The sequence below is a fragment of the Carboxylicivirga agarovorans genome, assembly GCF_050589845.1.
GTDB classification, from domain to species: Bacteria; Bacteroidota; Bacteroidia; order Bacteroidales; family Marinilabiliaceae; genus Carboxylicivirga; species Carboxylicivirga agarovorans.
The window spans coordinates 57,672-115,342 of the sequence record NZ_JBNGPA010000007.1 but is presented as its reverse complement, the minus strand read 5'-3'; the positions used below and the strand labels follow the sequence as shown (position 1 = coordinate 115,342).

33 protein-coding genes (2 of these 33 cut by a window edge) are annotated in these 57,671 nt (G+C 40.1%); 14 read left to right on the top strand and 19 right to left on the bottom strand.

Annotation, left to right across the window (positions count from 1 at the left end; translation table 11 throughout):
- From ACRD69_RS09885 to ACRD69_RS09875, 3 genes are all read right to left on the bottom strand, one after another.
- Positions 1 to 2,244: the 5' portion of a sensor histidine kinase gene (locus ACRD69_RS09885; protein WP_430814914.1), read on the bottom strand. The gene continues 174 nt to the left of window position 1, outside the view; the window shows 2,244 of its 2,418 coding nt (coding positions 1–2,244); it begins with the start codon at positions 2,242 to 2,244; its stop codon lies off the left edge, out of view.
- Between the two features lie 240 nt (positions 2,245 to 2,484).
- Entirely contained in the window at positions 2,485 to 6,546 is a 4,062-nt protein-coding gene (locus tag ACRD69_RS09880; RefSeq protein ID WP_430814913.1) for an FAD-binding and (Fe-S)-binding domain-containing protein, read from the bottom strand.
- A gap of 12 nt (positions 6,547 to 6,558) precedes the next feature.
- Positions 6,559 to 8,214 (bottom strand): L-lactate permease, encoded by a 1,656-nt coding sequence (locus ACRD69_RS09875; protein ID WP_430814912.1) that lies wholly within the window; start codon positions 8,212 to 8,214, stop codon positions 6,559 to 6,561.
- 395 nt (positions 8,215 to 8,609) lie between these two features.
- Here ACRD69_RS09875 and ACRD69_RS09870 point away from each other — a divergent pair, with 395 nt between their 5' ends.
- The gene (locus tag ACRD69_RS09870) at positions 8,610 to 9,188 is read left to right on the top strand and encodes an ExbD/TolR family protein (protein WP_430814911.1); all 579 of its coding nucleotides are present in this window, start codon (positions 8,610 to 8,612) and stop codon (positions 9,186 to 9,188) included.
- A gap of 45 nt (positions 9,189 to 9,233) precedes the next feature.
- Here ACRD69_RS09870 and ACRD69_RS09865 read toward each other — a convergent pair whose 3' ends face one another.
- The 3 genes from ACRD69_RS09865 to accC are packed head-to-tail and all read right to left on the bottom strand — an operon-like array spanning position 9,234 to position 12,821.
- Complete coding sequence (locus ACRD69_RS09865) at positions 9,234 to 10,772, bottom strand: acyl-CoA carboxylase subunit beta (protein WP_430814910.1); 1,539 nt, start codon at positions 10,770 to 10,772, stop codon at positions 9,234 to 9,236.
- Between the two features lie 17 nt (positions 10,773 to 10,789).
- Complete coding sequence (locus tag ACRD69_RS09860) at positions 10,790 to 11,296, bottom strand: acyl-CoA carboxylase biotin carboxyl carrier protein subunit (protein WP_430814909.1); 507 nt, start codon at positions 11,294 to 11,296, stop codon at positions 10,790 to 10,792.
- A gap of 10 nt (positions 11,297 to 11,306) precedes the next feature.
- Complete coding sequence (accC, locus tag ACRD69_RS09855) at positions 11,307 to 12,821, bottom strand: acetyl-CoA carboxylase biotin carboxylase subunit (protein ID WP_430814908.1); 1,515 nt, start codon at positions 12,819 to 12,821, stop codon at positions 11,307 to 11,309.
- 224 nt (positions 12,822 to 13,045) lie between these two features.
- Between accC and ACRD69_RS09850 the strand changes: the two genes are divergently transcribed.
- Positions 13,046 to 13,552 carry a ferritin gene (locus ACRD69_RS09850; protein WP_430814907.1) on the top strand — a complete coding sequence of 169 codons (507 nt, stop codon included), beginning with the start codon at positions 13,046 to 13,048 and terminating at the stop codon, positions 13,550 to 13,552.
- A gap of 74 nt (positions 13,553 to 13,626) precedes the next feature.
- On the opposite strand, the gene ACRD69_RS09845 is transcribed toward ACRD69_RS09850, so the two are convergent.
- Positions 13,627 to 15,435 carry a glycoside hydrolase family 15 protein gene (locus tag ACRD69_RS09845; RefSeq protein WP_430814906.1) on the bottom strand — a complete coding sequence of 603 codons (1,809 nt, stop codon included), beginning with the start codon at positions 15,433 to 15,435 and terminating at the stop codon, positions 13,627 to 13,629.
- 252 nt (positions 15,436 to 15,687) lie between these two features.
- On the opposite strand from ACRD69_RS09845, the gene ACRD69_RS09840 reads away from it, so the two are divergent.
- The gene (locus ACRD69_RS09840) at positions 15,688 to 17,895 is read left to right on the top strand and encodes a bifunctional alpha,alpha-trehalose-phosphate synthase (UDP-forming)/trehalose-phosphatase (protein ID WP_430814905.1); all 2,208 of its coding nucleotides are present in this window, start codon (positions 15,688 to 15,690) and stop codon (positions 17,893 to 17,895) included.
- A gap of 60 nt (positions 17,896 to 17,955) precedes the next feature.
- Here ACRD69_RS09840 and dapF read toward each other — a convergent pair whose 3' ends face one another.
- Positions 17,956 to 18,735: a diaminopimelate epimerase gene (gene dapF / locus ACRD69_RS09835; RefSeq protein ID WP_430814904.1), complete on the bottom strand. Its 780-nt coding sequence runs from the start codon at positions 18,733 to 18,735 to the stop codon at positions 17,956 to 17,958.
- Between the two features lie 269 nt (positions 18,736 to 19,004).
- Here dapF and ACRD69_RS09830 point away from each other — a divergent pair, with 269 nt between their 5' ends.
- Positions 19,005 to 20,480: a Do family serine endopeptidase gene (locus ACRD69_RS09830; RefSeq protein WP_430814903.1), complete on the top strand. Its 1,476-nt coding sequence runs from the start codon at positions 19,005 to 19,007 to the stop codon at positions 20,478 to 20,480.
- An 81-nt stretch (positions 20,481 to 20,561) separates the two neighbouring features.
- Positions 20,562 to 21,422, top strand: a complete 861-nt coding sequence (locus tag ACRD69_RS09825) for a sigma-70 family RNA polymerase sigma factor (protein WP_143302693.1) — start codon at positions 20,562 to 20,564, stop codon at positions 21,420 to 21,422.
- Positions 21,423 to 21,459: 37 nt separating this feature from the next.
- Here the strand turns inward: ACRD69_RS09825 and uvrB are convergent, their stop codons facing one another.
- From uvrB to ACRD69_RS09805, 4 genes are all read right to left on the bottom strand, one after another.
- Positions 21,460 to 23,469 carry an excinuclease ABC subunit UvrB gene (gene uvrB / locus ACRD69_RS09820; RefSeq protein WP_430814902.1) on the bottom strand — a complete coding sequence of 670 codons (2,010 nt, stop codon included), beginning with the start codon at positions 23,467 to 23,469 and terminating at the stop codon, positions 21,460 to 21,462.
- An 83-nt stretch (positions 23,470 to 23,552) separates the two neighbouring features.
- Positions 23,553 to 24,389 (bottom strand): hypothetical protein, encoded by an 837-nt coding sequence (locus ACRD69_RS09815; protein WP_430814901.1) that lies wholly within the window; start codon positions 24,387 to 24,389, stop codon positions 23,553 to 23,555.
- A 154-nt stretch (positions 24,390 to 24,543) separates the two neighbouring features.
- Positions 24,544 to 25,296, bottom strand: coding sequence for a copper homeostasis protein CutC (locus ACRD69_RS09810; RefSeq protein ID WP_430814900.1), 753 nt, complete (start codon positions 25,294 to 25,296; stop codon positions 24,544 to 24,546).
- Positions 25,289 to 27,202: an AMP-dependent synthetase/ligase gene (locus ACRD69_RS09805; protein WP_430814899.1), complete on the bottom strand. Its 1,914-nt coding sequence runs from the start codon at positions 27,200 to 27,202 to the stop codon at positions 25,289 to 25,291. Before ACRD69_RS09805 ends, ACRD69_RS09810 begins: the two co-directional genes overlap by 8 nt.
- 196 nt (positions 27,203 to 27,398) lie before the next feature.
- Here ACRD69_RS09805 and ACRD69_RS09800 point away from each other — a divergent pair, with 196 nt between their 5' ends.
- Complete coding sequence (locus ACRD69_RS09800) at positions 27,399 to 28,739, top strand: tetratricopeptide repeat protein (protein WP_430814898.1); 1,341 nt, start codon at positions 27,399 to 27,401, stop codon at positions 28,737 to 28,739.
- Between the two features lie 54 nt (positions 28,740 to 28,793).
- Here ACRD69_RS09800 and ACRD69_RS09795 read toward each other — a convergent pair whose 3' ends face one another.
- Positions 28,794 to 29,852: an aldose epimerase family protein gene (locus ACRD69_RS09795; protein ID WP_430814897.1), complete on the bottom strand. Its 1,059-nt coding sequence runs from the start codon at positions 29,850 to 29,852 to the stop codon at positions 28,794 to 28,796.
- 342 nt (positions 29,853 to 30,194) lie between these two features.
- On the opposite strand from ACRD69_RS09795, the gene purL reads away from it, so the two are divergent.
- Positions 30,195 to 33,884, top strand: coding sequence for a phosphoribosylformylglycinamidine synthase (purL, locus tag ACRD69_RS09790; protein ID WP_430814896.1), 3,690 nt, complete (start codon positions 30,195 to 30,197; stop codon positions 33,882 to 33,884).
- Between the two features lie 224 nt (positions 33,885 to 34,108).
- Here the strand turns inward: purL and ACRD69_RS09785 are convergent, their stop codons facing one another.
- The 3 genes from ACRD69_RS09785 to ACRD69_RS09775 form a co-directional block, all read right to left on the bottom strand.
- Positions 34,109 to 34,891, bottom strand: a complete 783-nt coding sequence (locus tag ACRD69_RS09785) for an STM3941 family protein (RefSeq protein ID WP_430814895.1) — start codon at positions 34,889 to 34,891, stop codon at positions 34,109 to 34,111.
- Positions 34,892 to 34,927: 36 nt separating this feature from the next.
- A complete protein-coding gene (locus ACRD69_RS09780) occupies positions 34,928 to 35,398 on the bottom strand; it encodes a hypothetical protein (protein WP_430814894.1) in 471 nt (156 codons plus the stop codon).
- A 368-nt stretch (positions 35,399 to 35,766) separates the two neighbouring features.
- On the bottom strand, positions 35,767 to 36,336 hold the full coding sequence (locus ACRD69_RS09775) for a hypothetical protein (RefSeq protein WP_430814893.1): 570 nt from the start codon (positions 36,334 to 36,336) through the stop codon (positions 35,767 to 35,769).
- 483 nt (positions 36,337 to 36,819) lie between these two features.
- Here ACRD69_RS09775 and ACRD69_RS09770 point away from each other — a divergent pair, with 483 nt between their 5' ends.
- Entirely contained in the window at positions 36,820 to 40,545 is a 3,726-nt protein-coding gene (locus ACRD69_RS09770; RefSeq protein WP_430814892.1) for a DEAD/DEAH box helicase, read from the top strand.
- Positions 40,546 to 41,316: 771 nt separating this feature from the next.
- Here the strand turns inward: ACRD69_RS09770 and ACRD69_RS09765 are convergent.
- The 3 genes from ACRD69_RS09765 to ACRD69_RS09755 form a co-directional block, all read right to left on the bottom strand.
- Positions 41,317 to 43,089, bottom strand: coding sequence for an AMP-dependent synthetase/ligase (locus ACRD69_RS09765; protein WP_430814891.1), 1,773 nt, complete (start codon positions 43,087 to 43,089; stop codon positions 41,317 to 41,319).
- Between the two features lie 5 nt (positions 43,090 to 43,094).
- A complete protein-coding gene (locus ACRD69_RS09760) occupies positions 43,095 to 43,976 on the bottom strand; it encodes a lysophospholipid acyltransferase family protein (protein ID WP_430814890.1) in 882 nt (293 codons plus the stop codon).
- A gap of 97 nt (positions 43,977 to 44,073) precedes the next feature.
- Positions 44,074 to 48,147 (bottom strand): hybrid sensor histidine kinase/response regulator transcription factor, encoded by a 4,074-nt coding sequence (locus ACRD69_RS09755; RefSeq protein ID WP_430814889.1) that lies wholly within the window; start codon positions 48,145 to 48,147, stop codon positions 44,074 to 44,076.
- A 396-nt stretch (positions 48,148 to 48,543) separates the two neighbouring features.
- Here ACRD69_RS09755 and ACRD69_RS09750 point away from each other — a divergent pair, with 396 nt between their 5' ends.
- The 6 genes from ACRD69_RS09750 to ACRD69_RS09725 form a co-directional block, all read left to right on the top strand.
- On the top strand, positions 48,544 to 49,224 hold the full coding sequence (locus ACRD69_RS09750; protein ID WP_430814888.1) for an FAD-binding oxidoreductase: 681 nt from the start codon (positions 48,544 to 48,546) through the stop codon (positions 49,222 to 49,224).
- 77 nt (positions 49,225 to 49,301) lie between these two features.
- Positions 49,302 to 50,645 (top strand): tRNA (N6-isopentenyl adenosine(37)-C2)-methylthiotransferase MiaB, encoded by a 1,344-nt coding sequence (gene miaB, locus ACRD69_RS09745; RefSeq protein WP_430814887.1) that lies wholly within the window; start codon positions 49,302 to 49,304, stop codon positions 50,643 to 50,645.
- Between the two features lie 7 nt (positions 50,646 to 50,652).
- The gene (gene mtaB, locus ACRD69_RS09740; protein ID WP_430814886.1) at positions 50,653 to 51,939 is read left to right on the top strand and encodes a tRNA (N(6)-L-threonylcarbamoyladenosine(37)-C(2))-methylthiotransferase MtaB; all 1,287 of its coding nucleotides are present in this window, start codon (positions 50,653 to 50,655) and stop codon (positions 51,937 to 51,939) included.
- A 536-nt stretch (positions 51,940 to 52,475) separates the two neighbouring features.
- On the top strand, positions 52,476 to 55,556 hold the full coding sequence (locus ACRD69_RS09735) for a SusC/RagA family TonB-linked outer membrane protein (protein ID WP_430814885.1): 3,081 nt from the start codon (positions 52,476 to 52,478) through the stop codon (positions 55,554 to 55,556).
- A 20-nt stretch (positions 55,557 to 55,576) separates the two neighbouring features.
- Positions 55,577 to 57,322, top strand: coding sequence for a SusD/RagB family nutrient-binding outer membrane lipoprotein (locus tag ACRD69_RS09730; RefSeq protein ID WP_430814884.1), 1,746 nt, complete (start codon positions 55,577 to 55,579; stop codon positions 57,320 to 57,322).
- Positions 57,323 to 57,646: 324 nt separating this feature from the next.
- Positions 57,647 to 57,671 carry the beginning of a SusC/RagA family TonB-linked outer membrane protein gene (locus ACRD69_RS09725; RefSeq protein WP_430814883.1) on the top strand. 3,092 nt of this gene lie beyond the right edge of the window, so 25 of the gene's 3,117 nt are visible here — the first part of the coding sequence; its start codon is at positions 57,647 to 57,649; its stop codon lies off the right edge, out of view.

The following is a 57,671-nucleotide window of genomic DNA, read 5'->3' as shown; positions in this document are numbered from 1 at the left end:
AGCATCGCTCTCAATGCCTTTGCCATTGTCTTCAACCGATAATTCTATACTTCGTTCGCGCTTCAGGGTTTTAACAAGGATTTGTTTTTCATGGCGCTCAACTTCTCCCAACGATTGAATGGCATTAACTACCAGGTTGATAACAACTTGCTCGAGTTGCACCTTGTTGGCCCTGATGTGCAGGTTGCCAATGGCCTGCGTGACCTTAAGGGTGATGCCCTGGTTACGTATTTGTCGCTTTAAGAGTTCCAAAGCCTCGTTTAGAACACTATTGAGCTCAATGGTTTCTTTTTCCTCTGAATTGGGAACCGGATTCACCCAGTAATTTCGCATGTTTTTGACGATACCATCAATGCGGCTGGTACCTTCGGCAATGGTGTTAAGCTTACGAACAATATACGCCGTCAGTTCATTGTCTGTTTTCTTGATCTTGCGCAACATCGTATCTGTAGTAATCCGGATGGCATTGAGAGGCTGGTTGATCTCGTGTGTGATACCTCCGGTAATAACACCGATAGATGCAAGGCGCGATGTTTGCTCCATCACCTGTACGGCTTCAGCATGTTGCTTCTCCATTTCCAGGAACTGATTCATCTGAAAATTGCGCTCCCAGGCATTGGCGATCACCCTGATCAGGGTTGATAATAACTGCATCTCATCATCGGACCAATGGTGTGGTGTGGAAAAAGCAAAACCGGCTACCCCAATGGTTTTATCTGTTACTTTGATGGGAATTAAAAGAACCGATTGAATACCTCTTACCTGGTAAAAGGCCTTTTCCTCTTCGCTAAAATCTGACAGATCATCACTAACAATGGTTTTATTATCCAGTATTTTATTGAGCAGATTCTGTATTTTAAATACATTTTTCAGATCCAGCTCAATAATACTGTTGCCTTGTTCTGAAGTTTGCGAGCCTATAATACTGCTTATTAAATGATCATTTGAGAGGCTGTAGACGCCTATTTTCTCAATATGGCTGGTTTTGATAATGGCATTAAGAACCTTATCAATCACAAGCGTAAAATCGTTGGTTGAGTTAAGGTAGGTCACGATCTCAGCCATTAGCTTCTGTTGCTCAAATGAGAGGGCAAGAAAATCCTGCTTAACCAATAGTTCCTTTTCGGCTCTGATCCTTTTTTTAATGGAACGTGAAAGAACAAGTATTACAATTAAACCAATGAGGAAAACAACTGATATGATCAGAATCTGCTGTTTGTTCAATACATAGAAATCAATGGGCTTATTGATGATTACACTGTTTTCGGGCAATTGCTTTCTTTTAATGCCATGTTGCTTAAGTAAATGGTGGTCAAACTGAAAAGCACCTTCTGTCGTGCTTTGCAAAGGTATGTCTTTGGGATGTGTTCCCCGTAGTATCTGCATAGCTGTTTGTGCAGCCCTTCTGCCATGGTTTTCACCACTCAACAGGTAACCACCTACAATGCCCCTTCCCAAAAAGAACTCCCAGCTGGAATAGATTGGAACACGGGCATGCTTCTTTACTAATCTGACTTCTTCCTTGTAAGATATAAATGCATTGTTTTGATCTTTGTTGAACGTCAGTAAAAGGATGAGGTCTTCAGTGCTAATTTGTTCAACTTCAGTTATTAGTTCCTGAATTGTAACATTGTCAATGAAGTGAAGTTTTAAAGGGAAAGTTGTTTGTATGGAGTCAAGCGCCTGACGATTTAATATTGCTGTAGTGGTGCTGGCATCATTGATAACGTGAATGGTTTGTGCACCGGGATGCAGTTTTTGCATCAGAGACAGGGTCGCATTAAAATCTGGTTTTTCCCGAATGCCGGTTATCAGGGGATCATTGATCTGTTGATGTATACCATTATTAACACCACAAAACACAACCGGAATATCTTTGTAGAGTACTTCACGGTTTTGTACTAAAAAGCGCAATGCATCATCATCAACGGTAATAATTAAATCGAAATGCGACTGGAAATCACGTTGTCGCAGGTAGGTCTGAACCTGGTTAAAATGCAGTGAGTCGGGATAGCGCTTTGAATCCAGGTATTCGAAATACAGATCTACTTCATCTTCGTGCAGCAACATGGCTTGTTTAATGCCGTCCGATACATCGTCTGTCCATTCCAGGCCCTGATGATAGGAATGGAGTACCAGTACTTTTTTAACCGGATTGATCTGGCCACGACTGACGGTGGACATAAGTGTCAGCAACAGAATACTGATACTGAAAGTCAAATGTTGTTGTATTTGGTCCTTCACCCTATAAATTTCGTAAAGATTATTGACCTATCCTTATGTATGACTGATATTTTTTATCATCACTTAAGGTCATACTCAGCTTAATATGCCCAAAAAGTTCTTAGATAATCAGAACCATTCAAAGAAAAAAGGAGAGTTTTCATATGGATGGTTGCGATGCAACCGCGCCGGAAACACCCTAACCCAACGGACGTAGCAAAAGGAAATGAAAACTCTCCTGGTATGGTAATTTTGGTTTAATTAAAACTTATACATAACATGTAGTTGCAATCTTGTATTTACAACACGCTCACTGTTGTTAACATTGAATTTTTCATCCGGTTCGCCATAAGCAGCATATGTCTGGTTTAACTCAAGCATTACCTTTATATCTTTTGTTCCGGTAATAATACGCGGAGCTATGCGTGCAACATAGTCAATGTTACTTCCCCTTGCATAAACTTCATTACCATCGGCAATGGTATCGCTGCTACCCAGCTGATTAGCAATTCCTGCAAATATTCCAAAGTTTACCTTTGATCCATGGGTGATTATTTCGGTCCAGTAATTAAGAGTACTAAGGGGCGTGTAAGTGTAAGTTTCTGTTTGCGCATCTATACTTTTAACTCCATATCCACCCAATAGCAGCATGTCAGATCCATTCTGGGCATACATGGCCTGTAGCTTGATTTTTAACGATTTTAACTTCAACGTAGTGTAGGCCAGCGCATGGTAGGTACGCAAGCTTTCATCCACAACATTACCGGCTGCGTTTAACCGACGAGGAACAATTTTCTTGGTGCCGGCCACCATACCGAATACACTTTTTCCTTTGGTCCCGTATTCCAGGTGAGCATCGAACTCAGGCATGGATGACTGGCGCAGGTATACATTACTGGCGCCATTAGGACCTGATGATTTAAAGTCAAATTGCGAAACCGCAGCCACAGAAACCCTGAATTTGTCAGTGAGCTGGTGCGTCACCCTTATTTGCGGGTTTCTCGACAGAACCGAAACCGGCGCTGCAGCCCCCCATGATGATATTTCAGGAAAGCAAGAAGTCACAAACATGGGATGCCAATACTGTCCAAACAGTATACTTGTTTTTTCAAAATCGAGCTGAGCCATGGCATGACGCATACGCAGCAAGCCTATGGATGCATTAGTTGTTCCTACAAAATCAAACTCAATCAATCCGCTTAGCTGACCACCCCAAAGTTTAACACCACCGGCTTTGGCCCGTAATCGACTGTGTATGCTTAAGAAAGAAAAGTCACCTTTCTCGTTTATATCAACGCCATTTTCATCGTAACTGATAGGGGCAGGATAAAGAATAACATCACCATCGCGCGCAGATACTACCTTACGACTGTCGAAAATGGCTTCAGTCGATACAAAACCACTCAGTTTTACACTTGGTTTGTCTTGTGCATGGGTTGACTGCATGCCCAATCCTCCAAGGATTACAATAGCCAGACCTAATGCTGCTTTAGCGGCTTTCTGTTTCAAGGGCCTGGTTACCTTATCAACTAAATACACAATTGACTCGTGACTGATACCACTGTTCTTTGATAAACCGATTTCACATGTTCTTGATGTTGAATAACCGTGCTTTACATCATGAGGCAATTGAATCTTCAGATCACGTAAACCATGTTCATTTAGTTCAGGGAAAGAGAAACCACGGTCGCCAGCAAAGCCACAGCAGTTAGTATCAGGCTTAACCACCTTCGTTGCACACATATTGGCCAGTTGCAAGAGGTGTTCATCCATACCCATTTTTTTCATGCTGCACACCGCAAAAACAGATACCGTTTCATCAATTGGTTCAAACAGCAACTTGTCTTTGAGGTATTCCAGGATAAACTCAACCGGTTCGTACAATTTTAACCTGTCCTGCATATTCTCTTTCATGGTATACAGACAGGGGCTCATATCACATACAACCGGATACTTACCATTTTCACTGGCCTTTTTCAGTTCTCTCTCCAATTCAGTTGATTTCATCAGGCCTTGTTCTTTGAAGCCTTTGCTGGAGTAGGACATACCACAGCACAGCTTATTCATGCTTTCCGGGTAAATAACTTCGAAGCCGGCTTTTTTCATCAGGCGTTCAAAAACAAGCGTTACCTGATCTTTCGACTGATCTTTCGAAGGTCCCATGGACCGATTAATACATGATGGGAAATAGACCACCTTGTTTGGGTTATTCTTATTGACCATTTGCGGTACGATCTTTTTTGAACCCTTTGGCATGTATTTGTTCCATAGGGGAATGCGTTGGCCTGATATGGAATACAGACTTTTTGAGATTGCCCCTGTCACATTACTTCCCAACAGAGTGTGACCAAAGTTGATAACACCAAGCGCATTGCGCAGAACACCTGTAACAGTATCCATATTTGAAGCCAGCCAGGTGGCCACTTTATTCTGACTTGCCGTGTGGCTTTGGAATCTGAGTTCTTTGATCAGTTCACCCGTATTGATCTTTACCGGACAGCTAAGGGCACACAGGCCGTCTGTTGCGCATGTTTCATCACCGGCATACTGATAGGCGTTAACCAGTGAAGAAGCTTCATGAGGCTTTTCACCACTGTCTTTCAGGCGTGAAATTTCCCTGAATGTGGTGATGCGCTGACGTGGAGAAAGAGTCAGTTCATTGGCAACGCATGTTGGCTCACAAAAGCCACATTCGATACACTTATCAACCTTATCCATTGCAGGAGGCAGGGGTTTCAGGTTTTTCAGGTGAGATTCCGGATCATTATTCAGAATGACGCCCGGATTTAGCATGTCTTCAGGGTCGAAGATGGCTTTGATCTCTTTCATCATCAGGTAGGCTTCATTGCCCCATTCCTTCTCGACAAAAGGTGCCATATTCCGTCCTGTTCCGTGTTCTGCTTTCAGAGCCCCGTCATATTTATCAATCACCAGTTTGACCAATTGCTTCATAAATGCATCGTAACGCTCTACTTCTTCAGGTGCGCCCAGGTCTTGTGTAAAAACAAAGTGCAGGTTCCCTTCCAGGGCATGACCAAATATAACAGCTTCACTATAGCCATAGCTGGCAAATAATTCCTGCAGGTCCAGTGTTGCAGAAGCCAGCTTAGGTACCGGGAATGTCACATCTTCAATAATAACCGTGGTGCCTGTTTTTCGTATGGCACCAACCGATGGAAACAATCCCTTGCGTATTTTCCATAGAGCGTTGAACTCAGCCGGAATGTCGGTAAAAGTAAGAGGTAGCTCTGAAGGAATATCTTTAATGGTGTCGAGTATTACATCAATCTGCGCTTTTAAAATATCTCTGTCAGAAGCCCGTGTTTCGACAAGTATGGCGCTGGCATCTTTCGATAAGGTTTTCAGGTATGCCGGTACGCCATCCTGGTCTTCAACCGATCTTAGTCCGGCACGATCGATCAGTTCAACAGCAGAAACCGGACTGCTTTTTAATGCAGACACAGCATTACATGCTTTTTCTATATCAGGAAACACCATTAAAGAGCTGGCTTTATGAGCATGCTCGATGACTGTTTTGTAGGTTATCTCGGCAATAAAACCCAGTGTTCCTTCAGACCCTATCATAATGTGTTCTATAACGTCAAAAGGATCAGAAAAATCAACAAAGGCATTTAAGCTATAGCCGGTTGTGTTTTTCATTTTAAACTTATCCTTTATGCGTTGTGTCAATGGTTCGTTTCCTTTAACGGCCTGTACCAGTTGATCGATATCGTCGATAATGTGTTTGTGCGTCTTCGTAAACTCTTCCCTGCTTTTGTAACATCCCGTATCCAGGTAGGCACCATCACGAAAAACAATTTTCATGCTGTCGACTGTTTTATAAGAGTTTTCTGATGTGCCGCAACACATACCACTGGCATTGTTAGCTGCAATGCCACCAATCATAGCTGCGTTGATCGACGCGGGGTCAGGCCCCATTTTCCGCTTATACGGAGCAAGAATCGCATTGGCACGCGCCCCGGTTAAACCTGGCTGTAGCCTTATTCGCTCACCATTATCCAATACTTCATATTCTTTCCAGTGTTCGCCTGCTATAACCAGTACCGAATCAGAAATAGCCTGGCCTGAAAGGCTTGTGCCACCTGCTCGATAGGTAACAGGTATGTTTCTGCGTGAAGTTTCTTCCATAATTGCAATAACTTCATCCACGTTTTTAGCCTTTATCACCAATTTAGGAATTAGCCTGTAAAAGCTGGCATCAGTGCCGAATGCCAGGGTATGCAAGGTGTCATGGAACATCCGCTTTGTATCAATCACTTTAGAGAGTGACTGGTATAATGATTTGTATTCTCCTGTTAACATGGCTTTGATTTTTTATAACGACAATGGGTTAAACCCTGAAGCTATTACAGCTCCTAAAGCGATGAGGATGATCAGATAGTAGATAAAAGCAGGTTTGGCATTCGTTCTGATGATAAATCCTCCAGAGCCAATACATCCGACAGTAGCAGAAACAGCGACAACGTTGTTAACGCAGATCATGTTACCCACACCTGCACCAATGCCTTGCATGGCTACAATAAGGATCTGTGGCAGATCTAGCAGGGCGGCTGTTTCGAACTGGAATGAGGCGAACAATATATTGGAGACAGTGGCCGATCCCGACATAAAGGCTCCTAAGATTCCGATTACCGGTGCAAAAACAGGATAGGCTGATCCGGATATCTCAGCAGTTGCCTGCGCCATTTCTGTCAGCATACTTTCCAGTCCGGCACCATTGGTTCCTGAGTTAAGCATGATCTGAACAAGAGCGACACCGCTGAACAAGGCAATGGCTGCACCCTTTATTTGAGTAAAAGTCAGCTTCCAGGCTCGTTTAACCTGTTTTATCTTCATCTTATAGTAAAAAGCGCTTAATATGGCCACGAGAATGAATGGGATGGTACCAGGCAGGTAAGCCCATTTCAGAGAGTAGTCAAGGCTGTCAATACCAAATATATTGTTGATGGTAATTTGCTGAGCAGCTAAAATACCCTTTAGTCCAAAGGCAGGAATGCGTGTTACCACCAATATAAGAGCTATTAATAAATAGGGAGCCCATGCTTTGTATAATGGCATTTTAGATTCTACCATCTGACCGGTATCGCTATTGGACATCCATTGTTTGCTCCACAATGATTTTTCAGGAAAATCCCATGTTTTCTTTGGAACCAGGAAGCCCTTTTTAGCAGCATATACAACAATGCCCAAACCAATAAACGCACCAACCAGACTTGGTAATTCAGGTCCGAAAGCGATGGCTATTAAAGTATAAGGGACCATAAAACAAATGCCGGCAAATAAAGCAAAAGGAGCTACTTCAAGGGCAGGACGTATCGATTTCTTCTTGCCGAATATTTTAGTCATGATCATTAATCCAATGAGAGGAATCAATGTTCCGGCCAGAGCATTGGGCAGGGCGATCCACTTGGTTAGTATCATTTCGAATACTGTAGGGTCAGCACCAACTTCTGAAAGGTTGGTTGACAGTGTACTCATAGCACCGGTTATCGGGGTTCCGACAGCTCCAAAGGGCACCGGTACACTGTTAAAGATAAGTGCTACAATGGCAGCGGCCAGCGGAGGAAAACCCAGGCCAACCAATAATGGGCCTGCCAATGCGGCTGGCGTGCCAAAGCCGGCTGCTCCTTCAATAAATGCTCCGAACATGTAACCAATGATAATGGCCTGGATTCGCCGGTCGCGGGTTATTCCCTGAAAACCATTATTAATGGCAGCCATGGCCCCGGAAATCTTTAGTGTATTAAGAATGAGTATGGCACCAAAAATAATGATCAGAATATCGAGTGCTTTAAGTACACCAAAAAAGGAATAGGCTGTAACGTTTAAGATATCTATTTTCCAATAGAATAAGGCTATTAGAACAGCTAATAACCAGGACAAAGGTAAAGCCTTTTTGGCTCCCCAGTTAAATCCTGCCATCAATACTATTGTAAGCAGAATTGGAATAAAAGCAAGGATTGCATTCATAATAATCTTGTTTTAGTAAGCAACTGATTTAGATTTTGGATGGCTTAATAGTCAATAGCGATGCCGAAAATGAGAAGGACAGGGGAGGATAATTGTATATTGCATCCTATATTGTATAGATTCAGTACATTAGATATGGTTGATTGAGTTTGATACGCAGAATAAAGTGTTGAAATATAATGTGCCGAATGACACATCCGTGCCATATGGCACTTAAGAAATAAACACTTGTACTAAATGGCACACCAGCTTACGGGGGTATTAGTTGGTGTAATTGCTCGAGAATAGTCCTTAGTAATTTTTGTTTAATGCGGGGATTTTGTATATTCAAATAATAATTCGAAGTCAAGCTATGCAGGGTCATTTAATATTAATCAATTATTAAATGATAAGTTATGACACGTAGACAAATCAAAGAGCTCAATGCAGGCTCAATGGCAGACATTGCCTTCCTTCTTTTAATCTTCTTTCTTGTGACAACAACTATGGATTCCGATCTGGGATTGGGAACTGTTCTTCCCCCATACACAAATGAAATTGACAATAATCCACCTGATAAGAAAAATGACCGTAATGTATTTGAGATACTGGTGAATTCAGAAAACCAGTTAATGGTTGAAAAGCAAGCCCTTGATATTGCTTTACTGACCGAGGCGACCAAAGCCTTCATTTTAAATCCGTCTGATGATATTAACTTATCAGATAAGGAAATGAAGAATATCACTCTTCTGGGGCCAACGAGTGTGAGTAAAGGTATTATATCACTGCAAACGGCCAATGATACTCAATACCAGACATACCTGATGGTTCAGAACGAGATTGTACGAGCCTTTAATGAAATGCGGGATGATATGGCACGAACCAAATTTGGAAAAGCCTACGACGATTTGGATAAATTGGAGAAAGATGCTATACGGGCAGCATGTCCCAAGCTGATTTCTGAAGCTGAACCGGTTAAGATCGCCGGGATTTAATGGTAAAAAGAAGCCGGTTTATTGTAAACCGGCTTCTTTGAATTATTACAATGGAATATTTCCATGTTTTTTAGGCGGATTGGCTTCGCTTTTGTTTTGTGTCATTTCCAGTGCCTGAATCAATTTAAAACGAGTTTCCTTGGGTAAAATGATTTCATCGATATACCCTAATTCAGCAGCCCTGTATGGATTGGCAAAGTTTTCACGATAATCATCCACTTTTTCAGCTTTGGCAATATCATCAGTTTCACCTCTGAAGATAATATTAACCGCTCCTTCAGGTCCCATTACTGCAATTTCGGCCGTAGGATAAGCAAAGTTAATATCTGCAGACAGGTGTTTTGATGCCATAACATCATAAGCACCACCGTAGGCTTTTCTTGTGATAACTGTAATCTTAGGTACAGTGGCTTCAGCATAGGCGTACAATAATTTGGCTCCATGCTTAATAATTCCACCATACTCCTGAACTGTCCCCGGTAAAAATCCCGGTACATCAACAAATGTAACCACTGGAATATTAAAGGCGTCGCAGAATCGCACAAAGCGGGCTCCCTTTGTTGACGATTCTATATCCAATACACCAGCCAGGTAGTTGGGCTGATTACCTATTATTCCTACAGTTCTGCCTGCCATTCGGCCAAAACCGGTAATGATATTCTGGGCATAATGCGGCATTACTTCGAAGAAATGCTGGTTATCAACCACCTTACCAATGATATCGTGCATATCGTATGGCTTATTGGGGTCGGCAGGTATCAGATCCTGCAGTTCTTCACTTTCGCGTTTTATATCATCTGTTGTTGGAAGAACAGGAGGGTCTTCCATATTATTGGATGGTAAGAAGCTAAGTAGTTCACGGATCATCATTAATGTGTTCTCGTCATCATCACCCATAAAATGAGCAACACCACTTTTGGCGTTGTGTGTCATTGCACCACCCAACTCTTCTTTAGTTACTTCTTCATGGGTAACGGTTTTGATCACTTCGGGTCCGGTAACAAACATGTAGCTGGTATCTTTAACCATGAATATAAAGTCTGTTAGTGCAGGAGAGTATACAGCACCACCGGCACAAGGGCCCATAATGGCCGATATCTGAGGAATCACCCCCGATGACTTTACATTAAGAAAGAATATATCACCGTAACCGGCAAGGCTTTGAACACCTTCCTGTATGCGGGCACCACCTGAATCATTTAAACCAATTAAGGGAGCACCCATCTTAAGGGCCAATTTTGATACTTTAATGATCTTATCGGCATTGGTGCGGCTAAGTGATCCACCGAATACCGTAAAATCCTGTGCAAAAACATAAACAAGCCGACCATCTACCTTACCATAACCGGTAATGAATCCGTCACCCGGGAATTGGGTTTTTTCCATGCCAAAGTTGTTGCAGCGGTGCTTGACCAGTTTATCCAGTTCAACAAAAGTGCCGGCATCTAAAAATAACTCAATACGCTCCCTGGCTGTTAATTTACCGCCCTTATGTTGCTTTTCGATGCGAGCATCACCACCGCCGGCTTCTGCCTGCTTATTGGTTTCTTCAAATTTTTTATATTTTTCTTCTAAACTTTGCATTGTTTCTGATTTTCAGGTTATTCGATTTCAATTAATGGTTGGTGACCTTCAACGGCGTCACCTTCGGAAACATGAATGTGCTTAACAACGCCGTCAATGGCAGATTTGTATTCACTTTCCATCTTCATGGCCGAGACGATCACAACAGTTTGTCCTTTTTCAACAGTGTCACCTTCGTTAACAGGTATTTTAACGATCTTTCCTGGCATAGGCGTAGAAATGACATTGCCACCCGAATCAAGTGATGAATTTGAAGCATTGCGATAACGTGTTGCAGCATCGATCACCTCTATTTCGTAATAATTATTGATGGTATTTACTTTATAGTGATTGAGATCTGCATCTTGAATCATCTCCATATTGACAGACTGACCATCAAGCAAGATTGAATAGGCATCTGATTCTACTTTAACCAGGTCAAGGTCATAGATACGATCGTCGATGTCTACTTTGTATTTTGTGCCATTTTGTTCAAGGATTTTAATCCTGGCACGGCGAGAATCAATTTTTAATTCTATTGGCATATTAACTGATTTAGTAGCGAATTACATTTTTACGGCGCGCATATTCTTTCCAGGCCGATTGGTTTGGAGCAGCCACATTTGATTTGTCGGCAGCCTCCTGAATTTTTTCGGTGTAATCGAGAAATGCAACAAACAGTGCGATATCTTCACAATAGTCTGAACAATCATCTTCTTCTGTCATCAGAAAGTCCATATTCTTTTCGATGAAATGCGTGTCATAATTGCCATCAACAAAGTCTTTGGCTTCCATAATGCGTGATACAAAAGGAATAGATGTTTTTACACCGGTTATTTTGTATTCATATAAAGCCCGTTTCATGCGGTCGATAGCTTCCTGACGTGTTGGCGCCCATGAGATCAGTTTCGAGATCATAGGATCATAGTGGAACGGGATCTCGTAACCCTCGTATACATATCCATCTGTCCGAATACCCAAGCCCATTGGTTCAGTAATATTTTTCACCACACCCGGACATGGCATAAAGTTATTTTTATGATCTTCGGCATATATACGACATTCTATGGCATGACCATTCTGTCTCAGGTCCTCTTGTTTAAACTCCAGAGGAAGGCCGTTTGCCACATTGATCTGCGCTTTAACCAGGTCAACACCTGTTGTTCGTTCTGTAATGGGGTGTTCCACCTGTAATCGAGTATTCATTTCCAGGAAATAGAAATTATGGTCGTTATCAACCAAAAACTCTACTGTTCCAGCGCCAACATAGTCTACCGATTTGGCAGCTGCAATAGCCTGTTCACCCATTTTGTGACGTAATTCGGGAGTCATAAGAGGAGAGGGAGTTTCTTCAACCACCTTTTGGTGGCGACGCTGCACCGAACATTCACGCTCAAATAAATGAACATAGTTGCCGTGCTTGTCGGCCATTATCTGGAATTCAATATGATGAGGTCCTTCAATATACTTTTCAATATACACTGCGTCGTCACCAAATGCAGAACGGGCTTCAGACCTCGCCATTTCATAAGCATTAACAAGTTCTTTTTCTTCACGAACCAGGCGCATCCCTTTACCACCACCGCCGGCACTTGCCTTAAGCATTATGGGATAGCCTATTTCTGCAGCAGTTTTTTTGAGTTTTTTGGGATCTTCAATGTTTTCTTTAGTACCAGGAACTACCGGAACGTTAGATTCGATCATTAACTGACGTGCAGTTAGTTTATCACCCATCGTATTAATGGCTTTTATTGACGGGCCCACGAAAATAATTCCTGCTTTGGCAACAGCTTCAGCAAACTGAGCGTTTTCTGACAAGAAACCATAACCTGGATGGATGGCATCTGCTTTACTGGCAACTGCTACTTCAATTATTTTTTTGATATTCAGGTAGCTTTCTGTTGAAGCTGCTGGTCCTACGCAATGCGCTTCGTCAGCATACCTGACATGTTTGGCTGTGCGGTCAGCCTCGGAAAATATGGCAACCGATTTAATACCCATTTCACGGCATGAACGCATGACACGGACGGCTATTTCACCACGGTTGGCAACTAATACTTTTTTAATCATAATGGAATAAAGATTTCATTAATAAAAAATTAGAAAGTAAATTGTTTTAATAAATAAAAAACGACCTCTAATTCCGTCATGCAAAAAAGCTGATTTTTATCAGATAACCAAATGGATTGGGATATTTGTTTGGAATGAATATAAATAACAGAGAGGCTAAACACCTTCCAATGTTGATGGGTTAATAAGTGTATCTTTGTTGTTATAACTTAATATTGACTGTTATGCTTAAGAAAAAAGTAGAAGAAATACTTGTTAATCAAATTGAAAAAGAAGCTTATTCTTCTAACCTGTACCTTGCGATGGCTGTATGGGCCGATACAAATGGTTATGAAGGAACTGCCAACTGGTTATATGCTCAGGCTGAAGAAGAGCGTTTGCATATGATGAAGTTTATTAAATATGTCAATGAGCGCGGTGGTAAAGCTATTATTCCTGCCATTGAACAACCAATATCTGATTATAAGGACATTAAAGCTGTTTTTGCCAAAGTATATGAGCACGAGCAGTATGTTACTGAACTGATCAGTGGTATTGTTGGTGTTTGTCTTGATGAGAAAGACTTTACTACGCACAACTGGATCCAGTGGTTCGTAACAGAGCAAATTGAAGAAGAAGCCTCTGTTGCAGCTATTAACGATAAGTTAAATTTATTAGGCGATCATAACTTGTATATGTTTGATCGTGATATTATGGGAATGCGTGGACAGGTTCCTGCAAGTGCAGAATAAGAAAGTATTCATACTTACATACAAAAAAAAGCCGGCGATCAGCCGGCTTTTTTTTGTATGTTCTCTATCACTTCTTAGTGACGAATTGACTTCATTATTTGCTCCTCTTTGGAAATTTCATCACCTGCCAGTGTTATGGCAGTTTCAATAATTGCCAGGTGAGAATATGCCTGTGGGAAATTACCCAATAACCTTCGTGTTTTAAAATCCAGATCTTCACTAAACAAGCCCAGGTGGTTTGCATAGCTTAACAAGGTTTCAAATTTACGTGTGGCTTCGTCTTTAAGACCAATTTTATATAAGCTGTTGATGAGCCAGAAAGAGCAAATGGTAAATGCAGACTGTGGTTCACCAAAGTCATCCTCATTTTTATAGCGATACATTAAACCATCGTGCTCCAACTCTTTTTTAATGGCGAGCACTGTTTTTTTGTAGCGTTGGTCATCAGCATCGATAAAACCGTAGGATTCCATTAAAAGAACAGCAGCATCCAGATCGTTGGAACCATACGATTGCGTAAAAGTATGTTTGTCATCTGACCATGCATTTTTATGAATGTCAGCTGCAATCTTCTCTTCCAGTTCTTTCCACTCAGTGGCATAGGAATCACGTTTTAGCAGGCGGGCGATCTTTTGCGCCCTGTCGATTGCTACCCAGCAAAGTACTTTACTAAATGTAAAGTGTTTACCTTCACTTCTGATTTCCCAGATTCCTTTGTCAGGTTGTTGCCAGTTTTCATCAACTACCTTAACAATGTTTCTGACAATAGTCCAGATATCTTCACTATTGCCCAATGTTGTTTTAAACATTTCAAAGTATTGAAGCATAACATCCATTAAGATGCCGTAGATGTCATTTTGCTTCTGCACATAGGCTGCATTCCCAATTCTGACGGGTTTACTTCCTTCATAGCCTGCCAGGTGATCCAGTTCGATCTCATGCAGGTTTTTCTCACCGTTAATACCATACATGATCTGCATTTTCTCACCTTTATCAGGCATCAGAGAAATAATAAAGTTCATATATCGTTCAGCAATTCGCCCATGGCCAAGCTGAGTCATGATCTTAACCACCATGGATGCATCACGAATCCAGCAGAAGCGATAATCCCAATTCCTCACTTCACCAATGGTTTCAGGTAATGAGGTGGTTAATGCAGCTAAAATAGCACCTGATTTTTGATAGTTGAGCAATTTTAGTGTTAAAGCACTTCTGTTGATCTCATTCTCATATTTCTTAAAGCTGGTAGTTTTATCAGACCAGTTAAGCCAGTAAACTTTAGTTCGCTGGTGCTTTAAATAGGAGCGGTTGGTAGATTGCTGCAGCAGTTTTTGGTTATAGCTTAAAAGCAGATATTCATTCTTCTTTATGGTTACCGGTAGCCTTTCCTTAATGCTTTTTTTATCGAAAGATGAGTAGAGGTAAATAGAGTCATACTCTCCGTTGGTGGTGTATGCTTTGATATATTCCTCTTCCACATCGATAGTTGTATTGGGAAGTGCATATTCTAATTTAGGTTCAAAGTTAATGACAACATTAACCGAACCCGAAATATGCTTTATATAACGGACAATATCAGGCGGTGTATAATAAACTCCGTCTTCGTTACGGTAACGTGGCATAAAATCATGAAGTTCGAACACTCCTGAAGCACAAATGAACTTTGTTACTAAAATATTTGTACGAGGTATATAAAATTGTTCGGTTTCATATTCTTCTGTCGGTCTGACACTAAAGAAACCACCTTTTTCATCATCCAGAATTTTGGCAAAAGTCGATGGTGAGGCAAAATGAGGCAAACACAACCACTCAACCGAACCGGTTTTCGAAACCAATGCTGCACTCCGGCAGTTTCCAATGATACCGTAATCAAGGTTCTTCATACGCAAATAAACTTGTGAATATTCTTATAAAAACTTCCTTTTCTCAAACAATGATATAATCTATAAAGATGTATATTTGCTTAATAGTGCAAAAAAAACGGTATTTTTTCAATAATACTACTATTTGGGGTTTTCTTTTGAAAAATCATTTAATAAATAAACTGGATAAAACATCATTCATTTGATATTCAGTGGAATACTGCTTTGTTGTTGTGCTGAATTCGATAATAAAAATTAATCAAATATAAGCCTATGTCGAAACTGCATATTGTGGCTAACAGATTGCCATATAGCCTTGTAAAAGAAGAAGACGATTATAGTTTAATTGAAAGTGTTGGTGGATTAGCTACCGGAATGAAGTCGGTTTACACGGAGTATGGCGGCAAATGGATTGGCTGGTCGGGGATCAATTCTGATGATTTAAGTCAAAAAGAATCAGAGAAGATTGACGAACTGTTATTGGAAAAAAGTTGTGTGACAGTTCCGTTGAGTGAACAAGAAATATTGGAATACTACGAAGGCTTTAGCAACAAGACCGTATGGCCTCTTTTCCATTATTTTACCCAATATGTTGATTATTCACCTGAAAATTGGGAGACATACAAGCGCGTTAATCAGCGTTTTGCAGATCGTGTTTTGGAAGTTGCAGAAGACGGTGATACCGTTTGGGTACACGATTATCAGTTGTTGCTAGTTCCTGAAATGATAAAATCGGTGAAACCTAATGTGACAGTGGGCTTTTTCCTTCACATTCCGTTCCCATCTTATGAGGTGTTCCGTATTTTGCCATGGCGTATGGAACTTCTGAAGGGCATGTTGGGTTCTGATCTGCTTGGATTTCATATATACGATTATGAACGTCACTTCTTAAGTTCAGTTCGTCGTTTATATGGTTATGAAATTGCATTTAACCAAATACATGCAGAAGACCGCATCATTAAAGCCGATTCATTCCCAATGGGGATAGACTATGAGAAATTCAGAAAGACTTCAGCGGCTGTCATGCAGAAGACTATACAGGAACGCTCAGATCTGCATAAAGAGCTGGAGAAGTACTTTATGACATCACCTGACCGAAGATTGATATTATCAATTGATCGTTTAGATTATACGAAAGGAATTCCTCAGCGTCTTAAGGCCTTCCGTAAATTTATGGAACGCTACCCGGAGTTCCACGGAAAAGTTACTCTAGTTATGCTTGCCGTACCTAGTCGTGGCAATGTTGATGAGTATATGATGCTGAAAAAAGAGGTGGATGAATTGGTTGGTAATATCAATGGAACATATGGTAATATAAACTATACACCAGTTTGGTATTTCTATCGTGCAATGCCATTCGAAAATCTGGTTGAGTTATATAACATGTCTGATGTTGCTTTAATTACACCTCTACGTGATGGTATGAACCTGGTGGCTAAGGAATATGTTGCTTCAAGAGGTAATCAGACCGGAGTGATAGTATTGAGCGAAATGGCTGGAGTTTCAAAAGAGATGGGAGAGGCCATAACCATAAATCCTATCAATGAAGATGAAATAGCAGAAGCGCTTCACAGGGCCTTAATAATGCCACTGGAAGAGCAAAAAGAACGAATGGGCTATCTGCAGGAGCGTATTCAGCGATACTCGGTATTCAAATGGGCTGGTGAATTCGTGGAATCTCTGGAGAAGGTTAAGAAACTTCAAAAGGAGTTTCTGGTCAAGAAAATCTCATCCGATGTGTTTAACGAGATCAATGTCAAGTATAAGAAAGCAGCAAAAAGAGCAATTTTCCTCGATTACGACGGAACCTTAACTGCTTTTCATAAAAATCCGCAGGAAGCTACACCGAATGATGAACTTTACGATATACTAAATCGCTTAATTGCTGACAAGAAAAATACCGTTACCATCATTAGTGGCCGTGACAGGTATACATTGGAAAAGTGGTTTGCAGATGTACCTATTAACCTGATCTGTGAACATGGAGTTTGGTTACGTAAATACGGAGAAGAATGGCAAACCCTTACAAAAGTCAATAATGACTGGATGCCAATAATCAGGCCGGTTCTTGAGCGCTTTGTTGATCGTACACCAGGATCTTTCATTGAGGAGAAGAACTATTCATTGGTTTGGCATTACCGAAAAGCAGAACCTGAACAGAGCCTCATACGTGCTAATGAATTAAAAGATGAGCTACTTGACCTTGTCGGTAATCTGAACCTGGAAATAATGGAAGGCAGTAAGGTTATTGAAGTAAAAAGTGGCGGTATCAATAAAGGTATTGCAGCAAATCAATTCATTAACAATGAACAGTTTGAATACCTGATGGCTATGGGCGATGACTGGACAGATGAATACATGTTCAAAGAATTGCCTTCTGAGGCCATTACAGTAAAAGTTGGAATACAGCGAACCAGCGCTAATTTTAAATTAGAATCGGTTGATGCGGTAAGGAAGTTTTTAAGAAAACTAGGTGAATAAATAAGAAAATAAGAAAGGCGTTCCAAAGGAGCGCCTTTTAAGTTGTAGTGTATATGAGCATTAAATTTTGATGCTGCCTTTAAAAACAAAAGTCGCCGGCCCTTCAAGCCAGATGTTTTTAAATTGTTCGTTAAGCACTTCAAAGGTGACTTTTAGATTCCCACCCAATACCTCTATATTGAATTGATTAAATTCCGGTTTCTTTAAATGAGCTGAAATGGCGCTTGCCACAACACCAGTCCCGCATGCCAATGTTTCATTTTCCACACCTCGTTCATAGGTTCTGACTTTAATGTTATTCTCATTCTTAAACTGAACGAAATTTACATTAGTACCATCAGGAGCATATGCCTCTGAATATCGGGTTGCTTTACCAAGGTTAAAAACATCAGTTTTATCGATGTCATCCACAAATTGAACATGGTGCGGAGATCCGGTATCAAGAAAAGTACTGTCCGGTTTGATCGAAACAGTGTCAACATTGATCATTTTTAAATTAACAATGCCATCCTTATACGATGCATGATGCTCACCATCAACGGCCATAAATGTGAAATTGTCAGGTGTTTCAACAATTCCCTGGTGTACGGCGAAGGCCGCTATGCATCTCCCGCCATTACCACACATGGAGGCCTCATGGCCATCTGCGTTGAAATAGCGCATTGTAAAATCCATATCCGGATGGTTCTCCAGCAACATTAAACCATCTCCGCCAATGCCAAATCTCCTGTCGCAAAGCTTATTGATAAGAGAATAATTATCACCGTCAAATTGCGCGCTTCGATTGTCGATAATCACAAAGTCATTGCCGGCACCCTGGTATTTATAGAATTCAATCATGCTTATTTACTGTTTTGTTTGATGTTTTGTGTAAACAAAAGACAAAAAGTCGTGTTTTGCTTACAAAAGTACGTTGATATGACAGAATATCCTTAAAGTTTGGCAAAAAAACGTTAAGGTCTAGTTAAAGTCGCTATGAGGTATAATTTTTGAAGGGTTACTTTTCGTATATTTCAATATCGCGATTTAAAATATGTTAAAATCTGGATTCAATAGTGAATTTGAATGCCGATTGTAACCTAACAATAACTTATTAAAACAGTTAAAGTATGAATGCAAAAAAGGTATTTTACACATTTGCCATCGCTGTGATAAGTGCAGTGACTGGTGTTTATGTTTATTCTCATATCAATAAAAGTGAACCAAAAGTAATAACAATTCAAGAACAGGTGCCTGCTGTTGGTCAGTTCACCTCGGCACAGGTTCAGGGAAACTTGCCTGACCTGACCCTCGCAGCTGAGCGTAGTGTGCACGCCGTAGTTCACGTTAAAACAAGAAGCATGGGTAAGGATCAATATTCAGGAAATCCGTTTTACGATTTCTTTTTTGGTCCGGGTAGTGGTTACCGTCAGCAACCGCAGCCTGTGATGGGTGCTGGTTCAGGTGTTATCCTGACCAAAGACGGGTACATTATTACAAATAACCATGTTATTGACAACGCTGAAGAGATTGAAGTGACTTTAAATGATCGAAGAACATTTTCAGCGACTCTGGTTGGAGCAGATCCCACATCTGATATTGCATTAATAAAAATTGAGGCAAACGAATTGCCCTTTGTTCCTTATGGAAATTCAGATGACTTAAAAGTAGGTGAGTGGGTCTTGGCAGTTGGTAATCCATTCAATCTGACATCAACAGTTACAGCCGGTATTGTTAGTGCCAAAGCCCGTAGTATCAATATTATCGCCAATAGGAATCAGACTCTGGGTGTTGAATCTTTTATTCAGACTGATGCTGCTGTAAACCCAGGTAATAGTGGAGGAGCTTTGGTTAATCAGCGCGGAGAGCTAGTAGGTATTAATACTGCTATTGCTTCCCGCACAGGTTCATTTACTGGTTATTCTTTTGCAGTGCCCGTCACAATTGCTAAAAAAGTTGTTGCCGATTTAATGGAGTTTGGTGAAGTTCAGCGTGGTTTATTAGGTGTAAGTATTATTGAAGTAAGTAATGTACCGGAAGAGCTGGCTGATGAGTTGGGCGTAACTATTGAAAAAATTGAAGGTGTTTTTATAGGAAGTGTAGCACCCGATGGTGGTGCCGAAGAGGCTGGATTGAAAGCTGGGGATATTATCTTATCGGTTAATGGAGAGTCAGTTAACTCCGTGCCCGAATTGCAGGAGCGTGTCAGTATGCATCGTCCTGGAGAAAAAGTGAATTTAATTGTTCTAAGAGGAGGAAAACAGAAACCTTTTGATGTAACTTTACGTAATATACGCGGAACAACCGGTATTATTTCTTCCAATACATTTGATGAAACACTAGGAGCAAGCTTGGATGTTGTGTCTACCAATGATTTACGTCGATTGGGAGTCCGTTATGGCATACAAGTTGTAGAGGTTGGAAATGGAAGTTTGCGTCAAAGTGGTGTTAAAGAAGGATACATAATTACCAAAGTTAATGACGTTCCAATTAAATCCGTTGATGATTTTAAAGCTACAGTAAGTGATGCAAAAGAAGGATTATTCCTAACAGGTATTTATCCAAATGGTCGCGTTGTATATTACGCAGTAAATTTAAATGATTAAACGTTTTTCGACTTAAAGGCACGAAAGGTTGGAAAAATACGGAAAATGTAGTACTTTTGTGCCGGATTTTTTTTAAGGAATATGAGACAACTCAAGATAACAAAGTCGATTACTAACCGCGAAAGCGCATCTCTTGATAAGTACTTACAGGAAATTGGTCGTGAAGAATTAATTTCTGTAGAGGAAGAAGTAGAGTTAGCTCAGCGAATTAAGAAAGGTGATCAAATTGCTTTAGAAAAGCTTACACGTGCCAACCTGCGTTTCGTTGTATCTGTTGCAAAACAATATCAAAACCAGGGTTTAAGTTTACCTGACTTGATTAACGAAGGTAACCTTGGTCTGATTAAAGCAGCTGAAAAATTTGATGAAACAAGGGGATTTAAGTTTATCTCGTACGCGGTTTGGTGGATTCGTCAGTCAATTTTGCAAGCATTGGCAGAGCAGTCTCGTATTGTACGTTTACCACTTAACCAGGTGGGTTCATTAAATAAGATCAATAAGGCATATTCAAAGTTTGAGCAGGAAAACGAGCGTAAGCCATCTCCTGAAGAATTAGCTGATAAGCTGGAGTTGCCGGCTGAGAAGGTAGCTGATACAATGCGTGTTTCAGGACGCCATATTTCTGTAGATGCTCCTTTTGTAGAGGGTGAAGATAATAGCTTACTGGATGTTTTGGTAAACAGTGATTCTCCTAATGCCGATAAGTCATTAATTAATGAATCATTAGCTCGCGAAATCGAAAGAGCTCTTGCTACTTTGACTGAGCGTGAAAGCGACATCATTAAGTTATTCTTTGGTATTGGTTGTCAGGAAATGACATTGGAAGAGATTGGTGAGCGATTTGGTTTAACGCGTGAGCGTGTTCGACAGATCAAGGAAAAAGCCATTCGACGTCTACGCCACACCTCAAGAAGTAAACTGTTGAAGTCTTACCTTGGATAGACAGACTTTTCAATAATAAAATATAAAAGCCTCGAATTTAATTCGAGGCTTTTTTGTTAAGCAATTCTTCCAATCGCTTTATTTCATCGCGATATTGTGCTGCAGATATGAAATCGAGCTCTTTTGCGGCCTTCTGCATTTCTTTTCTGGTTTTCTCAATGCTCTTTTTCAAGGCATCTGAACTCATGTATTCCACGACAGGGTCAGCAGCTATATTTGCGCTTTCAGGTTCAATATAGGCTTTAGCATTAGTTGTTGTTTCAATAATACTGGTTAACTGTTTGTTGATCTGAGTAGGAGTGATATTGTTATCCTGGTTGTATTTTAATTGTTTTTCTCTTCGGTACAGAGTGGCATCGATGGTTGCCTGCATGCTTTTGGTAATGGTGTCGGCATACATGATAACCCGGCCGTTCAGGTTACGCGCTGCCCTTCCTGCTGTCTGTGTCAATGATCGTTCAGATCGTAAGAAGCCTTCCTTGTCGGCATCCAGTATGGCGACCAATGATACCTCGGGTAAATCCAGGCCTTCACGAAGCAGATTAACACCTATGAGTACATCAAATGTACCCAGCCTAAGATTTTCCATGATCTTAACGCGCTCCAGGGTGTCCACGTCAGAGTGGATGTATTCGCACTTTATGGATAGGCGAGTGAGATATTTGGTTAACTCCTCGGCCATTCGTTTAGTCAAAGTGGTAACCAGTACACGCTCTTTCTTTTCGATTCTATCGTTTATTTCATTGATCAGGTCGTCGATTTGGTTTTGGCTTGGTCGTACATCGATTTCCGGGTCCAAAAGACCTGTTGGGCGTATTAGCTGCTCCACGACAATGCCTTCTGACTTCTCCAGCTCATAATCGGCCGGGGTGGCGCTTACATATATGATCTGGTTGATTAAGGATTCAAATTCCTCGAATTTCAAAGGACGATTATCCATAGCTGCCGGAAGTCTGAAACCATATTCAACCAGGTTTTGTTTTCGTGACTTATCGCCGCCATACATGGCCCTGATTTGAGGGATGGTAACGTGGCTTTCATCGATTACAATTAAATAGTCATCGGGGAAATAATCAAGTAAACAGAAAGGACGCGTGCCTGCCTGTCGTCCGTCAAAGTAACGCGAATAGTTTTCTATTCCGGGGCAATAACCCAGTTCGCGAATCATTTCCAGATCATAATTAACCCTTTCGTCTAAACGTTTTGCTTCCTGGTTTTTGCCGTTTTCTTTCAGAAAAGTAAGATGGCTTGTAAGGTCATCCTGAATTTCATTAATGGCTTGCTGGGTGCGTTCTTTCGAGGTAATGAATATATTGGCAGGGTAAATGGTGATTTTATCCATTGATTCAATGCGCTTGCCATTCTCCGGATGAAAAATCTCAATATCTTCAATTTCATCGCCCCAGAAAATAACACGACAGGCATGGTCGGCATAGGCAAGGAATATCTCAACAGTATCACCTTTTACTCTGAAGTTACCTCGCTCAAACATTACTTCGTTACGTGAATACAAGCTGTCAACCAGTTGTCGTAAAAAAGCGTTTCTGGATAATTGCATTTCCTTTTTGATGGTAATAACGCCCGAGTGAAAGTCCTCAGGATTTCCAATGCCGTATAAACATGAAACAGAAGAGATGACAATTACATCCCTGCGGCCGGAAAGTAATGCTGAAGTAGCGCTTAATCGTAGCTTCTCAATTTCATCATTGATTGATAAATCCTTTTCAATGTAGGTGTCTGTCACGGGAAGATAGGCTTCCGGCTGGTAATAATCGTAATACGAGACGAAATACTCAACTGCGTTATTGGGGAAGAATTGTTTGAACTCGCCATACAATTGTGCAGCTAAGGTTTTGTTGTGTGACAGAATAAGGGTAGGCCTTTGGATATTCTCTATGACATTGGCAACAGTAAATGTCTTTCCCGAACCGGTAACACCTAACAGTGATTGGTGCTTGGTGTGTTCTTTGATTCCATTGGACAGTTGATCTATTGCCTGCGGCTGATCACCTGTTGGAGCAAATTCTGATATTATTCTGAGGTCCATTTTACCTTTTGTGTTAATACTGTCAATAGACAAAAAAAGAGTTGCAATTGCAACTCTTTCTTTAGATTATTATCGTTTTCCTTTTATCTTCTTCTTCGTTTCTTACTTATCGACTTCAGGTTCTTCTTAGATGAACTTCTGTATTGAGAACGGGTTTTTAAGTAAGCTTTCCTGTTGTATTTAGGTTCGTTCTTCCAGCGATTGTCATCGATCAGGAATGTTATACCAATGGTTGTCGTGTAATAAAAGTCGTTTGCATCTGTTTGTACAGCTGTACCATCAGGTAAAAACCATTCGCTGTGACCATCCAGCTCATCTGAGAACGGAAGTGTTCCGATACCTTCGATGTTAATGCTCCATTGCGAATTTATCCAATAGGATAAGCCTAATCCACCAGCAATGGTTGGAGAGATGCCATTTTTCTCTCTCCACAGTGTGCCGTCAGGGATGCCCTGATAATTTTCATTGCCATAATATTCAGAAGCCCCATAGTAAACCATACCTGCCTGACCAATAACGTAAGGGTTAAACGAGCGTTGTTTGAAATAACCTAACAATACGTTTAATGGGCGAAATGTCGCACCGACATTGAACTCCGTATAAAAGTTGTCAAAATAGGCGTAAATAAGATCCGGATCTGTTTTGTCTCCTGCAAGCTGCTTACCGCTCATTTTTCCAGTCATAATGGATGCTCTCAGAGCCAGAAAGGTGTTTATTTCCTTGTCCGCATTGAATCCTAAGGAGATATGTGTTCTTCCATCATCCACAAGGTCACCATAAAAGTAGTTGGCACCTGCGCGGCCAGATACACTGAATCCTTCCCAAATCCTGGGCTTTCTTCGTCGTTGTGCTTCAGATTCGGCTAGGGTGGTTGAAAGCAAAACAATGAGAATAATAAAATATCTTAATGATAATGGCATTCGAATGTGCTTTAATTACGATGTAAAAATGTAAAAAACTTTACGATTACGAAAATCTATTGTTTCCAAAGTTGTAATAAAGATGCGTTATTTCGAAAAAAACTTTACAGAAAGCAATATTTTCTTAATAAAAGTAGCTTTTTATTACATATAATTACAGTTTAACTGCATTAATTGTTTTTTTAATGACGTCATAGTTTGAATAATAAATACTAAATTCAGAAATACCGGGTATGCCCCCCATATTGATTGCTTCATTTTTATATTTCATTGCTGATGTTGATTCCACACGACCTGAAAAATGAAATTCACTGGCCCCGGTTTCTTTGAGCAGTTGTGCAATGTTGTCCGGTTTCACGCCTGAACCAACAAGAATGGTGATCCTGTTATCAGCTATATCTACAAATTCCGCAATGTTGTTATAACCAAGAACGGCTGTCTGTTCAAGTCCTGAAGTAAGTATGCGCTTGGCGCCAATCTCAATCAATTGCTCGATTGCCTCCCTTGGGTTACAGCACATGTCAAAAGCTCGATGAAATGTGAACGGTAAATCACCACATGCCTTAATAAGTCGTGTTGTGTTTGCAATATCAATTTTGCCATCTTCCAACAGGCAGCCAGATACAATACCATCGGCTCCCAGTTGCCTGGCTATTTCAATATCTGCAAGCATTACCTGTATTTCTTTCTCAGAATAAAGGAAGTCACCACCTCTTGGCCTTATTATAACAAACAGTTCAACTTCAGGTGCCTGCTTTTTTACCTGCTGAATCATTCCGGCGCTTGGAGTTGTTCCTCCTTCGAAAAGATTGTCGCACAGTTCAACCCGATCAGCTCCTGCACGCTGAGCATTAATGGCAGATTGAACAGAGTCTATACAGACTTCGAACTTAAGTTCTTTATTCATTCTCTAAAAATGTCCTTAAATTGTTAATGTTGGTTTCAGATGTGAAGCTTTTAGCTTGCGGGGTGTAAAGATAGTCTATCTCTTTTGAAAAATACTCTTCTACCTTTGGTCGCACTACTTTCATGGTACTGTTAAGTAGTTTGTTTTGCTCAGTAAAGCTTTCTTTTAAAACAACTAAGGTGCTTGGTAGCCATCTTGCAGGAAAGTTAAAGCTTTCCTTGCTTTCTGCTTTGATGTGATCGATCTCCGCCTGAATCTGCTTAAGTATATCAAGCATGGCTTCATCGCTTTCCGCTGACTGATTTGATGATTTAAGGTATAGCTTTATTTTTTCCTTGTTAGGAACAATAAGTCCACTTGTGAAAGGATTTTGGTTGTTGTGTAAAATAAACTGGTCGATCAGGGTGCAGTGATCAATTATTGCTTCTTCAATGCCTTCAGGACTGTATTTTTCACCATCAGCCCCTATTAATAAACTTTTAAATCGGCCCAGTACATATAAGTAATTGCCTTTGTCAAGATAGCCAAGGTCACCTGTGTACAACCAATTATCTTTAATTGTTTCTTTTGTTGCTTCATCGTTACGCCAGTATCCCTGCATCACATTTTCGCCTTTAATGACTATTTCGCCTTTTTCACCAATAGGAACTTCATTGCCGTCGCTGTCACATATTTTTATCTCAAGCTGGTTAACTACTTTTCCAGAAGAGCCAAGTTTATGGTATTTAGGAGTGTTGGCCGAAATAATAGGAGAGGCCTCACTTAATCCATAGCCCTGGTACATGGGTATGCCAATGGCATAGAAGAAACGTTGTAGCTCAATGTCTAACAAGGCCCCACCTCCAATGAAGTATTGCAGGTTTCCGCCAAAGCGCTCTTTTATTTTATTGAATAAAATGCTCTTATAAAAAGCGTAGATCGGGTAACTTAGTTTTTTCAAGCCTTTACCGGCATTTTGCCCATCGCCATTATACCAGTAGGCAAAGTTTAAGCCCGATGTGAATATTTTTTTCGCCGTTGCACCTTTGCTCTCAATGGCTTTCTCAATGTTCTTTTTAAAATTCTTGGCCAATGCAGGCACGCTCATTAGTATTTCGGGTTTGATCTCCTGCATATTGGTCACAAAATTCTTAAGCGTTTCATGCTGATTGCGTCCAATCTGTACAGAGGCCACTGAGGCTCCCTTGTGCATAAACGAATACAGTGATGCTGTGTGTGCAAAGGCATGATCCCAGGGCAAGACCACTAAGGTTTTGTAATGCTGTGGAATATTAATATAGCTAAAGGCCTGCTCAACATTAGCTGTATAGTTGCGATGTGATAGAATTATTCCTTTTGGATCGGCTGTTGTACCTGAAGTATAACAAATGTTGGCATGTGTATGTGGTGTCACTTGTTTTATGCAGCTATCTAACTTTTCAGGTTGGTGACTCTGATGTTCTTTGGCAGACTCGTAGAACATGCCAATGGCATATTCATTATCCTGTAAAGGCGCGCTTTCATCTAAAATGACGATTTGCTTTAAGTGCTTCAACTCATCTTTGACCGTACGAATCTTTTCAAGCTGATTTTTAGAAACAATAATAGTTTCGGCTTCCGAATGATTGAGTCGGAATATCAGATCATTGTCAGCTTCAAGTTTGGTTGATAAAGGAACGTTAATAGCTCCGATATGAAGAATTGCCAACTCGCTTACCAGCCATAAACGCCTTCCTTCAGATAAGAGGGCAACCCTGTCACTCATTTGAATATTTAATGCCAGAAGACCGTTTGCAAATAAATGAACCTCGTCTTTAATCTGGTTGTAGGTGTATGATTGAAAAGAGTCTTTCTCTTTTTCCCATATCAATGTATTATCAGGATAGTTTTTGACACTATCTTCAAAAAAATCAATTAAACTTTTCATGATGATGCGATTTTCCAAACTAATATAGTGCAAAAAAATGACAAGAGGGTGTTCGTTTTCGCCCATGTGGTGTGTAAATCCGAACAGGTAAAAAAGCCTGTTGATCTCAAAAGGTTCTGAAACAGAGTATTTAGGGTTTTGTGGCAAGGTAGTTGATATTTGTCCTAATACATTAATTAAGTTAAACCTAATGACCATGAAGAGACATGCATTAATGATTTTGCTATTAGTTGGGATAATAGCCGGATCGTCGTATACCAATGCCCAGGAACAGCAGATGGATAGTGTTGAGTGCCTGAAAAACTATTCATTATACAAGGAAGCTCTCAAGAAGAAGATGTATGATTATTCCATTGAAGCCTGGCGTGTTATGTTTGATCAATGCCCCGATGTGACTATCAGGCTTTATGCTGATGGCGTTGAGATATATAAGCACTATATCAAAAAGGAAAAAGATGCTTTTAGAAAGCAAGGTTTGGTAGATACGCTGTTATTGATCTATGATCAAAGAATAAAGTATTTTGGTGATCATCCAAAGTACCCCGAGGCATGGGTGCTCGGGCGCAAAGGGCTTGATATCGTTACCTATCGCCGTTCAGATGCCGAAGCATTAAAGGAGGCCATAACGTGTTTTGAAATATCACATAATGGACTTGGTACGAAAATGGAACCTATGGTAGCAGTAAATTGGTTGCAGGCAACCAATGCCCTTATGAAACAAGGAGAGAAAATTCCTCAAGACGTATTGAATGTATATATGAGTGTTGATGAAGTATTGGCAGCTCATATCTCCAAGCAAAAGAACCCTAAACGGGTTGCAATGCTTAACAAAGCAAGTGCGTCGTGTGTGGAGATTGTTACGCAAAGCGGATTTGATGATTGTGTAGCCCTTGAAAGTGCATTAGCTGATAAATTTTTAAGTGTACAGGACGACCCGGAGGCATTAAGTCGCTTCCTTAAGCTAATGGTAGCATTTGAATGTACAGACAGTGAATTGTATGCAAAGGCAGCTGAACAGAATTATAAACTGAACCCCAATGCTGAAGCATCGTACCTGCTGGCCAAGTTTTTTATTAAGCAAAATCAGTTTGATAAAGCGAAGGAATATTATTTAAAAACCATTAGTCAGGCCGATGATCAGGATTTGCAGGCAAAGTGTTTTTACGAACTGGCAGTTGTTACATTCTCTCATTACAAGAACAGTCCGGAAGCCAGAAAATATGCTAAAAATGCGTTGCAGAAGAAAGAAGGCTGGGGTAAGCCACATATTTTGATTGGAAATATTTATGCACAGGAGAGTGCCAAATATGGAGACAGTGACTTTGAACACCAGGCTGTCTATTGGGTAGCTATCGATCAGTTTAAAAAAGCAAAAGCTGTTGATCCTGAATGTCAGCAGGAGGCAGATAAGCAAATCAATTTGTATTCACAATATTTACCAGATAAGGAAACAGGATTTTTCCATGGAATACAAGAAGGAGATATGTATCTTGTTGGTTCATGGATAAATGAAAAAACAACAGTAAGGTATCGCTAGGTAGTGATGTTTGAATCAAGGGCGTTATTCAATTGAGTAACGCCCTTGTTGTATCTAAATGTCGGCTATCCCGAATTTATAAACTGTTGTTTGCTGGTATTTTTCACCAGGTTTGAGTAGTGGACTTGGGAAGTGTGTCTGGTTTGGCGAGTCAGGGAATTTTTGTGCCTCAAAGCAAACGCCATAATTTTCTTTAAATGGAATGTCGTCCCTTTCAAAGCTGCCATCCAGATAGTTGCCGGTGTACACCTGGAATCCTGGTTCAGTTGTATAGAACTCTAAACTGCGTCCGGTACTTTCATCCACCAGGCGTGCGCCAATGTTCAAATCACCTTCGTGTCCGTTAATGACAAAGTTGTGATCATATCCGCGTCCGTCAACATCATTTATTCTTTCACCTATTTTTCGGGGCAGTAGAAAATCCATTGGTGAATCGTTAACTGCTATTATTTCGCCCGTTGGTATGTCGTTTTCATCTTTAGGCGTGAATTTATCGGCATAAAGCACCATCATGTGATCCAATACATTGCTTTGCATGCTTGATAAATTAAAATAGGAATGATTAGTCAGGTTGATAACAGTCGTTTTGTCTGTTATTGCCTCATAATCTATTACCAGTTCATTATCGAAGGTTAAAGTGTAAGTGAGTTTAATATCAACTTTTCCAGGGAAACCTTCTTCCATATCATCTGATGTCAATTTTAAAATAACACCTGTTCTTTTAGGTTCCTTAAAGGTTTCTATCTCCCATATTTTCCGGTGAAAACCATTGGGGCCACCATGAAGAGAATTGGGGCCGTTGTTTTTATTCAGCTTGTAGCTTGTTCCGTCAATGTTAAATTCACCATTCTTAATACGGTTAGCATAGCGACCTACAGCTGCGCCAAAGTATGGGCAATTATTAATATAGGCCTCTTTGAGGTAAGACTCAACATCATCGAATCCCAGTGCAATTTCCGCGAAGTTACCTCGGCGGTCAGGGGTTTTGATGCTCATGATTATTCCGCCATAGTTGGTTATAGTAACCTGCGTGTGTTTTCTGTTTTGAAGTGTTATAATCTTAACTTCCTTGTCAAGGGCGGGTACATACTGTGTTTTTTCGTTAATTATCATAGTGGTGCTTGTGGATTATAATAAGCAAAAATAGTAAAAAAGTTAATTTTAACATTTTATTACTTTTTTATTGTAGGCAATTGAAAAAGTAGTAGTTTTATAGCTGGAATATTGTAAAATATACCCAATTATTCTGGCTACTTTATCCGAAAGGATACTTAAATAAGCGCAGGTAGTTTTTTGGTTTTAGAGAGAAGAGGTTATTCTTACGAATGACCTCTTTATTTTTTTTCAACAATTTGTTTAAAAGTTATTCAATTAAGCGCTTACAACTGCACAAAAACTACCGAACTATTATTAAATTTGCAGCTCAATAAAAAAACAAATTCAAAACATTCATTCATGGTTCTGTTTTTCGAGGGAAATTCAAGGCAAATTATTGCGGTAGGAACGCAAGCCGAACTTTCAGCTGATAATATCAGTAAATTGGAATGGCTATTTAGTGGGGCAAAGCTTTCTGAAAGTAAAACTTTAGAAGGCTTTTTTGTTGGTCCACGTAAGGAAATGATCACTCCGTGGAGTACCAATGCTGTTGAGATTACCCAAAATATGGGTATCGATGGTATTACTCGCGTGGAAGAATTCTTTGAAGTCGATTCAGAAGAGGCAGAATTCGACCCAATGCTTCAGGCAATGTACAAAGGATTGGATGGTTCTATTTTTACCATTGACAAAGAGCCTGAACCAATTGTTCACATTGAGGATATTGCTGCATACAATGCGCAGGAAGGATTGGCCTTGAGTGAAGAGGAAATTAAATATCTGGATGAGCTTAGTGAACGACTGGGCCGAAAGTTAACCGATAGCGAAGTGTTTGGTTTTTCACAGGTGAACTCGGAACACTGCCGTCACAAAATTTTCAACGGGATATTTATTATCGATGGAGAAGAAAAGGAAAGCTCACTGTTCAAATTAATTAAAAGAACATCGGAGACGAATCCTAACTATATTGTTTCAGCCTATAAAGATAACGTTGCTTTTGTTGAAGGTCCTAAAGCCATGCAGTTTGCACCAGGCCGTCAGGATACAGCAGATTTCTTTGAGACAAAAGAAATTGACACCGTTCTATCGTTAAAGGCAGAAACACATAACTTCCCAACTACGGTAGAGCCATTTAACGGTGCTGCAACAGGTAGTGGAGGTGAGATCCGCGACCGTCTGGCAGGTGGTCAGGGGTCATTGCCACTGGCGGGAACAGCTGTGTATATGACCTCATATTCTCGCAGTGAAGAGGGAAGAAGCTGGGAAGAGAATGTTCCTGAACGTGACTGGTTGTACCAGACTCCTGAGGAGATTTTGATCAAAGCTTCCAATGGTGCATCAGACTTTGGTAATAAGTTTGGTCAGCCTATGATCTGTGGTTCGGTATTGACATTCGAACACTTTGAAAACCAAAAGAAGTTTGCATTCGATAAAGTGATCATGTTGGCCGGAGGTATTGGTTTTGGCCGTAAAGAGCATGCCATTAAGGCCGATCCTGAAAAAGGCGATAAGGTGGTAATCCTTGGAGGTGACAACTATCGCATCGGTATGGGTGGCGGAGCCGTTTCATCGGTAGCAACAGGTGAGTATGATAACTCTATTGAGCTTAATGCGGTGCAGCGTTCGAATCCTGAGATGCAGAAGCGCGCTATGAATGCCATCCGTGCTTTGGCAGAGTCAGATGAAAACCCAATCGTTTCTATTCATGACCATGGTGCAGGTGGACACCTAAACTGCTTGTCTGAATTGGTGGAAACAACTGGAGGAACCATTCACCTGGATAAATTACCTGTTGGTGACCCGACTCTTTCTTCAAAAGAAATTGCAGGTAACGAGTCGCAGGAGCGAATGGGGCTGGTATTGAAAGATAAGGATATTGAGAACCTGAAGAATATTGCAGCCCGTGAGCGCGCTCCTTTCTACGAAGTGGGAGAGACCACAGGCGATATGCACTTTAAGTTTGAAGATGATAAGGGAAATGCTCCTATTGACTGGCAGCTGGCCGATATGTTCGGTAATCCGCCAAAAACCATCATGAACGATGAGACAGCGGATGATAAATTTGCCGCGGTAGAGTATGAAACAACGGAGATAGAAAAATACATCAGTGATGTGCTTCAATTGGAGGCGGTAGCATGTAAAGACTGGTTAACAAACAAAGTTGACCGTTCGGTTACAGGAAAGGTTGCCAAGCAGCAATGTGCCGGTGAGTTGCAATTGCCGTTAAATAACCTTGGAGCTTGCGCCATTGACTACAAAGGCGAAAAAGGTATTGCTACATCTATTGGTCATGCACCTGCAATAGGTCTTGTTGATCCGGCTGCCGGTGCGGTTGTTTCAGTTGCTGAGGCATTAACCAACCTGGTATGGGCACCGCTTACACACGGTTTAAAAGGTGTGTCGTTAAGTGCCAACTGGATGTGGCCTTGTAAAAATAAAGGAGAAGATAGCCGTTTGTACAGGGCTGTCGAAGCGGTGAGTGAATTTAGCTGTGAATTGGGTATCAATATCCCAACAGGTAAAGATTCTCTGTCAATGACACAGAAGTACAAAGATGGTGATATGGTTTACAGCCCCGGAACTGTTATTATTTCAGGAGCGGGTGAGGTAAATGATATTAAGAATATTGTGGAGCCTGTATTGGTTAAAGATACTGATACACATTTACTGCATATCGACTTGTCGTTTGACAGCATGAAGCTGGGTGGTAGTTCTTTTGCCCAGGTGGTTAATAAGTTGGGTGCTGAAGCTCCGACTGTTACTGATGTTGACTATTTCAAGAGCGGATTTAACGCTATCCAGGAATTAATAAACAAAGGACTGGTACTGGCCGGTCATGATATTTCTGCCGGTGGTATGGTTACTGCACTGTTGGAAATGAACTTTGCCAATACGTCATTTGGTGCAAAGGTCAACCTGAGCGATTATGAAGAGAAGGATTTGATCAAGTTGCTGTTCAGCGAAAATCCTGGTGTTATTATTCAGGTTAAAGATATGGATGCAGTTGCGGCTGTACTTGAAGCTGGTGGTATTCAGTATATGGATCTTGGTCAGCCTGTTGAAGGACGTGAGTTGCTCATTGAAAACAACGGAATGACACTGATGTTGGATATTGATAAGTATCGTAATGACTGGTACAGAACTTCATACCTGTTAGATCGCAAGCAAAGCGGTGAAACATTGGCTAAGGAACGCTTTGATAATTATACCAATCATGCACTGGATTATAACTTCCCTGCTGCCTTTACAGGAAAACTTGATCAGTGGAATCTTGCTTTAGATCGCAAAGAGCGTTCAGGCATCAAAGCTGCCATTATTCGTGAGAAAGGTGTAAATGGCGATCGTGAGATGGCTTACAGCATGTTCCTTGCTGGCATGGATGTGAAAGATGTTCATATGACTGACCTGATCAACGGTAGAGAAACACTGGAAGATGTGAATATGATCGTGTTTGTGGGTGGTTTCTCCAATAGTGATGTTCTTGGTTCGGCTAAAGGTTGGGCCGGTGCTTTCCTATACAATCCCGCGGCTAAAAAAGCATTGGATAACTTCTATGCACGTCCTGACACATTGAGTTTAGGTATTTGTAATGGTTGTCAGTTAATGGTTGAGCTTGGCCTGGTTTATCCTGATCATGCTGAAAAGCCAAAGATGTTGCATAACAATTCACACAAATTTGAGTCTATCTTCCTTAATATGGAGATAGCTAAGAACGATTCAGTGATGTTAAGCTCATTATCAGGTACTAAGTTAGGTGTTTGGGTTGCCCACGGTGAAGGTAAGTACCAACTGCCTTATGCCGAAGAGCAATACAACATTGTTGGTAAATATGCACACGCATCATACCCTGCCAATCCTAACGGAAGTGATTACAATACGGCAGCTATCTGCTCAAACGATGGCCGTCACCTGGCAATGATGCCTCACCTTGAGCGTGCAATTTTCCCATGGCAATGGGGGTATTATCCTGCTGACCGTAAGGCTGATGAAGTTTCACCATGGATCGAGGCATTTGTTAATGCCCGCAAGTGGATTGAAGCAAAGCAGTAATTCAGTGATATCGAAGTTAAGTAGATACTATATAACAAACCTGTCAGGAACTATGATCCTGACAGGTTTTTTTATGTCACATATGCAACTGAAAATATGTATGAGCCCACCGGACATCCGTTGGGCATAAATGCATTTGCAGATGGCTCCACCTGATTTTGGGAATATGCAAATTTGCTGGCTTAGTTATGCTCTAAGAACTATTGCTGACTGTTCTGATAAAGTTATGATTTATTGTCTTTCATGGCGGCATTGAGTGCTCCCAGCAGGTCCTCAGTATGGCAATTTAAAGCATGTTCGCCGATACTGATCAGATAGCCGTATCTGCGATTATTGAACCTGACTAATGCTTTTAGAAATGGATTGGATAGTCTTTCAATGTAAGTATCAGGATTCTTGACTATTAATATAATGGTTTTCGTAAAAGAGTTTGTTGCTATTTTAATTTCGGCAATATCTGACCACTTCACCAGTCCAAATTCACTAAATCCGGTATTGTCTATTATTCCCTCTCCATTTATGATTAGTCCTGGTTTGCTATTAAACAACTTGCGCAAAAATACAATGAAAAAAGGGCCTGATATTATAATTAAGGTAATGCCACAAATGTAGAAGATTATTGACAGTGGGATGCCAAAAATGGCAAGCTTGTGCGAAGTGGCAGTTAATATGTATTCAAGACTGAATAATGAAAAAATACCAAAGCCACTTACTCCCAATATAGAAGCTCTTTTACTTGTTGGAATGATGGTTTGTTGTTGATCTGGAGCAAGCTCAACCTTCTTGGCGAAAAGTTTACCCATTATCACTAGAATACTAAGAATAAAAATAGTCTTACAAGCTTGTATTATCATAAAAACAGGTGCTAGGTTGCCAAGAAATGGATTGGCAAGTGTTGGTGGATCCATTATTTTCCATATGCCAAATATCACAAATGCAATGGCTGCAAATATTAATAAAGCCAGCTTTTTCTTACTCACTGGAATTTCGCTCTGTTTTGCTCTCATTATGGTTAGCTTTAATTTTGTTATTGAGGGATTTTTTCAGGCTTGTGAAGGCTTACGATTTCTTGCAAAATCCAAATACGCATGATAGGATATGTATATTGCCCAGATCAAAGGCAATAAAACAGTATATAAAGGTCGGTATGGACTGAATTTTAAGTATGGATTATCCGATACTAATAATTCCGGAGATGAAATGATCCAATCTCTCAATCCGAAATATAGCGATAGAATTAACATGATTAATATATACCCTCTGGACATTAAGACATATTGGCTATAATATTTCCTGTTATACATTATGGCACCAGTAAATAGTATCAAAAGAAACCATAATCCCCCATAAATCGAATCAGGACTCCAACCGGTATATTGCATTAAGTTTTCGTAAATAGTATCTCTGTAATAGGAGTATATGACAAACCAAAATGCCGATATTACTGATGATAAAACGATTGATAGAATAATATCAGCAGGTACTTTTTTATAGTCCTTACTAATTTCTTTCATATGGTTATAAGTCTTTCTGTGTATTTCAATTAGTTTTTGCCTGGTAATGTTACTCGTTAAATAAACTCACGTTTTGTTATGATTGGATTCACTATCATTATTTTTACCATCTTGGTCAGAGTCAATACTTAGTGTGTATTCTGACTTTTCTCTTTTAAGTCGGTAATGTTGTTTGGCGATCCAGGCTGGGGAATGATCTGTTAAAAATGCCCCTAACTCTGTTGTGCTATGGTAGTGAACTGTATTTCATGTTTTTGTATATACTCTTGACATTTATTATTGATGTGTTTCATGCTCCTTTAAGGAGATACAAGGACTTGATTAATCTATTGTTGTAGCTGTGTAACCGGAATTGAGCAATGTTGTTGTTATATCGGTTTTTCAAGCAATGGTTGTTGATTTGCCGAGTTATCGAATAGTTGTACTTTAACATTTGTGTTTTCTGAATACTCCGCAAAGGCTTTGTTTTTCTTTAAACGATAAAAATCGGAACGGGTGATCTTAAAAAGATCATTCAATTTTTCAGGCGATACTTCTTGATCCTCAAACCAGAAAAGTTCATTTCTCACAACAAGTGATTCGCTTTCATCCTTAAATATTCTTAAGTTCTCATAATTCCAGGCTTGCCCTGATTTTAATTTCTGAATACCAGTTAGTATAATATCTTCTTCATTTATTTCCACAAAAAGTTTATCTGTCCGTTTAAATTTGCTATAACCAAATTCCAAACCAATAATGCCGGAAATTAATAAATAGACCGGGAGTTTTAATAAATGCAATTCTCCAATCTCAATGTAACTAATTACCAGGAATAAAATTACGCCCAATGGTAATCCATAATAAACAGGTCCGTGCAATAGAATATATTGCCACTTATTTTTTCTTGTTTTCTCCCATTTAGAGAAGAACTCTTCCTCTTTATTACTGATTTCTTTCATGAAATAAGGGGTTTTATATTATGTGGTGTCCTTATGAATTGTGTGTTTTATACCGCGCCAGATTGGCTTTATATACCATTATCAAATGTACATTAAAAATATACTTATTCCAAAAAAGTTATTTATGACTAATTAATGGATTAATACATTAGACAATAACGCTGCATTGTTTGTATTAAATGAATGGTCAGGTGGATATGCCCTAATTCAGTCTGGATGAAGCAGGGTATTGTTTTAGGTTTTACATTGGCAATAAATTTTCCCTTTACAAAATATGATATATTCATTTATTTGTAATTCAATTCACTATACACAGCATGCTTAAAATCACCCCAAAAGCCAGCGTTTTTTAAGTGCTCTTACACCTTGCTGAAAGCCAGTGAAATGAAATTAAACTGCAAAATACCATAATTTAAATTGCTGTTTTTTGCCATTCTGTTTGTATTTTTGCGGATTAGCACTTTGCAAATTTGGGATTGGATTATGGCGGAAAGCGTAAGAGACTATATTAGTGGTGAAATTGATTTTTATGCATCTAATGATGTAAGTAGCGAGGGGACAAACCTTTATAAGGAAGGGAAAGTGTCGCTTCAATTGTATCAGAAAGCACTGGATAATTGGATATTTTCGGTTAAGGACAATAAAATGCACAAAGTGCAGATCCGCAACCTTAACAACCGACAAATGGAAACCATGTGTAATTGTTCCTACATTGGGGGGCGGTTTTGTACACATACTATTGCAGCCCTTTTATTTATTGCCGACATAGACGGTAATATACAAATGGGATTTGAAAAACGTAATGAGCAGTCCAATCAACGTGCTGTTTCAGGACGTTCTGTTCTGGGCTTCGAAATACCATCGTTCGAAAATATTACCGAATCATTTGTTAAGGAAAATACCACATACTCCATATTAAGTGCCGTCTCGTATAGCTACCAGGTAAGTTATGTGTCTGAATTGATACTTCAGGATAACAGCCTGATTGTACAGTTGGATCAGAACTTTAAGAAACACCTGCGTTTGATATTCAAATATGTAGATGGTAAAGTATACATCACACCTGAGGAGAAAACCAACCTTCAATCGCTGACCGAACCAGAAGTCATTTGCCTGCTGAAAATTGCACGTTCAGGCAGTCCTGATTTGTTGAAGCGTGTCTTTATTAAAAGTCTGGAAGGACTAAAATCAGAAACACTTACCCGCCACGGTATCGAATCGGGCGAATTCTCAACCTACTTTAGCATTGGTTTCGACGAAAAGGCAGGCCTTGTTGCCAAGCAAACCGATTTTGCCAAAGGCATCATGCCTGTTGAGAGTGAAGAGAATAGCCTGGTTGAACAGATACTGAATGAGATCGACGTAGAGACTTTCCACCTTGAAACACAGGAGGAGGTTTTAAAACAAGAGCGTGAAATGGGTTTTGTTCTTGAGTTAAGTACCACGAAAACCTATTTTAGCGATAACTATGTCATTGAATTAACCCCCATCATTGGTAAGCCTAATAAAACACGCGACTCGCTGAGCTCACACATTACCGAATACGATGGTGTGCACGAAGACTATCTGCTCTATGTTAGTGAACATCAGAAAGAATTACTTGAGCTGATTGATGAGTGTAATGCCCAGGTGAAACCTTCGGACCTGTTTATTACCCACAAGCGTATAATGGAGCTGCTGGCACAGGAAAAACATGTGTATGTCAACAATTCAAATAATTATAAGCTACGCAAGACCGATCTGGAACCCATAGTTATCGCACCTGAAGCGATCGATGGATTCTTTGAAGTCAAGGAAGATGATACTTTTGTTTACCTGAATCCAAAGCTTAAGGTCGGGGACAAGGTATGCACAGCCGAAGATATTGATGTGGAGCAGTCGGGGCAGTTTATTTATGTCATTGATGGCGTTTATTATGTCACAAAGGATTATCGTGTTGCCAAGCTGATCGTTGAACACGATGAGCCGATTAAAATGGTCAAATCGCATAAACAACAGTTTTTTGATAATGTGATAAAGCCATTGGCCAATAGCTTCGATATGGAGTTTGATAAAGGCATTTACCCATTGGAAGTAGCGGAGCTGGACTTTAAGAAAAAGCAGGTGTTCTTATCGGAACGTGATCAGCATTTACTTATTACTCCACAGGTTGAATACCACCATGGAGTATCGGTTAAATTAACCACCAATGGTAATGTAATAATTGAGGAAGATGACAAGATCATACAATACAAGCGCAACTTTGAATTAGAGGCTGATTTTGCTGAGCAACTGTCCTCGTTGCATCCAAAATTTGAAGCGCAAAAGAGTAGTAAGGTATTTCACCTGCATTACAATGAGTTTAACCACGACATGTGGTTTTATAAGTTCTTTGATGCGCTTCAGATGAATAATGTAGAAGTATATGGATTAAATGATCTGAAGAGTTTTAAATATTCGCCGCATAAGGGTAAAATTTCTACATCCATTAGTTCGGGACAAGACTGGTTTGACATTAAAATACATGTCAGCTTTGGTGATATTGAGGTGAAGCTAAGCGATATCAGAAAAGCGGTGTTGAAAAAGCAGCGGTATATCCAGTTATCCGATGGCTCAGTAGGTGTGTTGCCAGCCGAGTGGTTTCATCGTTTTGAAAAATACTTCCGTCATGGAGAGGTTAACGGCGACTCATTGGCAGTGTCCAAATTACGTTTCTCAATTGTCGATGAGTTATTTGACAGTATTGATGATGTGGCTGTTCTGGAAGAATTAGCTGAAAAACGCCGTAAATTGGCTTCATTTACCAGTATAGAGGATACAGCGGTTCCAAAGTCAATAACGGCCGATCTTCGACACTACCAGAAGGAGGGGCTTAACTGGCTTAACTTTCTGCATGAAATGGGCTGGGGCGGAATATTGGCCGATGATATGGGCTTGGGTAAAACACTGCAGGTACTAACTTTTTTACAGCATGTGTTGGAGCGTAACCCGCAAACCAACCTGATTGTGGTACCTACGACTCTTCTTTTTAACTGGGAGAACGAAATACGTAAGTTCGCTCCACAGCTAAGAGCCCATTACCATTACGGTGTGCAGCGTGTTGATGATGTAAGTACGTTTGATGACTATGATATTGTATTTACTACCTATGGCATTCTGTTGCGCGATATTGAAAAGCTAAAGGAATATTCGTTTAACTATATCGTGTTGGATGAATCGCAAGCCATTAAAAACCCTGCATCGCGACGTTATAAGGCAGCCAGTTTACTGAAGGCCAACAGCCGACTGGCGCTTTCGGGTACACCGATAGAGAACAGTACTTTTGACTTATATGCCCAGATGAGCTTTGTTAACCGTGGTTTTCTGGGGGGCGTATCCACCTTTAAGGACAGTTTCTCCAATGCTATTGATAAGGATGGTGATGAGCTGATCGGGGGAGAACTGCAACGCCTGATCAACCCGTTCGTTCTAAGGCGTACAAAAGAGAAAGTAGCCTCTGAGTTACCTCCTAAAACAGAGGATGTGATCTTTTGCGAGATGGATACTGCACAACGTAAGGTCTATGATGCTTACCGTAACCAGTTTCGTGACCAGCTTATTGGTAAAGTGGAAGAGGAGGGAATGGGTAAGTCTAAACTGATGGTACTCGAGGCCTTAACCCGTTTACGGCAGATCTGTGATTCACCTCAGTTAATCGGTGGTAGTATTGAAGAAACCGAATCAGTAAAGATCAAAGAAATAGTCCAGCATATTACAGATAAAACAGCGAACCATAAAATCCTTATTTTCTCACAGTTTGTTAAAATGCTCGGTTTAATTAAAGATGAGTTGACTCGTCGCAGCATAGAGTTTGAATACCTGGATGGGAAAAGTACGACAAAACAACGTGAAAAGTCTGTCAATAATTTTCAGACCAATGATGAGCTAAGAGTCTTTTTGATCAGCTTAAAAGCTGGTGGAACAGGGCTTAACCTTACTGCAGCCGATTATGTTTATATAGTTGACCCCTGGTGGAATCCTGCGGTTGAAAACCAGGCTATCGACCGTTGTTACCGTATTGGTCAGTATAAGAACGTATTTGCCTATCGTATGATTTGTCGCGACACGGTGGAGGAGAAAATCCTTAAATTGCAGGAACGCAAGAAAAAAGTGGCAGGTGATATTGTCCAAACGGATGAAAGTATCATGAAAAACCTTACAGTTGACGATATTAAGGATTTATTGACCTGAGTTCATTATTGAATTTTTGATGTCAGCTTAATACGATTGTGGTGATGTTCAGTAACTGCAGTTTTACACCAGTGTGACCGGCAAACTGCAAATTTTACCAAGTTTTATTCGGTAATTATTGCAATTGGGTTGCTACCTCCTTCGGAAAAGCTTCGACCCTTCTTCGGTAATTCTTCGGTAATTGTTCGGCTACGCGCGTAGCCGAACAATTACCGAAGAATTACCGAACAATCCCCAAAGAAGACCCAAAAAGGACTCAGAAAAGACCCCAATAAGGGTCAGAAAGTGTCTAAAAGTGACATTTTTGTGTCGTTTTTGGGATTTTTTACGCGAAAAAGGTGTTTTTACTAACGTGCAGTGGGTTATGTTTTTAACATAAAAAGCATCAAAAGTGCTGTAAGTAGCACAATATGAAGCAAATGAGTTATTCTCCAAATTACAATGCATGCATTGTAATTGATTCGGCCTTTCTGTGTTTGTATGTTTGTGAAAAGTTTAAATGCAAACCACTAAAACACAATAAGCATGAAATGTATCAGAATAGTTTTTGGATGTAGAATTGTCGAATTGTTGAAAATGTTGATTAGTTTACAAGTTTATAGGTTGAAGGCGATAGGCGTAAGGCGCTATTTGTCAGTGTTCTATATCTTGCATTCTAAATGTCAAATTGTCAAATTGTCGAATTGTCGAATTGTTGATGAGTTTAGTGGTTGCATGAGACATCACCACATCGAACATCTCACATCCTAACATCTCACATCCTCACATTCCCTAATACATGGCCTCAATTTCTTGTTTATATATCTGATTAACCTGCTTTCGGCGAACTTTTAAGGAATTAGTCAGCATCGTATTGTCAATGCTAAAAGCCTGGTCAAGCAGTTGAAATTTGATAACCTGCTCATGTTTTGGCAGGTGACTCTGGAATTTCTGTATTTCCTTCTCCATTAACTTATAAATGATGGGCTCCTTCAATAATACAGCCATCTTCTCCGCTTTTATGTTTTCTGAGTTGGCCATGTCTTTAATGGCCGGAAATGCAGGAACGATTATAGCCGTCAGGTACTTACGGTTATCACCAATGATACAGATTTGCTCAATAAACGAACTTTTTGACAGTTCTAACTCAATCTTTTGAGGCGATATGTATTTTCCAGTGGACGTTTTTATGATGTCTTTGATGCGTTCAGTCATATGCAGTTTACCCGGAGCAGGAATAGAACCCTGATCGCCGGTGTGATACCACCCGTCTTTCAAGACCTCTGCTGTTTGCTGCGGTTTTTTATAATAGCCGGTGAATACCGATTCGCCCTTAACGAGAATCATATTTTCCTCATTGATCTTCACTTCAATACCAGGCATAATATCACCTGTGTAGTCAAAGTCGTAGTTTTTATTTGGCATGCACGAAACCGTTGCGGTGGTTTCAGTGGCACCATAGCCGTAACAAATATGGAGCCCGATGCTGTGAAAAAATCGTAACAGGAAGTTATTCAGTGCTGAGCCGGCACAAGGCATAAAACGAATATTGCCACCAAATACCTGTCGGATCTTTTTATATACCAGTGCATTGGCAATTGATCGCTTAAGGTTTAATAAAGCAGGCGCTTTTTTATTATCCTTTTCGTACTCAATGTATTGACGACCTGTGTTAACAGCCCAGTCAAAGATAGCCTTTTGAACTTTGGGCCACTTACTGGCTGTTTGTTGAATACCATCATATGTTTTTTCAAAGAAGCGTGGAACAACACACATAACCGTAGGCTTCGCCTTCGGAAGCTCTTCAATAATAGCTTTCGGATCAAGGTTGTAAATATTTGTACCACCTGAATAAAGTAAATAGTAAGTCCAGGTGCGTTCAAAGACATGACTCAAGGGCAAGAAACACATGGACACATCCTTGTCGGTCAGGAAAACACGCTTTTTATGCATTTCAAAAGCATGCATAAACTGTTTGTGCTGCAACATGGCACCTTTGGGTTCGCCTGTTGTACCCGATGTATAGATAATGGTTGCCAGGTCATCATCTTTAGCTGAGGCCAGCTGTTGTTCTAATTGCTCCTTATTTTCAGTGAGGTCGCCATTAATGATCTCAGAAAAGGATATTATTCGTTCATCGTCTTGCCCGGGGCAGTCAAATGTAATAAGGTATTTTAGACTTTGGGTTTCGTTAAGAGCTTTAACGGCATTTGGGAGCTGATCATTATCACCAACGAACAAAACCTGCATCTCTGTTTCATCGATAATGTATTTTAATTGCTCAAAGGTAGCGGTTGGATAAATTGGAACAACTACAGCCCTGCATGAAAGAATAGCCAGGTCTGAGATAGTCCAGTGAGGTCTGTTCTGACTGTAAATACCAACATTATTGGCCGTTCCAATGCCTTTTTTAAGCAGGTAACACGCTATATGTTCCGACTGAAGCCGGAACGCAGACCAGCTCATTGTCTTAACTTCCTGCTCTTCTTTATACCTGAATACTTCACGTTCTTTATATTGTTGAGCCCGGTTGCGAAGCATTTGTGCTATATGTATCTCTTTCATTTTCATTATTGTTTTGGCGATCGTTTCCAGCGATTATGTGACCATAACCAATCATTAGGGCGGGTACTAATAATCTCCACTAACTTGTTTTTGTAAAGTTCAGTTATTTTCCCATCGGGCAGGTTATTGGGTGATTCTGTTAAGGTTGATAAAACAACCTCGTAATACCCTCTTTTTACACGTTGTATGTCTATGTAAACAACAGGGTAATTGTAGCGGCGTGAATATTTTTCAGGACCATGCAAAAAGGCCGTCTGACGATTGAAAAACTCAAACCAATAGGCACTGTCCATTTGTTTTCCTTTGGCCGGACTTTGATCGGCTGCCATTAAGAAAACGTAGTTCTTGTTCTCGTATTGCCTGAACATGTCTGATGTTTCCTTAATGGATACCAATTCGGTATTACACTTGGCCCTGCTTCGTAAAAGGATGTTGTTAATATATTTGTTATTTAGTGGTTTATACAGGGCTACAAAGTGGTTGTCGCATTGTAAACTCCCTGAAAGGCTACCCCATTCCCAATTGGCATAATGAGCAGTTACCCCAATTACTCCTTTGTGCTGTTCCAACAATGATTCTAACAATTCAGGGTTAAGGATTTTATGCCGTTTAATAATGGACGAGTGTTTCATCGTAAACGCCTTAAAACTTTCAAGTAGGTTGTCTGTCAGGTTTTTATAAAAGGCCTTGGCGATCTTCTCTATTTCTTCGGAGGATTTGTCGGGGAAAGACTTATATAGATTATCGTAAATGACTTTTCGGCGATACTTCACCACTTTGTGCATTACAAAAGCAGCAAAATCTGAAAAGCAGTACAATACTCTAAAAGGCATTAAACTTACCATTGCAACGAATGACAAGAATATGCAGGTTGTCAATAAATTCATTAAACGTTGTTGTTTCCTTTTTCTACTCGTGTTGCTTTACTGGGCAACAGTTCCGAAAGTTACATTTTTGTTACCTTAAATAGAACAAAGAGTTAAATTAATTCCAACGTTTGTGTGCCTGCTTGTATTGACCAGGCGACATCTTAAACTCTTTTTTAAAACTTTTGATAAAGTACGAGCTGCTGTTAAAGCCCACCTTGTAAGCTATTTCACTGATCTGGTCATCACTGCTGATAAGCCTTGCAGCCGCCTCTTTCAACCGTATAGTCCGTATAAAGTCGGTTGTGGATTTATTGGTGAGTGCTTTGATTTTGCGATGCAGGTTACTACGACTCATGGCCAGTTCACGCCCAAATTCTTCTACGCCGAATGCTTCGTCTTCCATATTGGCGCGAACAACATCAAGTGCTTTTTGAATAAACTGTTCATCCACCGAAGTTGAAGTCACCTCAGACGGTTGTATCAAAGCATTGCCTGTGAACACCTCTTTTAGCTTCTCGCGGCTTTTCAGCAGGTTTTCGATGTAGGCTGTCAGCAGATCGGGGTTAAACGGCTTTGGTAAGTAGGCGTCAGCTCCGGTTTTTAAACCTTCAATCTTATTTTCGACTGACGATTTAGCAGTCAGCATAATAACAGGAATGTGGCTGGTATGGATGTTGTTTTTGAGTTGATCACACAATTCGATACCATTCATTACCGGCATCATCACATCGGTGATCAGCAGGTCATACGAGCGCTTTAAAAGCGCGTCATAGGCCTCCTGTCCATTGGATGCACTGGTAATCATATACTGGTCCTGTAAAACTGAATTCAGATAATCAATGACTTGCGGGTTGTCATCAACCAGCATTAATGAGTATTTTTTAGAAGAGTCCTTAAGCAATCTTACCTTTTCTTCGACCTGGGTGTTTGCCTTAACAACAAAAGACTCCTGTTTTTTTGATTCGCTGTTTTCAGCAATGTTGTTGATGACCGGAATGGCAACGGTAAAGGTTGAGCCGATGCCTTTTGCCGATTCAACGGATATAGTACCGCCATGCAGTTCAACCAGCGATTTGGTCAGTGCCAGCCCGATGCCGGTACCTGGAATATGCTGCTCGCTTTGCCTGAATCGTTTATATTGTTTAAATACCTCATTGGGATTTTCGCTGTCTATGCCATCGCCATCATCTTTTACCTGAATAATAAGTTTTTGCCTTTCAAGGATCTGTTCGTCTGACAGTAGAATTGCTAAGGCTACACTTCCATTTTCCTTTCCATATTTAAAAGCGTTGGATAAGAGGTTGTAAATGACCTTTTCAATAATGTCTTTATCAAACTGAATATTCAGGTGGTCGATATTACTATCGATATTAAATGTCACGTTTCGCTCAGCGGCCATATGCTCAAAGGCTTCTCCGCACTCAATAATGTATGCGACAATATCGGCATTTGATGCGTTAAGCGTCAGTGAACCAGTCTCAACTTTTCTAAAGTCCATCACCTGGTTGATCAAACGTAACAACAGGTTGGTGTTTTTGTGGGCTATATCAAATAATTTCTGGTTCTCAGTATCTAAGTGCGGCTGTTTTTTTAACGATTCGAGCGGACCTGATATCAGGGTTAAAGGTGTTCTGAATTCATGCGATATATTAGTAAAGAATTGTAAGCGCATTTGATTCAACTCCTTGATTTTCTCCCGCTCCATTACTTCAAATTCCAGTTTGCGTCTCAGGTCGATCCACAGGACAGTATAGCGTATGTAGGCATACATGGCTGAAGCTATTATGAGAAAATAGGCAAGGTAAGCATACCATCTTTTCCACCATGGTGCCAGTACTTTAATATTTATGGTTGTTTCAGTTGTGCTCCATACACCATCATTGTTGGCAGCTTTAACCCTGAAAGTATAATCGCCGGGTTTCAGGTTATTGTATTTTACCAGTCGGTTTGATGATGGTGTACTCCATTGTTCCGATGAGTTGTCGAGCACATAACTATATGAGTTCTTTTCAGAGATAAAATAGTTAATGGCAACAAACTCGATTCCGATATTGGCCTGATCGTGCTGTAATACTATTTCCCTGGCATCAGCAATGTTTTCAGTTAGCGGACTGTCTTTGTCTCCGGCTTTTACCGGAGTATTGTTGATGTATAGCTCAGCCAGTAAAACTTTAGGTACGTTGTCGTTGACTTTGATAACATTAGGATCAAACAAGTTGAGTCCTTTAACACCACCAACAATCAGTTTATTGGTTTGTGAGTATAGCAATGCATTGAATGTACTGCCCAGTAAACCGTCTCTGCCATCGTAGTTCTGAAAGCGACCCGTATTGATCTCATATTTTGATATGCCCCCATGAGTCGCAAACCACAGTGTGTTATCCTGTGCCTCCACAACGTCATAGACCTGTTCCTGTACAAGTCCATTGCTGGTAGTCAGATTTTTAATATCCCCATTCTCCGGGTTCAGGCTAAAGATCCCACCGCCGTTTGAACCGATCCATATATTACCGTCTTTGGATTCATATATGCATAGTATGGCATTTTTTCCAACCCCGCTATCGTTTACATGGTCAAATAAATAACGTATGTACTTCTTCTCATTGTAAAGCCATACATAAATTCCGTTACTTGTTCCTATCCAAAGATTCTTTTGTGAGTCGACAAACAGGCTGAGTATGTAATCGTTCATTACCTCATTCAACTGGGGATAAATTTCACTTAAATGGGTGAATCCTTTAGTTTGAGTATTGAACTCATAAAGACCATTGCCCAAAGTACCAACCCAAAGTCTGTCGTTCTCCTGTTGGCACAAGGACCATACAGACAGTGAGGTGTTTTCTGTCTCCAGATGATTTTCAGGAATGTAAGAAAGTAATTCACTTGTTTCTTCATTGAGCCAGGCCAGTCCACCACCATATGTTCCTAACCATATATTTTGGTTGTTATCTTCAATTATTCGCTTTATAACATTGCTTTTAAGGTTCGACCTTAAATGGTTATAGCTTTTGAAGACTCCTTTATCATGATCAAACAGGTTTAATCCTCCACCATCTGTCCCTACCCAGATTCGCTTTTTTGAATCTTCCAGTAAAGAAAGGATTGAATTATCACTTAGACTGTTAGGGTCGTGAAGCTGATGGGTATAATGACTAAAGCGGTTACGTTCGGTATTAATGATCCTGAGGCCTTTACCAATGGTACCAATCCAGTATAGACCGTTGCTGTCAATATACACAGAGAATACCGCTTTGGTATCGAGATTGGCAAATGCCTGGTTTTGTTCTTTATCGTTAATAACCAGTTTTTTAACAGGGTCAATATTAACTACGCCACCACCATCAACGGCTGCCAGTATACTGCCGTCTTTGTTAAGTGTCAGTGACAGAATGATGTTGAGGTTGGTCTTGATATTACTACCCGCCATATCAAAGCGTTCATATACCTTCATCTCCTTATCAAAGCGGTATAAACCCATGTTATCAGTAGCTATCCAAATACTGCCATTGCCATCGTCAAGCAAATCATTTATTTGCATGGTTGGGAAATCGAAGTTGATAAAGAAATGTTCTTGAGGATTAAACATACTAAGACCATTGCCATATGTTCCAACCCACAATTCACCATTGTATCCTTCTGTAATGGCAGATATTGTATTGGTAAAGGTGCCTGGAGGCTCGCTTTGAGCAAAACATGAAAATCCATCAATCTGTTCATGGTAATAATGTAGTCCTCCACCCATTGTGCCGATCCACATATTTCCCCGGCTATCCATCATTAAAGCCCCTATCTGGTTGTTGGTGAGTGCGGCAGGTGAGTTTTCATCGGCCCAGTATCGTTTAAAACGTTCGGTGTCCTTATCAAATTTATTAAGGCCAAACTTTGTTCCCACCCATATGTTACCTTTGTGGTCTTCAATTAGTTGAGTTATAAAATTGCTGGATAAGGTTTCTTCTTTATCAGAGGTGCTGTAAAAAGTTTTTATTTCGTAGCCATTGTAACGATTAAGTCCGTAATAGGTGCTAAACCACATATAGCCCCGACTATCCTGTATAATGCAGTTGACCGAATTGTTACTTAAGCCATTTTCAGTATCTAAGCCATTAAAATCAAACTGCGAGTTTTGAGTCTGAGCTGCATTGGCAAAGAATAGTAGGAAAACAGATAGAAACGATAAATACCGGTGCATAAGCGTTTTTTTAGCAATGGTGAAGATAGAAAAAAAATGATAATCGTTGTTTTCCTTCTTATGTGTCCATGTTGTTGTGTCAAATGGTTTGTATTCTAATTATTTTGCTTTCAATAGGTTTCGAATTGCTTCAGCATTAGATAGGTATAGCTGTCCTTTTTTTATTTGTGTTCTTGCGAGCCCCATATTTCCGGATTTGTATATAGTTGTGATTCTGCAGAGGTATATTGTAGTAAATCAGAGCCATAGGTGGGGTGTGCCGCCAATATTTACAACTATTAATACTTTAAAGTCTTTTTTATTAAACCAAATGCGATAATTGCGTGTTTATTGTTGAGGAAAATTAACTCCGCGGGGATAAGAAAATTGATATCATTAAATGAACAACTATAAAATATGGAAAAAGAAGTGCCTGTAGCAAACAAAATAAAAACAGATTTACACGAAATATTGGATATCCGTCATTTGACAGAGAGCACCTTTGTAATAAAAATTGAGAAAAAGGATATGCAGTTTGAAGCCGGACAGCATGTATGTGTTGGCCCACCTAATGGCATTCATACAAGAGAGTATTCGATTTACAGTGCCGAGCAGGATGATTTCATTGAAATATTGGTAAAAGAAGTAGAGAATGGATTGGTTTCACCCAGCCTTAAGAAACTGCAAAAGGGAGGCTTCGTAATTGTCGAAGAGCCTGTTGGCTATTTTACCATCAATAAAGATCTGCCCGACAATCAAAAATATGTATTTATAGCAAGTGGTACCGGTATCTCGCCATTTCATAGCTTTGTTTTGAGCAAGCCAGGCTTGAATTATACTTTGCTTCATGGTGTTAAATATGCTGAAGAAGCTTATGAATCAAATGCCTATGATAATGATAAATATGTGCTGTGTACATCTCAGGATAAAAAGGGAGATTACGCAGGACGTGTTACTGAATACTTAAAGAAGAACCCTTTTGGGAAGGATGTACATTATTACTTATGTGGTAACTGTAACATGATCCATGATGTATACGATATACTGGAAGATCAGGGCGTGAGTACCGATAATATTCATGCAGAGGTATATTTTTAAAATATCATCAACCATTAAGTGTTTTGCATTGAGGACAATCCACTAAGCACCGAGTATAAATAATTAATCATTAACAAGTGAAGTATCATTTAGTAACGCTGGGATGTCAGATGAATCAATCTGATAGTGAACGAGTGAAAAGAGTTTTGGATGGGATGGGTGCTCAGTGGACCGATCATGAAGAAGAAGCTAATATAATTGGTATACTGGCCTGTTCTGTGCGTCAAAAGGCCATTGATAAAGTTTATTCAAAAATAGCCTTGTGGAATAAACGAAAAGCGAAGCACAATCTGATCACGTTTATCAGTGGTTGTGTGTTGCCTGCGGATAGAAAAAAGTTTTTAAAATTATTTGATATCGTATTTGCTATGCGTGAGTTACCGCAGTTACCGCAAATGCTTTCACAATATGGAATAACTACGCCTGCAGCACTGGAACGGGACAATCTGAACCCTAAGGAAGAAATGAGTTTCTTCTGGCAGGTTAAGCCAAAGTATAACAGTTCATTTGAAGCCTTTATACCGATTCAGAACGGATGTGATAAGTTTTGCTCATTTTGTGCGGTGCCTTATACGCGCGGACGAGAAGTGAGCCGGCCTTCTGTGGAAATAATCGATGAAGTAAGGAGCCTTGTTGAAAAGGGATATAAATCAATAACCTTGCTGGGACAAAATGTGAACTCCTACGGTTTGGATAAGAAAGGTGCGGAGATAAGCTTTGCCCGATTGCTGGAAGAAATAGGCAAGATTGGAGAGACGTCGAAGCATGTTTTCTGGGTGTATTTTACCTCGCCGCATCCTCGTGATATGGGGCGCGATGTCATTGAGGTGATTGCCCGGTATAAATGTTTGGGTAAACAAATTCATTTGCCACTGCAATCGGGTGATGATAAGGTATTGATCAAGATGAACCGTAAGCATTCGGTTAAGAAATACCGGGAAACTGTTACTGCCATACGGGAATTGATCCCACAGGCGACCTTGTTTACCGATATTATTGTAGGTTTCTCTGGTGAAACAGAGGAGCAGTTTCAAAATACGCGCAAGGCTTTGAAAGAATTTGAATACAATATGGCTTATATAGCTATGTATTCAAAGCGACCTGGTGCGGCATCGTATAGCTGGCCGGATGATGTTGATCTGACAATTAAAAAGCAGCGACTGGCTTTATTGTCCGACGATTTGGCTGAGGTATCCGGTGCATATAATGCTAATTTACTTGACAAGGTAGTTCAGGTATTAGTGCGCGATACCGATCGAAAAAGCGGATATCTAAGTAGTCAAACCGAAGGAAAGATCACGGTTCGTTTTGCTTCTGAAGACAGATCGCTGATCGGTAAGATAGTCAATGTGAAAATAACCAGTGCCAGCAACTTCTCTGTAGAGGGAGAGTTGGTGGAAGTATCAGAATTGGTAGGTTAGCTAAAGAATGAAGAAGAAAGTTGGATTTAAGACACTGGGTTGTCGTTTAAATCAGTTCGAGACGGATGCACTGGCTTCCAGGTTTGCAGGATTGGGCTATGATGTGGTTGAAGATAGCGATGATACTGATGTATTTGTAGTAAATACCTGTACAGTTACCAATCAGAGCGATCAGAAATCGCGCTATGTGGTTAACAATGCACTGAATAACGGACATTCGGGAATGCTGATTATTACGGGTTGCATGGCCAATCATCATAAGGAGAAGCTGGAACAGCGTTATCCCAATGCCTATGTGGTAGGGAACGAGCAGAAGAGTGCTATTCCACAGCTTGTAGAAGCCCATTTTAATAAAGAGATCATACCGGCCAACCAAAACCAGGGAGGGGTATTTAGCTATGCTCCTGCAGCTGAAACTTTCCATACACGAAGTATGATAAAGATACAGGATGGTTGCGATAATTACTGCACTTTCTGTATCATTCCGAAAGTAAGAGGCAGAGCTGTTAGCAGGCCCGTCAGCGAAATTCTGGAAAATATACGTCAGGTTGTCGGTTTTGGCTATAAGGAAGTGGTGATAACAGGTGTTAATATTAGTCGCTATAAGCATGGTGAGACTAATTTTTCAGGATTGATCAGGCAGATCGTTGATCTGGATTTGGATTTTAGATTACGTATTTCATCCATAGAGCCGGATAGTTTTGATGATGATTTTTTTGAGTTATTAAAGCATCCTAAGATCACGCCTCATTTACATTTATGCCTACAGAGTGCTTCTGAATCTGTTCTGCTTAAAATGAGGCGAATGTATACCTATAAGCTTTATAAAAAAACAGTTGAGCGTCTCCGGGCTATTGATCCCTTGTTTAATGTTACTACTGATATAATTGTTGGTTTCCCTGAGGAATCAGAGGCCGATTTTCAACGCTCACTCGATTCCATAAAAGAATTGCAGTTTGGTCATGTGCATACCTTTAAATATTCCAAACGGGAAGACACGCGCGCGGCACGTATGTCGAATGTTGTAGCTGAAAAAGAGAAAACGCGTCGTAGTGAATTATTGCGACAAGAGGCATATCAGGCAAAATTGGACTACCGCAAACAGTTTATAGGGAAGCAACAAGAAGTTTTGATCGATACCATTAAAGGTGACTTTTCAAAGGGATATGGTGAATACTACATTCCGGTTAAGGCCTTAAGCAAACTCGAGAAGAATAAACTGTACAACATGCTCATAGTAGCTATTGAATTGAATGGGGATGAACCTTGTTTGATTGGTGAAATAAAGCATTAATTCAAGGCGTCGCTATTTTCGAACGGTGAATAATAACGCCGTGCGTTACGACAAAGTCGTAAGGAACATTATTTGATAATGATGTTCTTTACGACTTTTTTTGTGCTAACCCATGGCGTCTCTATTGCAAGAAATGGTAAAGCAAGACCGTGAGCCCTGATACCTGTGATACAACAGGACATAGTTAAGTGGCTCGTCGAGGAGCAATTCACAAGGGAAAATAACATTTGTTAAGCCCTTATTTTGTGCGAAATGCAACAAGAGTACAACTCTGGTACATCAGTACAATTCAAGTGTTAAAAGTTCTATCCTTTTCAACATTGGTTTAATTCGCCGATTCTGCTGCTCAATAGTTTTGTCAGCATGAAATTGGCAATGAGCAATAGAGATAAACCATCGAGTATAAGACATGAGGCACGCCGCTATTTTTTAATACGCAGCGTGCTGATTGTTCTTCTTTTACTTATGCTAACCCTGTTGCTACTTCTCACATTTATTTAAAAAACATGTTAACTAATTCCAAAATTAAACTCTTTATGAAAAGAAGATTTAACTGGTTTCAGAGAGGACTCATGGGAGCGCTTATGCTACTTTTATCAGTAGGTATAGCATTTGCCCAGGATGTTACAATTAGCGGTACTGTAACAGGTGCTGAAGACGGAATGCCTATCCCGGGTGTTTCAGTAGTTCAAAAAGGAACTACTAATGGTACGATTACCGATATTGACGGTAATTACTCAATAACTGCTCCAAGCGGTGCTGTTATTGCTTATTCATTTGTTGGTATGAAAGCCCAGGAAGTTACTGTCGGCAGTCAGACCACAATAAATATCGCCCTTCAATCTGAATCAATTGAGATGGAAGGTGTTGTTGTTACTGCCTTAGGTATCAAGCGTGAAGAAAAGTCTTTGGGTTATGGTGTCTCAAAGGTGGATAGTGAGGAAATTCAGGCTGCTGCAGGTAGTGATGTTCTAAACTCTATGCAGGGTAAAGTTGCAGGTTTGGATCTGGGCTCCTCACAAGGAGGTTTGGGTTCTTCTAATCGCGTTGTTTTACGTGGTAACAGTTCTATTTCAGGTAATAACCAGCCACTTTATGTAGTAGATGGTGTACCTGTCAATAACTCAACAGTAGAAGAAGCATCTGGAGTATGGGATAGAAAGGACTTTGGTTCAGGTTCTATGGACATTAACCCTGATGATATTGAAAGTGTAACTGTACTGAAAGGACCCAATGCCGCTGCATTGTATGGATCCCGTGCACAGAACGGTGCTATTATTATCACCACTAAATCAGGTTCAAAAGGACAAGGTCTTGGTGTTGAAGTTTCGAGTTCAAATATGTTTGATGTTGTTGGAGAACAATACCTTCCAAAGGTTCAGAACAAGTATGGCCAGGGTAGTTATATCGATAATGTACCAACATACTCGACTACAGTTACCGATGATAGTTGGGGACCGGCAATGACAGGTCAGAGCTTACCATCATGGAGTGGATTTGAGGATAACTTAACTTATTCTCCGCAGCCTGATAATATCAACGATTTCTTTGAAACAGGGTTTAAAACGACAAATACAATTGCCTTGACAAAAGGAGGAGAGAAAGGGTCATCACGATTCTCTTATACTAACCTGTATGGCAATGGTATTGTACCAGGAAACGAGCAAAAGCGTCATAATTTCAATATCAGAACACAGTATGATCTGGCCGAATGGTTAAGAGTTGATGCGAAAGCAAACTATATCAATCAGGAAATTGAAGGTGGTACATGGTTAGGTGAAGGAAGTAGCAATGCTATTTACGGTTTATTCACACTGCCACGTAATACCAACTTAAACGAGCTTAAAAAGTACAATTACAATAATACGCCAAACGACCCATTTATTGGTACGCAAATGAATCCATACTGGACGACATTGCACGATAACATGATCAATAAGAAAGATCGTTTGATCGGTTTTGTTAAGCTGGACTTTGATATTACTGATAACTTATCAGGTTTTGTAAGAGCAGGTACAGACTATACTGACAACTCCATTGAAGAACGTTATAACCTTGGACACAAGCAGAATAGTACCGGTCAGTGGATCATGAACCAATACAAGCGTCGTGAATCAAACTTTGATGCGCTTTTAAGTTATAACAAGCGTTTCGGTGAATTGGACTTTGGTGTTAACCTTGGTGGTAACATCATGAAAAACAATAGCCAGGTAACGTATAACCGTGGTGATGATGTTATTTCAAATGGTTTCTGGAATATCCAGAACTACCTGAATAAAAATGCGAGTTATAACATTTACGAAAAACAGGTTAATTCTGCATATGCCACATTAAATCTGGGCTATAGAAACTTCCTTTATTTAGATGCGTCTTTCCGTAACGATTGGAGTTCTACTTTACCAAAAGAGAACCGTTCATATTTCTATCCTGCAGTTTCGACAAGTATTTTGCTTAATGAAGTATTTGAGCTTAACAATGTGAATCTGCTAAAAGTACGTGTTGGTTATGCTGAGGTAGGTAATGATTCAGATCCGTATCGTTTGGCAACTACATTTGGAGTTAATCCACTTTTAGATCATAATGGAATTCCATTAATGGATGTTGACGGAACACCAGGAGTACCTGACTTAAAGCCGGAACGTACAGGTTCAATGGAGTTTGGTGTAGATTTCAGAGCATTCAACAGCCGTTTATTCGCTGACATTAACTTCTATTCTCAGTCGACTAAAGATCAGCTGTTCACAACGAAAGTTTCATCGGCTACAGGCTACGTTAATAAGTACCTTAACGGAGGTAATGTTGTTAATAGTGGATTTGAATTATCAATAGGAGGTATCCCTGTTCAGACAGGATCTTTCGAGTGGGAAACAACCCTGACTTTAGCCAAGAATACCACAGAGGTTAAAGAATTGGCTGAAGGACTGGATACCCAGGTGTTAGCCGATCTTGGTAATATTGTAGGTGGAGTGCAAATAGTTGCCAACAAAGGAAAAGATGGTTATGGAGTAATAATGGGTATGCCTTCGAAAGTTGATGGTGAATATCAGTTGGGTAACAATGGCTTTTTACCAGGAAGCGAACGTGTTGAACTTGGTAATTTTACTCCTGATGCGACATTTGGATGGTTAAATACATTCTCATACAAGCGATTAAACTTCAGAGCATTAATTGATGGTAAGATTGGCGGAGATGTAATGAATGCAACAAAAGGAGCTTTAACAGCCAAAGGTATTACCGAAAATACGCTTGAATATCGTGAAAATGGTGTTGAAGTGTCAGGAGTTGATGCTGACGGAAACCCAACAACAGTTTTAATGAATGCGCAGGCATACTGGGGTGGATTAGCCAACTATGGTGAACCATGGGTTGTTGACGCAACAAACGTACGTTTACGTGAATTGAGCTTAGGCTATAGTTTTAAGTTAGATCCTGATTTCTTTATTAAAAACCTGAGTGTCAACTTCAATGCTTATAACTTATTCTTTATCTATCGCGATGAAGATGCCAAGGATATCGACCCGAATCAAACATGGGGTACAGGTAACGCGCAGGGATATAACTTGTATAACGTACCTACAACGACGTCTTATGGTTTTACTGTTAATGTTAAGTTTTAATCAAAAGTAAATTTGAACAGATGAAGATATTTAATAAATATATTTTAGTTGGTTTGGTTGCTTTGACGAGTTTCAGTTGTACTGATGACTTTGATGAAATGAACACAAACCCAAACTCACCTTCTGCTGATAATCCTGCAACAGAAGCTGTATTGGCGAGCTCAATGCGTAAGGCCTTTCATGAAGATAGATTTGAATTTTGGCGTGGCGTTGTATTGCATGCCGAACGTTTTGCAGGACATGTAGATGGTGGTTACACAGGTTGTTGGTGGGGACCAGGTAGTTCATATGATTACAGTGAAGGATGGACTGCTGCAGCATGGGATTCGTATAATTCATCATCGTATGCCAATGGTTATGGCGGGGCCTTGTTTGCCAATACGAATGTACTTTTGAAATATTACGAGGAAAACCCTGAGGAAGATTTCGCAAAAGAGTTTACAGGTATTTGCCATGTGTTACGCTCTTTTCAGTTCCTTAAGATCTCTGATTTGTTCGGAGATATTCCTTACTCAGAACATGGTAATATTGATATTCCTACTCCGAAGTTCGACGCTCAAAAAGCCATATATGACGATATCGAAGCCAAGTTGAAGATGGTAGTGGAAGAGAATTTAGCTGATGACGTTACAATTGGTACAATGTCTGATTATGACCTTGTTTACAAAGGCGATATCAGTAAGTGGAGAAAATTTGCCAACTCATTGCGTTTACGCATGGCATTGCGTCGTTCAAATGTTGATGCTGAGGGCGCTAAAACGATATTAGCTAATATAGTACAGTATCCGTTGCTTGAAGGTAATGATGATAATGTGATGGTTGAGCGTACAAAATCTTCTACAGATCTGCATAATCAATACTATGGTTTCTTCAAGACATGGCCTGGGTCCATGCCACATGGTTCATATGCATGGGATGGTTATAGTATGACCTGGGGACCTGGTCCTGGTGCATTTATTCCTGCCCGTGAAATTGTTGAAGTAATGAAAGGAAGTGCACTTTATGCATCAGAAGTAAAAGAAGGTGGTTCTGCTTCAGAAGATATTAATGCTGTTTCAGGTATTTATGACCCTCGTATGGAAAAGTACTTTATGCGACCAATGGGTGATGTAAATGCTGAACATAAGGGGCGTCCTGCCCGTGCCGAGTTCTTTTTGAAAGAAGGTGTTATCACAAATATCCAAAATGATGAAGTAGAAGGCTATGTTCACAATTATTCATGGATGCACCCATCGATATGGTATGATGGCGGAACATGGAGCCCTGTTAGTCTGGACTATGCAGAAGTTTGTTTAGCACTTGCAGAAGCAGTAAACAGAGGGTTGGTAACATATGGTCAGTCTGATGCTGAATTGTTAAAAGCCGGACTGGAAGCAAGCTGTGAACGCTGGGGAGCCGATGTGGGCAGCTTTGCAGACGATGTTGTAGCTAAATTCAATGGTGCTGATATGGAAGGCAAAGAAGCAATAATTGCAACAGAACGATGGGTATCTGCTTATACGGTACCACACCAGGCGTTTGCAGTGGTGCGCAGAACAGGACATCCTGAGTATGTGTACCTTGATAAAGACAGAACCATTACCGGAACATGGGTCAACCCTGATGGTAGCACAGAAACACGTACGATTGAAAAATATGCACAGGGAAGTACTAATTTTAAATTACCTCAGCGTATGCGTGTTCCTGAAAGTGAAGTGGCAATCAATGATAATGTGCCGGAAGAAAACAAGGACATGATGAATAAAGTATGGTGGGCAAATAACTAGTAAAACATACTATAAAATAGTCTCTAAAACCAAACTATTATATAAGTGCAATTAATTGAAGGGAGCTCTGCTTAGGCAGGGCTCTTTTTTTTATCATACAAGTAGGTGTATATATGTTTTGAAGTGATTAAATATGTTCTTAAATGTAAATATGTGTAAAAATGACTTGAATATCCTTAAATAACTGCTTACATTTCAATGTTTCTAAGCGGAACTAATACAGTTTGATACGGAGGTGTTGTACTAATGTTGATTACAACTAAACTAATCGGAATTAACAAATGATAACATACTCTATAATTAATAACCTAAAAAATCACACGTATGAAAAAAAATGTAAGTTGGTTTA

Bases quoted from the DNA above. Each gene is read 5' to 3' on its own strand.
- ACRD69_RS09735 (WP_430814885.1), top strand. From the start codon at position 52,476: ATGAAAAGAAGATTTAACTGGTTTCAGAGAGGACTCATGGGAGCGCTT.
- ACRD69_RS09865 (WP_430814910.1), bottom strand. From the start codon at position 10,772: ATGCAAAGTTTAGAAGAAAAATATAAAAAATTTGAAGAAACCAATAAG.
- ACRD69_RS09780 (WP_430814894.1), bottom strand. From the start codon at position 35,398: ATGAAAGAAATTAGTAAGGACTATAAAAAAGTACCTGCTGATATTATT.
- ACRD69_RS09815 (WP_430814901.1), bottom strand. From the start codon at position 24,389: ATGCCATTATCATTAAGATATTTTATTATTCTCATTGTTTTGCTTTCA.
- dapF (WP_430814904.1), bottom strand. From the start codon at position 18,735: ATGATTGAATTCTATAAATACCAGGGTGCCGGCAATGACTTTGTGATT.
- ACRD69_RS09770 (WP_430814892.1), top strand. From the start codon at position 36,820: ATGGCGGAAAGCGTAAGAGACTATATTAGTGGTGAAATTGATTTTTAT.
- ACRD69_RS09805 (WP_430814899.1), bottom strand. From the start codon at position 27,202: ATGAAAAGTTTAATTGATTTTTTTGAAGATAGTGTCAAAAACTATCCT.
- ACRD69_RS09845 (WP_430814906.1), bottom strand. From the start codon at position 15,435: ATGAAGAACCTTGATTACGGTATCATTGGAAACTGCCGGAGTGCAGCA.
- ACRD69_RS09750 (WP_430814888.1), top strand. From the start codon at position 48,544: ATGGAAAAAGAAGTGCCTGTAGCAAACAAAATAAAAACAGATTTACAC.
- mtaB (WP_430814886.1), top strand. From the start codon at position 50,653: ATGAAGAAGAAAGTTGGATTTAAGACACTGGGTTGTCGTTTAAATCAG.
- ACRD69_RS09785 (WP_430814895.1), bottom strand. From the start codon at position 34,891: ATGAGAGCAAAACAGAGCGAAATTCCAGTGAGTAAGAAAAAGCTGGCT.
- ACRD69_RS09825 (WP_143302693.1), top strand. From the start codon at position 20,562: ATGAGACAACTCAAGATAACAAAGTCGATTACTAACCGCGAAAGCGCA.
- ACRD69_RS09800 (WP_430814898.1), top strand. From the start codon at position 27,399: ATGAAGAGACATGCATTAATGATTTTGCTATTAGTTGGGATAATAGCC.
- ACRD69_RS09860 (WP_430814909.1), bottom strand. From the start codon at position 11,296: ATGCCAATAGAATTAAAAATTGATTCTCGCCGTGCCAGGATTAAAATC.
- ACRD69_RS09730 (WP_430814884.1), top strand. From the start codon at position 55,577: ATGAAGATATTTAATAAATATATTTTAGTTGGTTTGGTTGCTTTGACG.
- accC (WP_430814908.1), bottom strand. From the start codon at position 12,821: ATGATTAAAAAAGTATTAGTTGCCAACCGTGGTGAAATAGCCGTCCGT.
- ACRD69_RS09755 (WP_430814889.1), bottom strand. From the start codon at position 48,147: ATGCACCGGTATTTATCGTTTCTATCTGTTTTCCTACTATTCTTTGCC.
- ACRD69_RS09875 (WP_430814912.1), bottom strand. From the start codon at position 8,214: ATGAATGCAATCCTTGCTTTTATTCCAATTCTGCTTACAATAGTATTG.
- ACRD69_RS09870 (WP_430814911.1), top strand. From the start codon at position 8,610: ATGACACGTAGACAAATCAAAGAGCTCAATGCAGGCTCAATGGCAGAC.
- purL (WP_430814896.1), top strand. From the start codon at position 30,195: ATGGTTCTGTTTTTCGAGGGAAATTCAAGGCAAATTATTGCGGTAGGA.
- ACRD69_RS09795 (WP_430814897.1), bottom strand. From the start codon at position 29,852: ATGATAATTAACGAAAAAACACAGTATGTACCCGCCCTTGACAAGGAA.
- ACRD69_RS09765 (WP_430814891.1), bottom strand. From the start codon at position 43,089: ATGAAAGAGATACATATAGCACAAATGCTTCGCAACCGGGCTCAACAA.
- ACRD69_RS09830 (WP_430814903.1), top strand. From the start codon at position 19,005: ATGAATGCAAAAAAGGTATTTTACACATTTGCCATCGCTGTGATAAGT.
- ACRD69_RS09850 (WP_430814907.1), top strand. From the start codon at position 13,046: ATGCTTAAGAAAAAAGTAGAAGAAATACTTGTTAATCAAATTGAAAAA.
- ACRD69_RS09840 (WP_430814905.1), top strand. From the start codon at position 15,688: ATGTCGAAACTGCATATTGTGGCTAACAGATTGCCATATAGCCTTGTA.
- ACRD69_RS09810 (WP_430814900.1), bottom strand. From the start codon at position 25,296: ATGAATAAAGAACTTAAGTTCGAAGTCTGTATAGACTCTGTTCAATCT.
- ACRD69_RS09880 (WP_430814913.1), bottom strand. From the start codon at position 6,546: ATGTTAACAGGAGAATACAAATCATTATACCAGTCACTCTCTAAAGTG.
- uvrB (WP_430814902.1), bottom strand. From the start codon at position 23,469: ATGGACCTCAGAATAATATCAGAATTTGCTCCAACAGGTGATCAGCCG.
- ACRD69_RS09775 (WP_430814893.1), bottom strand. From the start codon at position 36,336: ATGAAAGAAATCAGTAATAAAGAGGAAGAGTTCTTCTCTAAATGGGAG.
- ACRD69_RS09760 (WP_430814890.1), bottom strand. From the start codon at position 43,976: ATGAATTTATTGACAACCTGCATATTCTTGTCATTCGTTGCAATGGTA.